We start from the raw sequence: 53,910 nt of genomic DNA on the forward strand, positions 1-53,910 counted from the left end.
CCTCTGGTAGTGGATCGGCGGTGTTCACCGTCAGGCTAGCCCGCCTGCGCGGCACCCCAGGCCCCGATACGGGCCAGCAGGTCCTCGGTGGCCGCGTGTTCCGCATGCCCCATGCCGGGCTCCAGCCAGAGTTCGCCCCGGTCACCGGCGGCATCGGCCAGCATGCGCGGGTGGTCGACCGGGAAGTAGCCGTCCCGGTCGCCGTGCACGATCAGCAACGGCGTCGGCGCGATCCGCGGTACGGCCTCCACGGGGGACAGCGGCACCGGGTCCCACTGCCGGTGGTGGATCCGGGTACGGAATCCGTAGCGGCCCACCAGCCGCCCCTCGGGCCGCGTCACCAGCCAGTGGAGCTTCCGCATAGGGGCGGTGCCCCGGTAGTACCAGCGGGCGGGGGCACTCACCGAAACCACGGCGTCCGTCGCCGCTTCGGTGCGCCCCTCGCGCCCCTGTCCGTACAGCGCCGCGTGCCGCAGCACCACGGAGCCGCCCATCGAGAAGCCGACCGTCACCACGTGGGCGTGCCCGAAGCCCCGCGCCCACTCCACCGCGGCCGCCAGGTCGAGGACCTCCCGGTCGCCGACCGTGGAGCGGCCTCCGGAGGCGCCGTGGCCGCGGAAGGAGAACGTGACCACGGCCCCGTACTGCGCGAACGCCTCCGCCACCCGTCGAACATGCGGCCGATCCACATCGCCCGTGAACCCGTGGGCGACGACGAACACCGGCGCAACGGAAGGTGGCGTGGAGGTGTCGTATACGACCGCGCCCGGGTCGTATACGGAATCGATCGCAATCCCGTCGTCGGTGCGCAGAAACGTACGGAAAGGCCCCCGTCTGCCCGTCTCAGGATTCGGACGAACGGTGGATCGCGCCACATGACCTGCCGGAGTGATGCTCATGTGGGCTATTCTGCTGGGCAGAGGACTCGGGCAGCGTAGCCCCCGGGTCCTTTTGTGCTTTCGGAAGCGTTGTATACGAAGCGGGAAACTCAAGGTGACCGCAGGTGTACGGGGCTTTTCGGGATCGCAGAGCAGGTGATGCACCACACACGTCCTCGCAGGGACCGAGGAGGAACCAGACGTATGAGTTCTCTGCTGCTCCTGACCAATGCCCTCCAGCCGTCGACGGAGGTGCTTCCCGCCCTCGGCCTGCTCCTGCACAACGTGCGAGTGGCTCCGGCGGAGGGACCCGCCCTCGTCGACACCCCGGGTGCCGACGTCATCCTCGTCGACGGACGCCGTGACCTGCCCCAGGTCCGCAGCCTCTGCCAGTTGCTGCGCTCCACGGGCCCCGGCTGTCCGCTCGTCCTCGTCGTCACCGAGGGCGGCCTCGCGGCCGTCACCGCCGACTGGGGCATCGACGACGTGCTCCTCGACACCGCCGGTCCGGCGGAGGTCGAGGCGCGACTGCGGCTGGCCATGGGCCGGCAGCAGATCGTCAACGACGACTCCCCCATGGAGATCCGCAACGGCGACCTGTCGGTCGACGAGGCGACGTACTCCGCGAAGCTCAAGGGGCGGGTCCTCGACCTCACCTTCAAGGAGTTCGAGCTCCTCAAGTACCTCGCACAGCACCCGGGCCGCGTCTTCACGCGCGCACAGCTGCTGCAGGAGGTCTGGGGCTACGACTACTTCGGCGGCACCCGCACGGTCGACGTCCACGTACGGCGTCTGCGCGCAAAGCTCGGCCCCGAGCACGAGTCGCTGATCGGGACCGTCCGGAACGTCGGTTATCGATTCGTTACTCCCGAGAAGGGTGATCGCGTCCCCGACGAAGCCAAGGCCAAGGCAGAACGGGCAAAGGCGGAGGATCTGGACGAGACCGCCGCTCTGGACACCGCCGAGATGCCGGCCGAGGCATAGCGGACCGCCGGACGGGGCATTGCTTCCGCACAGAAGGCGTGGAGGCAAGCTCCTTATCGCCCTGCCCAGGGCCGGTATATCCGCGTAGACTCCGCGCGTGGCCAAGGTGACTCGGGATGATGTGGCGCGGCTGGCGGGAACTTCGACCGCCGTCGTCAGTTACGTCATCAACAACGGACCCCGGCCGGTCGCCCCGGCCACGCGCGAGCGTGTCCTCGCCGCCATCAAGGAGCTGGGGTACCGGCCGGACCGGGTCGCCCAGGCGATGGCGTCGCGGCGCACCGACCTCATAGGTCTGATCATCCCGGACGCGCGCCAGCCCTTCTTCGGCGAGATGGCGCACGCGGTCGAACAGGCCGCCTCCGAGCGCGGGAAGATGGTGCTCGTCGGCAACACCGACTACGTCAGCGAGCGCGAGGTCCACTACCTGCGCGCCTTCCTGGGCATGCGGGTCTCGGGACTCATCCTCGTCTCGCACGCCCTCAACGACCAGGCCGCCGCGGAGATCGAGGCCTGGGACGCCCGGGTGGTCCTGCTGCACGAGCGGCCCGAGGCCATCGACGACGTCGCCGTCGTCACCGACGACCTGGGCGGCGCCGAGCTCGCCGTACGCCACCTCATCGAGCACGGCTACGACTACGTCGCCTGTATGGGCGGCACCGCCGAGACCCCGGCGGTCGGCGACCCGGTCTCCGACCACGTCGAGGGCTGGCGGCGCGCGATGGACGAGGCCGGGATCTCCACCGAGGGACGGCTCTTCGAGGCGCCGTACAACCGCTACGACGCGTACCGCGTGGCTCTGGAGATCCTCTCCGGGCCGCAGCGGCCGCCCGCGATCTTCTGCTCCACCGACGACCAGGCGATCGGCGTGCTGCGGGCCGCCCGCGAGCTGCGGATCGACGTGCCGGGTCAGCTGGCGGTGGCCGGCTTCGACGACATCAAGGAGGCGGCGCTGACCGACCCGCCCCTGACCACAATCGCCTCGGACCGCTCCGCGATGGCCCGGGCGGCCGTGGACCTCGTACTCGACGACGGCCTCAGGGTTGCGGGGGCGCGGCGGGAACGGCTCAAGCAGTTCCCGTCACGACTGGTCGTGCGGACCTCCTGCGGCTGCACATGAAGGCCGTGCACCGGCACATGAAGGTTTTCTGAAAGCCTCCGCCGGGCCACGAGAAGCGTCTTTATATCGGGCAAACAAGGTTCTGCCGGGCTTCTCAGCGGACACTCAGGAAGCTCTCATGGTCACGGTTCAAGCTCGTTGTCATGACCGAGAGCTTCCGCCGCAGCGGCGAGTACGAGAGCTATGACGGCTACGGGAACCCGCAGCAGGGCGCCCCGCAGCACGCCTCCTCCCCTGTGAACCCCGAGTGGCCGCCCCCGCCGGCGCAGCCGCCGGTGCAGCAGGTCATGGCCGAGCCCCCCGCCCCGGCGCCGAAGAAGCGGGCCCGGGGCCCCCTGGCCCTGCTGGCCGCCGTGGCGATCGTCGCCGCGGCGATCGGCGGCGGCACCGCGTACGCCTTCCAGGAGCTGACCGGCAACGACACCGTCGCCACCAGCAGCACCAGCACCAATGTGGTGCCGGCCGCCAAGAAGGGCGACGTCGCCACCATCGCCGCGGCCGTCAGCCCGAGCGTGGTCGAGATCAGCGCCACTATGAGCAACGGCTCGTCGACCGGCTCCGGTGTGATCATCACCAGCGGCGGCGAGATAGTCACCAACAACCACGTCATCTCCGGCGCCTCGTCGATCAAGGTGACGACCAGCAGCGGGAAGTCGTACACCGCGAAGGTGGTGGGCACCGACAGCAAGAAGGACCTGGCCCTGATCAAGCTGGAGGGCGCGTCCGGCCTCAAGCCGGCCACCCTCGGCAACTCCTCCGGCGTCCAGGTCGGCGACACGGTCGTGGCGATCGGCTCCCCCGAGGGCCTGAGCGGCACGGTCACCAGCGGCATCGTCTCGGCCCTGAACCGCGACGTCACCGTCTCGACCGACGAGAGCCAGGGGCAGGGCCAGGGCGGCGGTGACGGCCGGTGGCCGTTCTCCTTCGGCGGCCAGCAGTTCAACGGCGACACGGGGTCCTCGACGACCACCTACAAGGCGATCCAGACCGACGCGTCCCTCAACCCGGGCAACTCCGGCGGCGCGCTGATCGACGCCGCGGGCAACATCATCGGTATCAACTCCGCTATGTACTCGGCCAGTTCGCAGTCGTCCTCGGGGTCCTCGGACGCCGGCAGCGTCGGCCTCGGCTTCGCCATCCCGATCAACACCGTCAAGTCCGACCTGGCCACGCTCAGGTCCGGCTCCACCAACTGACCGCGGTCTCATCAACCCCGCAGGGAGTACGTCATGATCAAGCAGGTTTCCCATACGGTCACCGGCACCGATCCGGCCGGCCTCGCCCAGGCCCTCGCGGTGGCGTACGAACTCCACGCACCGGAGACGCGGGCGCCCGAGGTGGCCCCGCAGCTGATGGGCCTGCACACCTCGGCCGCCCGCCCGCACCGCCGCAAGGTGCCGCTGAACAGGCTCGCGGCGATGCGCGGCTGATATGCGAGGCTGAAGGCGTTCAGCATCTTTCGCTGGTTCAGCCCCGTGTCGTCCCACCGCACCCGAGGAATCCGAAGACCATGAGCCCCGCCGAAGGCGACCGTGACCCGCAGCGCATCCTGATCGTCGACGACGAGCCGGCCGTACGCGAAGCACTCCAGCGCAGCCTCGCCTTCGAGGGCTACGAGACGGAGGTCGCGGTGGACGGCGCCGACGCCCTGGAGAAGACGACGGCGTACCGGCCCGACCTGGTCGTCCTCGACATCCAGATGCCGCGCATGGACGGCCTGACGGCGGCCCGCCGTATGCGGGGTGCGGGCACCACGACGCCGATCCTGATGCTGACGGCGCGTGACACGGTCGGCGACCGGGTGACGGGCCTCGACGCCGGCGCCGACGACTACCTGGTCAAGCCCTTCGAGCTGGACGAACTGTTCGCACGCGTCCGCGCCCTGCTGCGGCGCAGCTCGTACGCGGCCGCGGCGGCCGCCGGGGCCCTCCAGGAGGACGAGGCGCTGAGCTTCGCGGACCTGCGGATGGATCTGGCGACGCGGGAGGTGACGCGGGGCGGGCGCCCGGTGGAGCTGACCCGCACGGAGTTCACCCTCCTGGAGATGTTCATGGCGCACCCGCGTCAGGTGCTGACCAGGGAGCAGATCCTGAAGGCGGTCTGGGGCTTCGACTTCGAGCCGTCGTCGAATTCGCTTGATGTGTACGTGATGTACCTGCGCCGGAAGACGGAGGCGGGCGGCGAGCCGCGCCTCGTGCACACCGTGCGGGGCGTGGGGTATGTGCTGCGGCAGGGCGGCGCGGAGTGAGGAAGGTGCTGCGCCGCTTCCAGACCCTGCCGATCCGCTCACGGCTGGCGATGCTGGTCGCTGCGGCGGTGGCTTTCGGGGTGGCGGCGGTTTCGGTCACCTGTTGGTTCATCGTGCAGGGAAAACTGTATGAGCAGGTGGACAACGATCTGCAGAGGGGCATGAGGGGGCCCGATCAGCTCCAGGCCCAGGCCGTCCTCAACGAGTGCTCCAAGACCCCGCAGGGCAACGGCTTCTACCGGGGCAACTACACCCAGCTGGTCACGGAGACCGGAAAGGTCTGCGTCTTCGGCGAATCCAGGGGCACGATCAGGGTCACGCAGGCCGACAAGAACGAGATCAAGGCAGGGGACCTCAGCCGGGTCTACTTCCGTGACGGCACTGACGGGAACGGCAACCCGGTACGCGTGATGACACGGTTCCTGGGCCCCACCGCCACTCCCACCGGGGAGGCCGGGCCCAACGTCGGAATCGCGGTCGCCGTACCTCTGAAGAGCACCCAGAACACCCTCAACGACCTCGCCCTGATCCTCCTCCTCGTCTCCGGCGTCGGAGTCCTCGGCGCCGGCGCCGCGGGCCTCGCGGTCGCCCGCGCAGGCCTGCGCCCCGTGGACAAGCTCACCGAGGCCGTCGAACACGTGGCCCGCACCGAGGACTTGAGCATCCGCATCCCCGTGGAGGACGACGCCGAGGACGAGGTGGCCCGGCTGTCCCGTTCCTTCAACTCGATGACCGCGTCCCTGGCCAGCTCCCGCGACCTGCAGCAACAGCTCATCGCCGACGCCGGTCACGAACTGCGCACCCCCCTCACATCCCTCCGCACCAACATCGAACTCCTCAGCCGCAGCGAGGAGACCGGCCGCCCCCTCCCCCCGGCCGACCGCAAGGCCCTCCTCGCCTCCGTGAAGGCGCAGATGACCGAACTGGCCGCGCTGATCGGCGACTTGCAGGAGCTGTCGCGGTCGGAGGGGCAGCGGGGCGAGCGCGTGCAGGTGGTCTCGTTCGAGGACACGGTGGAAGCGGCGCTGCGCCGGGCGCGGCTGCGCGGACCGGAGCTGACGATCACGGCGGACCTGCAGCCCTGGTACGTACGGGCCGAGCCCTCAGCCCTGGAGCGGGCGATCGTCAACATCCTCGACAACGCGGTGAAGTTCAGCCCCGAGGGCGGCACCATCGAGGTGGAGCTCGGCAGCGGCATCCTGACGGTCCGCGACCACGGCCCCGGCATCCCCGCCGAGGAACTCCCTTACGTGTTCGACCGCTTCTGGCGCTCACCGAGCGCACGGGCACTGCCGGGCTCAGGCCTGGGTCTGTCGATAGTCGCGCGGACGGTGGAGCAGGCGGGCGGCGAGGTCACCCTGGCCCGCGCGGACGGCGGCGGCACGGTGGCGACGGTACGGCTGCCGGGGGCGCCGATGCCGCCGCCGGAGGGGCCGTAGCCCTACCGACCACTTCGATGGCGGCGTCGCCCGCCATCATCTCCGCGAACTGCTCGGCCAGTTTCTTGATCCCTCGTCCATCAGCTTCCCGATCTCGCTGAGCGCCTCCCAGACGAGTCCGACGACGATGTGGTAGCCGTCCTTGAACGCCTTCGCCGCGAGCTTGGCCGCGTCACCGACGCCGCCGATGCCCATCGTCCAGCGGAACAGGTAGGAGTCGAAGTTGGTCGCGGCCTCGCAGGACCATTCACCGCCGAGCTTCCAGGACCCCTTGCGGCTGCTGCCGTGGACCACCCCCGAAGGCAAGCCCTGCTACCTCAGCGCCGGCGGGGGCGACAGCAGACTCTCCCTGGTCGCCGACGACGTGGAAGCAGCTCAACTGGACTCCGGGGAACAGGTACTCGCGGGAGCCAGGGCCGTGCTTGCCGACTCGAAGGCGGGTGAGCGGGCCGTGCGCTTCGCGCTCACCAGGGCGGCCGAGTCGCTGGAGGACGTGATCCGGGTCGCGGTCAGCCGAGGCGGGCGGGTGACGTCGGACTGATCACCCGCTGCGCTCTGCGATCTGCTCCGCCGTCGGCTGTTCGAACGCAAGAGGTGATCACTGCGGCAGACCTGCGGAGCGCGTCTCCGCACGTGGGGCACGGTATCGGCGCACGTTCGGCGAGGACGATCAGCGTATGGTGCGCTTCCGCTTGCCAGTCGTGGCGTCGTGGTCCGAGCTCATGGTCGATCCTCTTCACATGGCTTCCCGTGCAGCCGCCGATGGCTGCCGAGAGACCGAACAACCGCACCCGGCAGCCTCTCCACCCGGGGTGACGACCCGGCACCGGTCCTGTCCGTCCCCCGCACGGAACGGAGTCCCCCATGGCGGGTCTTCGACGTTGAGAGGTGTATCGACCCCGATGACGCCTGCCGGGAGGGGGTGCCACCTGCCCAGGAGCGTGACACCTCGCGGTAATCTGTCACACTTTCGCGACCCGTCGACCGGTCCCGCCGCAGCGATGCACCACTCAACCTCGAAGACCCCCCATGGCTCGCCCATCGCCGGAGCGAAACCGCCCTCGTCATCGCCGTCCCTCTCATCCTCGCGGCCACCGGAGCCGTCGGCCACACCCTGCTCCCCGGCACCCAGTCCAAAGCCTCCGCCACGGCCCCCGTCTGCGCGACCGCCACCGCCGACGGCTTCGCCTCCGCCCACACCTTGGGCAGAACGGGACTTACCCCTCCCTCGTCCTGACGGCTTCCTGACGCCGCCCCCGTCCCGACGCCCGCAGCCCCCGCCCTACGATCACCTCGGACACGGAGGCCGGGGAGGGCGCATGGGCGGGGACGGGGACACGGGCGGGATCGAGCGGGTGTACCGACGACGGCGCAGGCCGCAGCTGCGGCACCTCGGCCTGATGGGGCTGCTCGCCGTGAACGCCTTCTTCCAGTCCAGCCGCTTGTTCGGCGATCCGTACGGCCACCGCGACGGACCGTCCGGCTGGCCGCCGTTGGTGTTCGGGCTGCTCGTGGTGACGGCCTTCGCCCGGGTCGCCCTGGAACAGCTGCGGGCGCACACCCGCGTCACGGCTGCGGGCATCACCGTCCAGGGTCGGCTGCGCTCGCGCTCCTGGGCCTGGCAGAACGTGTACGACATCCGGGTCGAGCGGGCCCCGCGCGGTACGAACGGGATGGGTCCCCAGTGGCTCACCTACCTCTACGACGTCGAGGGCCGCCGGCGCCTGCTGTGGCATCTCGACGACTGGCAGCTGGCCGACCCGTACGCCGAGGTCTCGGACCTGTGTCTGTCGGCCGCGCCGTACCGCAGTCTGGCCTGGGAGCCGCGTTCTCAGGTCGAGGCGCTGATCCTGCGCGGGGCGGCTCGGCGCAAGGCGTGGACGTGGGCCCTCTACGGTGCGCTCGGGGTGCTGGCCGCCATGTTCGTGGTCGACTTCTTGGAGATCATCGACGGACGGCCGGATCACCCGTTCCTGCTGCTCGCCTGTGTGCCACTGGCCTCCTTCGCCGTGCTGGGCGCCGTACTCGACCGGTACTGGACCAGCCGTCCGCCGGGCTCCCTGGCACAGCAGCCGTAGCTCACGCTCATCCGGCTGCCGGCTCCGGTCCGGACGTTCGCCTTCCGATCGCCCGATCGAGTGATCCCACGACAACGCCCCAGGTCAGCCCCATCGCCCTGGTTACGGTGATCGCGTTGCTTGTGCCGCAGGCACACCCGGCCCAGACTTGAGGAGGAGGTGCCACCTTGACCGCTCTCGCACACGAGAGGCCCGAGACCATGTCCCACGCTCCCGCTGAATCCCTGAACGGACCCGACCTGGACGAGGTTCTATGGCAGGCCTGGAAGGCCATGGAACTCCCCGAGGGCTACCGCGCCGAGATCATCGAGGGAGCCATCGAGGTGTCGCCCACCGGACGTCTGACCCACGCCCAGATCACGAACCGCCTGCGGCGGGCACTGGATAAATTCCTGGACAGCGGCGAGCACGCGTGCCACCAGGACACCAATGTCATCCACAAGCGCAAGGGGTGGATCCCAGACGCACTGGTCGCTCCAGAAGACCTGGAGCCGCACGCCGACGAAGAAGGGCTGGGGGTGAAAGCCTCCGCTGTCCACCTCATCGTCGAAGTCGTCTCCCCGGGCAGGCGCAACCAGGACCGCGATCGCATCCGCAAGCGCCGCGAGTACGCCCGCGCCGGGATCCCCGTCTACGTCATCATCGACGACTACGACAGCCACGGCACCGTCACCGTTCTCACCGAGCCTGAGTCCGACAAGGCCGACTGGGTGGGAGTGCACCGCGTCCCCTACGGCACCGAGGTCACCATCCCCGAAGGCCCCGCCAAGGGCTTCGTGATCGGCGAGGCGATCACCGGCCCCAAGCGGGGGTGAACCGGGCGGCGGCCAGGCCTGCCACCTGAGGATCATCGTTTTAACGACCGACGGCGAGGCCCGAGCCCTCGATCCGCACCCTGATCCCGTCCTTCTCCACCCGCACATCCCGCAGCCGCAGCTCACCGCGGTGCGGTGTCGGCAGCCGGAAGCCCAGGGACAGGCGGTCGGCCAGGACGGGGCGGGTGAGCCGGGGCAGGGCGTCCAGGAGGGACGGGTCGAAGCCGAGGCGCCTGAGCAGGGCCGGGTGTTCCAGGGCCAGGTCGATCAGGTTGAGCCGCATGGCCCGGTGGATGAAGCGCGGGGAGCCGGTCACGCGCGCCAGTTCGGCGTCGGAGCGCAGGGCCGCGCGTACAGCGGAGTCGGGTACGCCGAGCCGCCTTACCACCGCCTCCACCGCGAACAGCGCCTTCGCCTTCTTCGTCTCGTGCGCGAGGCGTGCGGCGGAGGCGCGGGTCAGATGCAGGCCCTCGGAGGCGCGGGTGCCGGGCCGGTAGGTGGCCAGGTCCCCGATGTCCAGGCGCATTCCGCCGATCTGCGTCGCGATGCCGTGCTCGCCGTCCCGGCCGATCCGGGCGTCGGCCCGCAGCCTCAGGTCGTGTCCGGCCACCGGGAGCGTGCCGCGCGCCAGCACCCGGTCGTGGCCGTGTCCGGTGAACGTCACCTGGGACGCGCCGAGTTCGCGGTTGAGGTCGTCGAAGGAGAGCAGTACGTCGCCGTCGAGCCGGGGAATTGCCGCGCCCCGTACGGAGGTTGGTCCGTCGGGCGCGTTCAGCCGTACGTCGTGCGCGGTCGCCGTCACCCTGGCCAGCGTGACCCGGTCGGCGGCGACGTCCGGCACGGTGATCTTCACCGACTGCAGCCGGTCGTCGGCGAGTTGGGTGAGGAAGGGGAAGCCGTCGATGTCCACTTCGGGCGCCGCGTTCAGGTGCATCCGGTCCTTGAGCTCGTCCGCCGCCCGGCGCTCGGCGTACAACAGCGCCCAGCGGTCGGCGAGGGTGAGGAAGGCGGCGAGGACGAGGACGCCCACCACCGCCTTCAACGCTAGCGGGAGGCCCGCGAACCGCCTGCGCCTGCGGCGGCCGCCGCGGCGGTGGTTGGGCGGAACCCAGGGCTCGTCCTCCTCGTCCTGGACCCCGCCTGCTACAGCGGCGCCCTCGAGAAAGTCGTTGATGTTTTTACTAGGATGCGTCGTTATGTGGTGGGGGGCACGCATCGATCCATCCGACCATGCGAACGCCCCCCGCCCGCAAGCGGTACCTCAGGTATGCGATCCAGCTCACGATCGTCCCGACCAGGTCGCCCGTGCCCGGCCGCCCCGCCGTGAGACTCACTCACCCACGTACGCGACCCCCTCACCCCCTCACTTTGCGCCTCCCTCCGCTTACCCTCGTACGCATGACCAGCGACGACACCGCCCGGCCCGGCCGGACCCGCTCCATCGAGACCTACTCCGCGCTCTCCCCGGAGCAGACCGAGGCCGTGTTCTCCCTGCTCGCGGCGGCCGCCGAGGACGACGGCCAGCAGGCGGTGTCCGAACAGGGACGGCTGCAACTGCGCGGCGGCGAACGCGAGGGCGTGTCCCATCTGCTGCTCAGCGTCGGCGACGAACTCGTGGGTTACGCGCAGCTGGAGGACACCGACCCGGTGGAGGCACCGGCCGCCGAGCTGGTCGTGCACCCCGCGCACCGCGGGCACGGGCACGGGCGGGCGCTCGGCTCGGCGCTGCTCGCGGCCTCCGGCAAGCGGCTGCGGGTGTGGGCGCACGGCGGGCACTCCGCGGCCCGGCATCTCGCGCAGGTCCTGGGACTCACCCTCTTCCGCGAACTGCGGCAGATGCGGCGGCCGTTGAGGGACCTGAACCTGTCCGAGCCGGTGCTGCCGTCGGCCGTGACCGTTCGTGCCTTCGTCCCGGGCGAGGACGACGCCGCCTGGCTCGCGGTGAACGCCGCCGCGTTCGCCCACCACCCCGAGCAGGGCTCCCTCACCCAGCGCGACCTCGACGACCGCAAGGCCGAGCCGTGGTTCGACCCCGCGGGCTTCTTCCTCGCCTTCCGCGACGGCGAACTCATCGGCTTCCACTGGACGAAGGTGCATGCCGCCGACCGGCTGGGTGAGGTGTACGTCCTCGGGGTGCGGCCGGGAGCGCAGGGCGGGGGGCTGGGCAAGGCCCTCACGACGATCGGGCTGCGGCATCTGGAGGCGCAGGGGCTGCCGACCGCGATGCTGTACGTCGACGGGGACAACAAGGCGGCGGTGTCGGTGTACGAGCGGCTCGGTTTCACCACGTACGAGACGGACCTGATGTACCGCACGGAAACGTGAGCCCCTGGGGGCTGCGCCCCCAGACCCCCCTTCGGCCTGAACGGCCTCGTCCTCAAACGCCGGACGGGCTGGGAGTGCCCGACCGGCGGCTGAAGCGCAGCGCCCGCCTCGGCTCCGGCTGGCAGATCCCCCAAGCCACCAACCCGACCCCCAGCAGCACCCCCCACCGCTCATGCGCAGCCGCCCAGCGGGGATCGCCGGTCGCGGCGAGCAGGGTCCAGCGGGCCGGGATCAGCAGAGCCCCCAGGGTCGCCGTGGTCAGGACGGCGGCCGCCACCGAAGGGCCCGGCTGCGGCTCGTCCGTGAGGCGCACCGCGGTGGCCGCCGCGGCCAGGGCGAGTGCGGCGGTCGCGGCGGCCTCCAGGGTGACGGCGCCGACCGGGGGACGTGCGGCGTGCGGTACGAGGGCCAGGACGGCGGTCCACCACAGGACCGCCACCGGCGCGACCAGCGCCACCCGCAGGCCCGTGCGCACCCAACGCGGGGTGGTGACGGGCGTGGTGAGGTGCCGGGCCGGGTCGTCCAGCAGGAACGTCAGGCCCAGCGCGAAGGCGAGGGCGGCGGCCCGCAGCAGGGTGAGCGCGAGCCAGGCTTCGGGCGGGCCGTCGGACAGCCGCGGCAGAGCGACGAGCAGCAGCCCCAAGACCGCGCCCGCCCCGAGCGCCCGCCACGGCACCGTACGCGCCACGGCCGCCACCAGCGCCCCGCTCACCGGCACGGTCCTGTGCCTACTTTCCACACTCGTCCACCCCCTTCGGCACCTTGGTCCCCAGCACCCGGGCCACCTCGGCCGTTTTCACCCCAGGGGCCGTCAGCTGCGCCCAGTGGGCCTTGACCGCGGACGTCACCTCGGCACGCGGACGGGAGAGCAACTCCCGTACGACATCGGTCTGTCCGGCCGACATCGACAACGGGTTGGTCGGCGTCAGCGCGATCGCCGGGCCGCTCAGGCTGTCGTCGAGTCGGACGTTCTTCAGGTCGGCGACCGGGTCCGCGTCGCGGCCCAGTGCCAACCACATCGCCGTGACCACGCGGCCGTCGCAGAGCTCGCTGCCCTTCTTCTCGTCGCCCCCGACCAGCACGGAGGCCACGGCGACCGCGAACTCAGGGACCCGGTTGCCGCCCCAGCGCGTGCCGACCGTCACCTGGCCGGGTGTGGTGGACGGGGCGATCGCCGCGTCGCCGTCGAGGCCGTAGCGGGCGTCGATCCGCTGCCGTACGAGCAGGGGCCGGCTCGCGGCCGTACCACCGGCGAGAGCCTGAACCCGGTCGACGACCCCGGCCCAGGTGCCCGTCCGGCCACTCCACTCGCCGAAGAAGCAGTACTGCGAGGAGCCGTGCCGTACGCACGACTGCTCCTTCTCGGGGGAGACCGAGGCCCGCTCCCGGGCCTTCGACAACTCCGGCGGGACCCCACCGGACTGTCCCACCGCACCAACCACCGTGATGGCAAGAGCCCCCGCAAGCCCAAGCGCCCCATAGGGGCGCGGGGCCGCATTCATTTGCGGCTCCGTCGCGATGGGGGTCCCCCCGCTCGAGCGAAGCCGAGAGTGGGGGAGCGACCAGCCACGGCTGACCCGCAGACGATCAACGGCATCCCGCGAAGCGCAAAGCACAGCGGCCGTGGCCGCCAGCAGGGTCAGCCCCACGAGGTACAGCGCATGCCACCCCGCAGGCCGACCGACCAGGTCGGACGGCAGCGTCGAACTGCTGTTCTCGCTCACCACCGGCAACAGCCAGCGGCTCCACTGCGCATCCGACGTCCCGGTCGAGACGAAGAGCAGGAACGTGAAGAGACCGAGCACCGTGAGCGGCGCGGCGAGCACCGACGGGATCAGCCGGGCGACCAGCAGACCGACGGCTCCGCACAGCAGCACGTACAGGGGAGCGACGGCCAGTTCGGCCACCGACCCGTGCCCCACCGCACCGGGCCGCAGCGCCTGCCAGGTGAACTGAACCAGCGCGACCAGCGCGGTGACGACGCCGAACGGCACCAGGGACAGGGCGTGCCCTGCCGTGCGCCGCCACGGCTCCATGACCAGCACGTCGAAGTGGCGGTCGGTCCCGCGTCGACGGGAGCGCAGCGCGGCCCGGTTGACGGCGATGAACAGGACGATACCGAGCAGCGTGGGCGTGGTCTGGGTCGCGCGGTCGACGTCCTGGAGCGCCGGGTAGGCGTCCATGCCGTCCGGCGGGAAGAGCAGCTTCCAGCCGGTGTAGCCGACGTAGACGAGGAGGGTCACCGCCACCGGGAGCTGCAGGACCAGCTCGCGTGCCTCGAAGCGGGCGAGGGCGAACACGGCCGCCCGGCTGCGGCGCTGTTCGCCGTGGACGACGGGCGGGGCCGTCGCCTCCATGACCGTGGTCATGCCGCCACCTCCGCGCCCGCGCCGTCCAGGGTGAGCAAGTAGCCGTCCTCCAGGGTGGGTTCGAGCAGATCGGCGCCGGCGGGCGGGCGGCCGATGTTGCGGAAGGAGCCGGTGCCGGTGCGCCAGCCCGCCTTCGCGCCGGGGTCGCGTTCCGTGCTGCTCCACACCCGTCCGTCCGCCCGTGCGGTCAGCTCGGCGGGCGTGCCGTCGAAGCGGATGCTGCCGCCCGCCATCACCAGCACCCGGTGGCAGAGCATCGCCACGTCCTCGGTCTGGTGGGTGGACAGGAGGACGGTGCGACCCTCTCCTGCCTGTGCGATCAACTCCCGGAAGCGCATGCGCTGTTCGGGGTCGAGCCCGACGGTCGGCTCGTCGAGGACGAGGAACCCCGGGTCGCCGACCAGCGCGGCGGCCAGCGCGACCCGCTGGCGCATTCCGCCGGACAGCTTCTTGATGCGCTTGGCGCGCACGTCGGCGAGGTCGACCTCGTCCAGCACGCGCCGCACCTCCCGGTGCCGGGCGCCCCGGTCCGTCAGCTCCTTGAGGATCGCCACGTAGTCGACGAACTCGAAGGCCGTGAAGTCCGGGTGGAAGCCGGGCGTCTGGGGCAGATAGCCGAGCCTGCGCCGCACCTCCTGCCGGCCGGCCGCCGTCGCCGGGTCGTGGCCGAGGACGGTGAAGGCGCCCCGGTCCGGGGGCACGGCGGTGGCCAGCACCCTGAGCAGGGTGGTCTTTCCGGCGCCGTTGGGGCCGAGCAGCCCGGTGACGCCCGAGGTCAGCCGCATCGACACCTCGTCGAGGGCCTGGGTCCCGCCGAAGCGGAGGCTGAGCCCTGCAGCGGAAACGGTCGGTGTCATACGGCATCCCCCTGGAAGCGGTCGAAACGGTCACGTACGAGGAAGAGCAGCCAGCCGGTGAGTGCGGCGACCGCCGCCGCCACCCCCTGGCCGGCCGCGGTGAACGGCACGGGCGTGGCGCCGGCGTCACAGGCGTGGGCCGCCAGCAGCAGCGCCACCCAGACCCCGCCGACCAGCGACGGCGCCAGCACCGGGCCGAGCCGGGCGGTGAGGACCAGGCCGGTCGACGTCAAAGCCAGCGCGGGCAGCAGCCAGGCCAGGGCACCCAGCCCGTATCCGGGCAGCGCGAGGGTGGCGAGGCCGCTGAGGCCGAGCACGGCGGTGAGCACGGCGACCGTCCGCACCATCAGCAGCCTGAACCCGTGCATCGGCGCGACCACCGCCATCTCGTACGTCGGGTCCAGCGCGGGCCCGTACGACAGCGCGACCCCGCCGAGGGGCAGCAGCGGCGCGAGGGCGAGGAAGAGCGTGGGCGAAGCGGCCGCCGTGCCGGTGTGGGCCGCCACGACGCTCATCACCAGCACGGCGACGACCGCACCGAGCCAGGAACGGCGCAGCACGGGCGTGGCCGCGAGCAGCCGCGCGGTGTGGTCGGCGACCCCCAGCCGCATCAGCAGCCCCTCGAACACCCCCGGCCGGGGCGCGTCGAGCTCGGCGTCCAGCCGCTCCCAGCCGGCATCGACCCGCTCCGGGTCACCGACCTCGGCGAGCACGCCCCGGCACTGCGCGCACGCGACCAGGTGGGTGTCGGCGGACCACAGCGCGGGCGGCGCCAACTCGCCCTGGGCGTAGGCCCGTAGGTCTTCAGCATCCACATGCCAGGTCATGCCGCCCCACCTTCTTGAGTGCGTCCCGCCAGAGCCCGGTCACGCACCTGCCCGACCGTTCCGCCGCCCCCATGCCGGTGCGGCCGCCCCGCGCCCCCGCAGGCCCGATCACACAGCAGCCCGCCGATGTCGCCGCTCCCGCGCCCGGACGCGACCCGGAAGACCCGATCGCACACCCGCCCGCTCATGTCAGCGCCTCCCGCAGTTGCTTACGGGCCCGCATCGCCCGTGTCTTGACCGTGCCCGGCGGTATCCCGAGCAGGACGGCCGCCTCCCGGGTGGTCAGGCCGTCGATGACCGTGGCCTGGAGCACCGCGCGCAGCTCCGGTGAGAGCCTGACCAGGGCGCCCGCGAGGTCCCCGTGCTCCACCCCCGCGAGCACGCGTTCCTCCGCGGACGCCTCGTCCCGGTGCCGCAGCCTGGCCAGCGCCTGCCTGAGCCGCCCCCGTGCCCCGTCGCCCCGCAGCGCGTCGATCAGCCGCCGCGAGCCGATCCGCCACAGCCAGCCGGCGACGTCGCCGTCCTCCCGGTAGCGGGCCTTGCCCCGCCAGATCGCGAGGAACGTCTCCTGTACGACGTCGTCGACCACGCCCGCGTCGGCGCACCGGCCACGCAGCCGGGCGGTCAGCCACGGCGCGTACCGCCGGTACAGCTCCTCGAAGGCGCGCCGGTCGCCGTCCGCGGCGGCCCGCAGCAGCTCACCGTCGCTTCTCGTTTCGCTCACGTCCCCTCATCGGACCGGCCCCCCGGATCGGTTCACATGGTGACCCGCAGCTGCCGCGCCGCCGCACCGTGTGAGGCAACCGATGCGCGGACGGCCTTCCGCAGGGAGATGGACGTACGTATCCTCGGGGCGGCTCCCAGCAGGCTCTTACGTCGGTCCCGCCGACGTGGACGCCCGGGAGCCGCCCCCAGATATCCCGCACGCCATGTCGCCGTAACCAACGGTTCAGACAGGCTTGCGACGCTCGGCCAATGACGCCCTCCGTGCCACAGCCTTCGCCGTCCCCCGAGGGGCCCGCGGGGAACGGGGACGCCCTCAGCGCAGGCCCTGGCTCCGCAAGCGCTGTCCCGAACGCACTCCCGCCCGCGCTTTCCGACGCGCCCGTATCGCTGGGAACGCGGAAGAATGGGTTTATGAGTCAGCCAGACACCGCCCAGGCACAGGTCCAGCACGCGCAGCCCTCCGTGGGCTCCATCGCCGCGCACCGCCCGCACACCGTGTCGGCCGCGGTCTCCGACCTGGAACCCGACATCGATGCCGACCTCGACGCATACGAGGAGGCACCGTACGACGGCCCTCAGTTGCCGACGGGTCGTTTCCTCGACCGGGAGCGCAGCTGGCTGGCGTTCAACGAGCGGGTCCTCGAACTCGCCGAGGACCCGAACACCCCGCTGCTGGAGCGCGCCAACTTCCTCGCGATCTTCGCCAGCAACCTGGACGAGTTCTTCATGGTCCGGGTGGCCGGTCTGAAGCGCCGTATCGCGACGGGTGTCGCCACCCGCTCCGCCTCCGGCCTCCAGCCCCGCGAAGTCCTGGAGATGATCTGGGCCCGCTCCCGCGAGCTAATGGCCCGGCACGCCGCCTGCTACCACGAGGACGTCGCCCCCGCGCTCGCGGAGGAGGGCATCCACCTGGTCCGCTGGAGTGAGCTGACGGAGAAGGAGCAGGCCCGCCTGTTCACCCTCTTCCGCCACCAGATCTTCCCGGTGCTCACCCCCCTGGCGGTCGACCCCGCGCACCCCTTCCCGTACATCTCGGGCCTCTCCCTGAACCTGGCCGTGGTCGTACGCAACCCGGTCACCAGCCACAGGCACTTCGCCCGCGTCAAGGTCCCGCCGCTGCTGTCCCGCTTCCTGGAGAGCTCCCCCGGCCGCTACGTCCCCATAGAGGACGTCATAGCGGCCCACCTGGAGGAGCTGTTCCCGGGCATGGAGGTCCTGGAGCACCACGCTTTCCGGCTCACCCGCAACGAGGACCTGGAGGTCGAGGAGGACGACGCCGAGAACCTCCTCCAGGCCCTGGAGAAGGAGCTCATGCGGCGCCGCTTCGGGCCGCCGGTGCGCCTGGAGGTCGAGGAGTCCATCGACCGCGAGGTCCTGGACCTGCTGGTGCGCGAGCTCAAGATCTCCGAGGCCGAGGTGTACCCCCTCCCCGGCCCCCTGGACCTCACGGGCCTCTTCCGCATCGCCGGCCTCGACCGTCCCGAGCTGAAGTACCGCAAGTTCGTCGCCGGCGTCCACCGCGACCTCGCAGAGGTCGAGTCGGCGTCCGCGCCCGACATATTCGCCGCCCTGCGCAGCCGGGACGTGCTGCTGCACCACCCGTACGACTCCTTCTCGACGTCGGTGCAGGCGTTCCTGGAGCAGGCGGCCGAGGACGACGACGTCCTCGCGATCAAGCAGACCCTGTACCGCACCTCCGGCGACTCCCCCATAGTCAACGCGCTCATCGACGCCGCCGAGGCCGGCAAGCAGGTCCTCGTCCTGGTCGAGATCAAGGCCCGCTTCGACGAGCACGCCAACATCAAGTGGGCGCGCAAGCTGGAGGAGGCGGGCTGCCACGTCGTCTACGGCCTGGTCGGCCTGAAGACCCACTGCAAGCTGTCCCTGGTGGTCCGCCAGGAGGGCGACACGCTACGGCGTTACAGCCATGTCGGCACCGGCAACTACCACCCGAAGACCGCGCGGCTGTACGAGGACCTCGGCCTGCTGACGGCCGACCCGCAGGTCGGCGCCGACCTCTCCGACCTCTTCAACCGCCTGTCCGGCTACTCGCGCCGCGAGACGTACCGCCGTCTGCTCGTCGCCCCCAAGTCCCTGCGCGACGGACTGATCGCGCGGATCAGCAAGGAGGCCCAGCACCACCGTGCGGGCCGTCCGGCCTTCATCCGCATCAAGGTCAACTCGATGGTCGACGAGGCCCTGATCGACGCGCTCTACCGAGCGTCCCAGGCCGGTGTGCCGGTCGACGTCTGGGTCCGCGGCATCTGCGCGATCCGCCCCGGCGTCACGGGCCTGTCGGAGAACATCCGGGTCCGCTCCATCCTCGGCCGCTTCCTCGAACACTCCCGGGTCTTCGCCTTCGGCAACGGCGGCGAGCCCGAGGTGTGGATCGGCAGCGCCGACATGATGCACCGCAACCTCGACCGCCGTATCGAGGCCCTGGTCAGGGTTACCGACCCGGCCCACCGCGCCGCCCTGAACCGGCTGTTGGAGACCGGCATGTCCGACACCACCGCCTCCTGGCACCTCGGCCCGGACGGCGAGTGGACGCGGCATGCCACCGACGCGGACGGCGGGCCCCTGCGAAACATCCAGGAGATGCTCATAGACGCCCGGAGGCGCCGGCGTGGCACAGCAACACCTTGACCCGACGGACCCCACAGGCGAGGCCCTCGCCGGCTACCTGAGGGCCCAGGCCACGGAGTTCCTCCGCGCCCTGCGACTGCACCGGGAAACCGGCGGTGCGACCGCCAACGGCACGGAGGGCCCCGCCGACGCCGCCCTCGCCCTGCGCCGCTCGGTCCGCCGCATCAGCGCCAGCCTGCACACGTTCCGTCCCCTCCTGGAGCCGGAATGGTCGGAGTCCCTCCAGCCCGAACTGGCCTGGCTCTCCGGCACCTTGACGATGGAACACGCCTACGCGGCAAGGCAGGAGCGGCTACTGCTGGCGCTGCACAGGTTGTCGGGGGCGACGGTTTTCCCGGCACAGTCTGCAGCGGCGGCCACGTCTTCGGCCATCGGCGCCGTCGTGGGCAGTCGTTCCGCCGGGGCGGAGCCCGTCCCACTGAAGACGGCGCAGGCCACCGCCGGTCCCCCCACGCCGACGCCCACAACAGACCGCGGCAACCTGACAGTTGGCGCAGCAAAAGCCGGCGCCCTGCTGGAGCGCCAGCTCACACTGGCCCGCACCCGAGCCCACAGCACCGCCCTCCAGGCACTGGGTTCCTCCCGCTTCCACGCCGTCGCCGACAAAATCGCCGTACTGGCCAGCGAAGTCCCCCTGACCCCCACCGCCCCCACCACAACCCTCCACCCCCTGGCCGCCGCAGCCGAGGACCGCCTGACCGACGCCGTCACCGCCCTCCCCCTGGTCACCGCAGGCAACCCCTACAACGCCGAGGCCCTCATCCACGGCCTCTCCCCGGACCCGTCCCCGCACCCCCAGGACGCCCCCTGGCACCAGGTCCGCCTGCTGCTGCGCCTGCACCGCTACGCCCGCGAGGCCCTCCACGGCACCGACGGCCCGACCGACCTGCGCCTGCTGACCGCGGGCCAGGCCCTGGACCGGCATCGCGACGCCTCGGAGGCGGCGGCGGCCGCGGCCTCGGCGGCCCGCACCCCCCGGATCGCCCCGGCGACGGCGTACGCACTCGGGGTGCTCCACGCGGACCAGCGGCATGAAGTGGAAGCGGCCCGCTTCGCCTTCCAGCAGTCCTGGCAGAAGCAGGCGCTGCGCACGCCCTGAGCCGGACACCCCGGCGCCCCGATCCCTGTCGAAGGAGGCGGTGACCCACCCGTGACCCACACCAACGACACCCTCATCCAGGCATCCGGCTGCGTCCTGTGGCGACGCTCCCGGGTCGACGGCGAGCTGGAGATCTGTCTCGTCCGCCGGCCGAAGTACGACGACTGGTATGAACGTCAACCACGGTGAACATCTTCGCAGGTCAGAGGGCAACTGGGAGCAACACGGCAACGTAGGGGAAGCCATGGGACGTGCTTCTGTGGTCCATGCGGCGGGCTGCGTGCTTTGGCGTCGCTCGCCCATGCATCGGCTGGAACTGGCGCTGGTGTACAGGCCTAAGTGGGCTGACTGGTCCTGGCCCAAAGGCAAGCTCAAGAAGGGCGAGACTCACGAAGAGGCGGCTCATCGTGAGGTGCTGGAAGAAACCGGCCAGACCTGCCGTCTGGGGGCGGCGCTTCCGTCGGCTCTGTACGTCGATCATCAGGGCCGACTCAAGGAAGTCCGCTACTGGGCGGCTGAGGCAACCGGAGGAGCCTTCACGCCCAACGACGAAATCAGCGACCTCGTCTGGCTCACGCCGGACGAGGCCCGTGAACGAGTCACACACCCGAGGGACCGAGACATGATCTCCGTGGCCCTGCTCGCGATCGCCACGAACGAGGACGCGAGGGGGCTGTGATGACACCGTGCGACAGCGGTATGACGCAGGTCAGAGACGGTGGTTGCCTGAACGCCACGCCATACGCGCTCCCCACGATGTGAGGCCCCGCCACTCTGCAAGGAGGGGCGGGGCTTCTCGTAGTTGATCAGACTCACGCGGGGAACTCGGCGATCATGCGGGACTTGGGTGAGGGCGCCTGCGGTACACGCACATGATCTACGGTCATCCGAACGACTCGCGGACGCTGCGGCGGGCCGATGGGTAAGCCAACCTTGTCCGAACTCACGGTGGGCATGATCGTCTATTGCCGCCGGTACGAGATGCCCGCGCGCGTGGTGGGGACTGAGGATCTTGAGGTTCACCTCGTGCGTCCGTCCGGGATGACGTGGAAGTCGTACCGGATGTACGTCCGGCCAGCGTCGGCCTGGGAGCGGCGGCAGTACACGGCGCCCGCCGAGCTCCAGGTCCAGGTCCAGCGGGAACGCGGACGCAGCGCTCCTGCCTGGCAGGTGGCGGGATCACCGGCAGGTGCACCGGGTACCGACCGGCGTTCAATGGCGCGACCTGCGCGAACCATTGATCGGCCAGACAAGTTCTAGTAGTCAGACTGCGCTGCGGACCACCGGATGAAGCACCCGATCCACAGGCGACCGCCGGAGTCGTGTGCACCTGAAGACGCGCGCCATCAGTCCCCGGCTTTGGGCGAGCCGGTCGCAGTCAGGATCATCCCCCTTGGGAAGGCGCTCGGAATCGGTGAGCACGACGGTGACACCGACATCGTCCGTATCCAGGATCAGCCAATGCCGCGACTGCTCGCCGTGACCAGCCAGGTAGTGGCCGGCCACCCGGACGGCATCGGCCACGCGCGACGCACTCACTCCCGGCACACCGAAACCGACCAGCATGCCCCGCACGGCGTCGGAGACGCCGATGTGGCTGCCGATCTCCTGTCGAAGTTCCATCGCCGAGGACAGGCGCATGAACTGCACTGTTTCTTCTCCGCCGCCGATGCGGGGGAGGCTGAAGAGTTGGACATTGCGCCCCATTGGAACCCTCTCCTCATCGTCGAGAGACAGGAGAAACGCAGGTCAGGGGCACTGCCAATAACTGCCACTGTGTCCTGCCAGTCCTTCTCTGTGACTGGGGGCGCCGGGGTCCGGGGCAGCAAGAAATACGTTAGACCGGATCGATGGCCCAGGCCAGAGTGAGAGCTTCTAGGGCAAGCGGTGGAGAAAGTGTGTACGTCACGGGGCTCCCCTATGCCCCGGGTGAGCCCAGAGGCTATTTCCGAATTCAGGCGCCCATCACCGTCCCCCCTGGGGGCGGCCAGCTTCTTGCGTGCCCAACGGGCGGGGAAAGTTCCGTCAACCCATCCGGTTAAGTGGTTGGCTGCATGTCGCCCGGTAGTTGATGCCGGCCACTCATCCGGATGAGTGGTGTGCCCTGGTTGCTGGTGTCGGCCGTGTCGGCGATGGCGCCGGACCCCGGTTATTCGGCGTCGAGTTGGCGCGGTCGGACGGGCATCAGCAGTGAGGACCAGTCGGTTTTCAAGTCGGTGACGGTCGACGGTCTGAGGGTGCGCACGGGTCCGGGGACGGGTCACGCGATCCTGGGTCTGGTGTACGAGGGTGAGCCGGTGCAGGTCATAGCCACCCGGTACGGCTACCAGCGCTGGGACGAGGTGATGTTGCAGACGCATTCGGCGGGCGGCCTGCCTGCCGGTTACGTCGACTGGGTCACGGAGGAATACCTCTACTGATCACCCTCGGTGGAGTGATGAATGGGCGGCCCTCTCTCGGCTTCGGCGGAGCGGGGGGCCGCTTGCTGTTCGGAGCCGTTGGCGCGTGCGCGCGGCGGCCGGTCCGTGATGACCGTTGCCCGTGCCGGCGATCAGGAGGGGGCTGGTAGGGGCCGCGCAAGACCGGTTTCCGGTGGCCGTGCTGGACGAGGAAACGCATCTCGGCTTCCATCTCCTTGCGGGCCTGCTCGGTGATGTTGCCCCTGAGGATGCGCCAGACGGCGGACCGGGGTGTGATTGCCATGTGCTTTTCGAGGCGGTCGACCCATTTGCGCCCGATCAGTCCGCCCTCGCCCGTGACGGGGTCGAAAAAGACGTCACAAGACCGCTTGCCCTGTTCTGGATGTGTGCAGGTGTTCGGTTTGGGTGTGCTGGCCGGTCGTAGGTGACCAACACCGCTGGGGCTGGGGGAGTTGCGCGATGGTGGAGAGCACGTCGGCGGGCGAGGGGGGATACGGCGGTCTGGATGACGTTGTTCGTGCCGGGGTTTGACTACGTGTCGCCCTGGCGGGAAGCGAACGAGGTTGCCCGGGAGCTGATCGCGGCGGCTGAGGAGCTGGGCCTTGATGTGCGGGTGGTGCGTGCGGTGGCGCACACGGGGCCGCGCGGTGAGCCGGTGGTGTGGCTCTATCTGGACGGTTCGCGGCTGCTCGCGCTGAAGCTGCGTGAGGCGGCGCGAGAGCGGCGGGGCGAGAGGCATCCGCGAGCGTCCTGAGGGCGCACGGCAGACGAGACGGAGAAGGGGTTACGGGATGGCTCGGGATGACTGGAGGACGGCGGCGGGATCGCGGGTGTGGATCGAGACGGACCGGTACGGAGAGTTCATCCGGTGCGAGGGATGCCGACGACCGATCCTGATCACGGGTGCGGGGCCTGCGCGGTTCGCCGCCCAGCAGCAGGCGCGGACGTGTCGGAGGTAGCGGAAACGGCGGCTCGGCGGGCGTTCGCCGGCTGACGGGGGCAAGTCGGTTCGGTACCCCGTGACGGGGGAACGGGGCTGGGCAACGTGCGTGGTGACCTCACGCGCGCACGGATCTTGGCCACGACGAAACTCGCATTCGCGCGTGAGGTTGCCACAGTGGGTTGCGTCGGCCTCTGCGAGGTACCGGCGTGAGAGATCACGCACTCGGAACCGTCGGACGGGCTCTAGCCGTTCAATCCCCCTTCCCGAGGAGGCCCGCGACTGAGTCGGAGACGTACCCGACGGGGCTCGTGAGCCCTCCAAGTGGGTCGGGGCCGGCCTGAGCGGGGGTGGCTAGCGTGATACTGCCGAGTGCGAGAAGGACGGTTGCTGCTCCCGCAGTGACGAACCGGCGTACAGGGCTCATGTGGCAGGCCTCCTGACTATGTGCGCTCGTTGGCACAGGTGTGAGTGGGCTGGGAGCATTCCCGGTCGCGGTCCTGCTGTACCGGCATTCCCATGCGTTCCCTGGGTGCTGGTGAGGTAGTCGACCTTGCGATTTGCCATACCAGAATTAGAGTGTGTGTTCGAATTTGGAGCCAAGTTGAGGTGCGGGGCAGCGCTCCCGGGGTACCGCTCGGCCTAGTGGTTCCTGGTCTCGTCAGCTCGCCATGCCGCCACTGCGGCGGCCAACTGTTCCTGCCACTCCGCGGGCATCGGGCGTTGCCGGGTCGTGGCGACCACGGCGTCGGCCACGTCGTGCAGCTTGGTGTTGGTGTGCTGCGACACCCTGAGCAGGATCTGCCACGCATCTTCCTGGCTGCACGACCAACTCGCCATCAGCACGCCGCGGGCCACATCGATGACCGGCCGACGCTCCAGCGCCTCCTTGAGCTGTTCGGTCTCCTCGCGCAGCGCTTCGGCCTGCTCAATGAGCGGACGTCTGTCGACCTCGAAGGGGTGGGAAAGGGCGAGGGCTCTCGTGCTGGAAATCGCCCGAGGTCGCTGTGCTATCGCGGCCGCGTCGAAGTCCAGGACGCTGATGTGGTCGCATACTGGTCGGATGCCCCGCCGACGGCTGCCTACACACCCCGCAGCTTCGTCGGCGGGCTGGTCCAGGACAGGCAAGACCGGGTGATCACAGGGCCCGATCTCGATCAGCGTTGACGATGCCTGAAACGGCTCGGCTGTTCTGTAGGCCGGCTAGGACAGTCGCGATCATTTGTTCGTTTTCGCTGCTCATCCGGCGTGCGGTCTGGCGGGACTCTGCCGCAGCCTCACACATGATCATGGCCCGGACGGAGGCTGCTCGGGCCGCCTCGCACATTTGCTCGGCCCTCTGCTGCATGGCGGCCCGGTTGGCCCGGTCTGCGTTCATGCTCGTCCGCCTCTGATCGCACCCAAGTGAACCGGGATCCCGGCGTCACGGAGGGTCGCCGTAACGTCCGCAAGTCCACTGTGCGCCTCGGGGGCCGGCAGGAGATCGGGCCGATCGGCACTCCCCGGATGCTGATCGGCCCCTATGAGCGGTACCGGCTATTCCGAGGCGGGACGGCGCCGGGTGGCGTGCTTGGCTGCTGCCTTCGTTGGCGTCACGGGGAAGGTGAGCTGGCATGTGGCGGCGGGCGCCTTCAGCTCCTCACACAACAGAGGGCGGTCCTGGTCGGCGTCGGCGGTGATGCGGTAGGTGATCAGGAGCGGGCTGGCGTCCCTGAGCCCGAGTGCGGCGCGCTCGTCCGGGTACGGGGTGGGGGCGGTGACGTGCTCGGTGAACGAGAGGCTGAGTCCGGCCTCGGCGAGCTGGCGGTACAGGTCACTGACTTCGGCGTCGGGCTGCTCGGCGATGGTGGGCACGTCGGTGGCGGTGGCCATGGGGATGAGGACACGGTGGGCGATGCGGGCGCCGGTTGCCGGGTCGTAGAGCATGCGGTCGACGCTGATGGCGTCCTGGTCCTGCCGGCCCAACAGGAGTGCGGGGCGTCCGTCGAGGGCGGTGCGGCTGACGGCGGGAGCTTCGGCCTCGGTCGTCTCCGGGAGGCTCCAACTCCCCTTCGCCGTACGGTGGATGGAGCGGTCCATGCGGGTGGCGGGCATGCCTTGGCTGGAGGCGAGCACGACCGTGCCCCTGCCTTGCCGGGACCCGGCCAGTCCCATGTTGCGCAGCTCGGCGACGGCGGCGCGCGCGGTGGCCTTGCCGACGCCGTACATCTCCACCGTCCGAGCCTCGGACGGCAGCAGCTCGCCGGGCTTGTAGCGGCCAAGAGTGATGTCGCCGGCCATGCGTTCAGCGACCTGCATGTACATGGCTGGACGGCGCTCGATGTGCTCTCGGGCTGCCACGGCGTGCCCCTCTCGGGTCGGCGGTAAGTCCTTCAACGGCGCTCCTCGTGGGGTGGAGCAGGGTTGGTGAGCCGCGTTCCGCGCGTTGTTCTTGTGCCGGCGGCCGACCCCGATGGCGTCGCCCTTCAGCCGGTCGGCAGAGATGCGTGTCATGGAGGCGATCGGCGTCCTCCCGCCAAGCCACTCCTCAACCGTGCCGCCTTGGTCCAAGTGGGCTCGCTCTGCGCGAAGTCACCGAGGAGTCCGGCTACACGGCCGCACCGGGCGCCGAGCTGTCCACCCTGCGCTACTTTGCGGGCGGCCGTCCCGAACAGGTCCGTTACTGGGCGGCCGAAGCGGTCTCCGGAAGCTTCACCCCCACCACGGAGGTGGACCGCATCCTGTGGCTCTCCCCTGCCGCGGCCCGCAGCCGGCTGACCCAGTACCGCGACCGCACCCTGGTCGACGAACTACTGACGACACTCCGTCACGCCTGAAGGCTCACATGTCCTTCGGCATCCGCCCGGGCCTGGCTGCGCGCTCTGCGGGCAGGCCCACTCCAGCCGCAACTGCACCGGGCCACACAGAACCTGCCCTTTTCGACCGTCGTCGTGCGATGTTCCTGCTGCGCCACGCTGACAACGTTACCCACCCCCAGCGCCGCATTCGTCAGCCGTCTCCGGCAGCGGAGCCGGTATGCGCGTGACGGCCCCCACCCAGCCGTCGTTATCCGGAACGACAGGGGGCCCGTGACGGACGTACCGGCTTGGGGGTAGACAGGCGATGGCGGAGCGGCAGTACAGGGGGACGGTCGTCACGGCAGGGCTCGTGGTCTGCGTCTGCATGGGGGCCGGCGGCTGCTCCGGAACCGGGTCCGCCGCAGAGGACCCCCGCGCCTCCGACCCCGTCGAGATCCTGCACCGCGCCGCCGAAACCCTGGTGGATGCGGGCAGTTCAAGGGCGACCACCTCGATGGAGATGGCCATCGGCGGCACCCGCGTCACCATCCGGGGCACGGGCGACTACAACTACCGTCGGCAGATCGGCCGGCTGAAGGTGCAGCTCCCGCAGAGCCCGGCCGGCACCGACGACCACCGCCCGATCACCGAACTCCTCGCGCCCGGCGCTCTGTTCATGAAGAACCGGGGCGCGGGAGTGCCCGCCGACAAGTGGGTACGGGTCGACACGGCCACCCTCTCCGACGGCAACCTGGTGACCGGCGGCGCCACCGACCCGTATGCCGCGGCCGAGTTGCTGCGCGGGACGCGCACGGCGACGTATCTCGGCCGGACCGAGTTCGCCGGCGTCGAGGTGCGGCACTACCGCGGCACCGCCGACCTCACCCTGGCCGCGCGACACACCTCGAAGGGCGTCCGGGAGGCCCTCGCCGCGGCGGCGAAAGGGTTCGCCACGGCCGAGGTCCCGTTCGACGTCTACCTCGACGACCAGGGCCGCATCCGCAAGATCCGGCACCGGTTCAGCTTCGTCAACGGCCTCCAGAAGGGCACCGTGGCGGTCGCCTCGACGACGCTGCTGTACGACTTCGGGGCCCCCGTCGACGTACGCCTCCCGGCCTCGAAGGACATCTACGCAGGGAAGATCGCCGAGTAGCGGGCCCTGCTCGAGGAGGATCGCCGGGCGTCAAGAACTAGCCCGTCCGTGCCATGCGCGGTGTGTAGGCCGCTCCCTACCCTAGGAAGTCGGTAACGGCAGAGATGAGGTGATGCACGTGGCTCCGGTCGGCGGTACGGCAGTTCAGGACCACGTGGCCCTCGCCGAGATCGAGCTGTGCGGAGAGCTGATCATCGCGGCCTCGGCCGCGGAGGACCGGCTCAGCCTGGAGAGCATCGACGAGGTGCTGAAAGTGGCCGAAGAGCGCGACGCCTCCGGCGACTAGCCGGAGGCGGGGGCACGCCCGGCAGGTTCAGGTGCGCAGCAGCCGGGCGATCGCCTTCGTCGCCTCGTCCACCTTGGCGTCGATCTCGTCACCGCCCCGGACGGCTGCATCGGCGACGCAGTGCCGCAGGTGTTCCTCCAGGAGCTGCAGCGCGAAGGACTGCAGGGCTTTGGTGGAGGCGGACACCTGAGTGAGTATGTCGATGCAGTAGACGTCCTCGTCGACCATCCGCTGCAGGCCACGGATCTGGCCCTCGATCCGGCGCAGGCGCTTGAGGTGCTCGTCCTTCTGCTTGTGGTAGCCGTGCGTCGCATTCTGCGTGCTGTCGCCGGAGGGCGCCGTCGCGCCGGCCTCGGTGGTCGTCATCGCGTCCTCCCGTAAGACATGCGGACATATACCCCTGGTGGGTATATGGTATCGAACTTTGCTGGGTATACGGCCCTTGGTCCCTGCCGGGACCGGTCCTGCGTACCGCCCCCGTGCCGACCACTGTGCCCGATGGGCGACACTGGAGGACGGCCCATTAGCCGTGGCCGGATGATGCGCCTAGCATCACCCTGACCGAAACCGAAGCACCCCGAGGACCCCACGTGCGCTTTCGTCTGACCCCCAGGGAGACGAGCTTCTACGACATGTTCGCCGCATCCGCGGACAACATCGTCACCGGCTCGAAGCTCCTGATGGAACTGCTCGGGGCGGACGCACCTGCCCGGGCCGAGATCGCAGAGCGCATGCGGGCCGCGGAACACGCAGGTGACGACGCCACGCATGCGATCTTCCACCAGCTGAACTCCTCGTTCATCACGCCCTTCGACCGCGAGGACATCTACTCCCTCGCCTCGTCCCTCGACGACATCATGGACTTCATGGAGGAGGCCGTCGACCTGGTCGTCCTCTACAACGTCGAGGAACTGCCCAAGGGCGTCGAGCAGCAGATCGAGGTCCTTGCGCGGGCCGCCGAGCTGACGGCGGAAGCCATGCCGAACCTCCGCACTCTGGACAATCTGACCGAGTACTGGATCGAGGTCAACCGCCTCGAGAACCAGGCCGACCAGATCCACCGCAAGCTGCTCGCGCATCTCTTCAACGGCAAGTACGACGCGATCGAGGTGCTCAAGCTCAAGCAGATCGTGGACGTACTGGAGGAAGCGGCGGACGCGTTCGAGCACGTGGCGAACACGGTGGAGACCATCGCCGTCAAGGAGTCCTGACCCCTTCATGGACACCTTCGCTCTGGTCGTGACCATCGCGGTCGCGCTCTTCTTCACGTACACGAACGGCTTCCACGACTCGGCGAACGCGATCGCCACGTCGGTGTCGACGCGGGCGCTGACGCCGCGGGCGGCGCTGGCGATGGCCGCGGTGATGAACCTCGCAGGTGCGTTCCTGGGCAACGCGGTGGCCAAGACGGTCAGTGAGGGCCTGATCGAGACACCGCAGGGCTCGCAGGGGATGGCCATCCTCTTCTCGGCCCTCGTCGGCGCGATCGTCTGGAACCTGACCACCTGGTACTTCGGCCTGCCCTCCTCGTCGTCGCACGCGCTGTTCGGCGGTCTGGTCGGCGCGGCGCTGGCGGGCGGCAGCGAGGTGCTCTGGAACGGCGTCCTCGACAAGGTCGTCATCCCGATGTTCGTGTCGCCCATCGTCGGCCTGATCGTCGGCTACCTGGTGATGACGGCCATCATGTGGCTCTTCAGGCGGTCGAATCCGCACAAGGCCAAGCGCGGCTTCCGTATCGCGCAGACGGTGTCGGCGGCCGGCATGGCGCTCGGCCACGGTCTCCAGGACGCCCAGAAGACGATGGGCATCGTGGTGATGGCACTGGTGATTTCCGGCCATGAGACATACGGCGACCCGATCCCGGTCTGGGTGAAGATCGTCTGCGCGCTGATGCTGTCCCTCGGGACCTACGCGGGCGGCTGGCGCATCATGCGCACGCTGGGACGGAAGATCATCGAGCTGGATCCGCCGCAGGGGTTCGCCGCCGAGACGACCGGTGCGTCGATCATGTTCACCACCGCGTACCTGTTCAAGGCGCCCATCTCGACGACGCATGTCATCACCTCCGCGATCATGGGCGTCGGCGCGACGAAGCGTGTGAACGCCGTGCGCTGGGGCGTCGCCAAGAACATCGTCATGGGCTGGTTCATCACGATGCCGGCAGCGGGCCTGGTCGCAGCGGGAGCCTTCGGAATCGTGGACCTGGCGTTCCTGTAGAACCCTTCTCGCTCCCGCCCAGGTGCATCCACGCCGCCGGCCCGCGTCTTTCAGCCCGTCCGGCGTTTGAGGACGAGGCCCTCGGGCCGACGTGGGTCCGGGGGCGGAGCCCCCACAGACACGCACTCCAACACACCCGCGCACGACGACGGGCCCGCCCCCGGGAGCCGGGGGCGGGCCCTTCATCGTCCTCGCGGTGGCACCGCCATGCAGCACCGCGAGGGGTCTCGAAGGCTCAGCCGAAGCGGCCGGAGATGTAGTCCTCCGTCGCCTGGACCGACGGGTTGGAGAAGATCCGCTCCGTGTCGTCGATCTCGATCAGCTTGCCGGGCTGCCCGACCGCCGCCAGGTTGAAGAAGGCCGTACGGTCCGAGACACGCGCAGCCTGCTGCATGTTGTGCGTCACGATGACGATCGTGAACCGCTCCTTCAGCTCACCGATCAGGTCCTCGATGGCGAGCGTCGAGATCGGGTCGAGGGCCGAGCAGGGCTCGTCCATGAGCAGCACCTTCGGCTCCACCGCGATCGCCCGCGCGATGCACAGGCGCTGCTGCTGACCACCGGAAAGACCCGAACCGGGCTTGTTCAGCCGGTCCTTGACCTCGTTCCAGAGGTTCGCGCCCTTGAGGGACTTCTCGACGACCTCCGCGAGCTCGGACTTCTTGTACGAGCCGTTCAGCCGCAGCCCCGCCGCCACGTTGTCGAAGATCGACATCGTCGGGAACGGGTTCGGCCGCTGGAACACCATGCCGACCTCGCGGCGCACGGACACCGGGTCTATGCCCTGGCCGTACAGGTCCTCGTCGTCCAGCAGCACCTTGCCCTCGACCCGGCCGCCGGGCGTGACCTCGTGCATACGGTTGAGCGTGCGCAGGAACGTCGACTTGCCGCAGCCGGAGGGGCCGATGAACGCCGTCACCGAACGCGGCTCGACCGTCATCGAGATGTCTTCGATCGCCTTGTGGGCGCCGTAGTAGGCGGTCAGTCCGCTTACGTCGATTCGCTTGGCCATGATTACGTCACTTCCAGATTTCTACGGTCGCATATGGCCGCGTCAGCGACCGGTCTTCGGGGCCTTCCAGCGGGCGATGCCGCGGGCCACCAGGTTCAGGATCATCACGAAGGCGATCAGGGTGAGCGAGGCGGCCCAGGCCCTGTCGTACGCCGGGTCCGCGCCTGCCGCGTACTGCTGATAGATGTACAGCGGCAGCGACTGCTGCGCACCCTCGAAGGGGTTGTTGTTGATGAACCGGTTGCCGAACACCAGCAGCAGCACGGGAGCCGTCTCACCGGTGATACGGGCGATCGACAGCATGATGCCGGTCGTGATGCCGCCGATGGAGGTCGGCAGGACCACCTTCAGGATGGTGCGCCACTTCGGGACACCGAGCGCCAGGGAGGCTTCGCGCAGCTCGTTCGGGACGAGCTTGAGCATCTCCTCCGTGGAGCGCACGACCACCGGCATCATCAGGATGGCCAGGGCCAGCGAACCGGCGAAGCCGAAGGGCTCCAACTTGAAGATCAGCATGAGGCTGAGGATGAACAGACCCGCGACGATCGACGGGACGCCCGTCATGACGTCGACGAAGAAGGTGACGGCCCGGGCGAGCCTGCCCCGGCCGTACTCGACCAGGTAGATCGCGGTGAGGATGCCGATGGGCGCGGCGATCAGCGTGGCGAGGGCGACCTGCTCCAGGCTGCCGATGATGGCGTGGTAGATGCCGCCGCCCGGCTGGGAGTCGGCGACGATGCCCATCGAGTGGGTCAGGAAGTAGACGTTGAGGACCTTCACACCGCGCGAGATGGTCACCCACACCAGGGAGACCAGCGGGACGACTGCGACGAGGAAGGCCACCCAGACCAGGCCGGTCGCGATGCGGTCCTTGGCCTGACGACGTCCCTCGACGCTCGCGGCGATGACGTACGTGGCGACGAGGAAGATCAGCCCGGCGATCAGGCCCCACTGGACCTTGCTGTCGAGGCCGGCGGCGAGGCCGATACCGATGGCCACGGCCACGGAGCCGGCGGCGATCGCCCAGGGCGACCACTTCGGCAGGCTGGCACCGCGCAGCGTGCTGGCGGGCCTTTCGGCGATGGCGGCGTTGGCGCTGTGGCTCATGCGTTGGCCCCCGAGTACTCCTTGCGGCGGGCGATGATCATGCGGGCCGCGCCGTTGACCAGCAGGGTGATGACGAACAGGACCAGACCGGAGGCGATGAGCGCGTCCCGGCCCTGCTCCGTCGCCTCACCGAACTTGGAGGCGATGTTCTGGGCGAAGGTGCCGCCGCCCGGGTTGAGCAGGCTGCCGTGGATGAGGAAGTCCGGGGAGAGCACGGTGGCGACGGCCATCGTCTCGCCGAGCGCACGGCCGAGGCCGAGCATCGAGGCGGAGATCACACCGGAGCGGCCGAAGGGCAGCACCGACATGCGGATGACCTCCCAGCGCGTGGCACCGAGGGCGAGAGCCGCCTCCTCGTGCATCTGCGGGACCTGGCGGAAGACCTCGCGGCTCACGTTGGTGATGATCGGCAGGATCATGATCGCGAGCAGGATGCCGACGGTGAGCATCGAGCGCGGCGCACCGCCGTCCCACGAGAAGATGCCGGTCCAGCCGAAGTAGTCGTTCAGCCAGCCGTAGAGGCCGTTCATGTGCGGTACGAGGATCAGGGCGCCCCAGAGGCCGTACACGATGGACGGCACGGCGGCGAGCAGGTCGATCACATACGAGATGGGACCGCTCAGCCGACGCGGGGCGTAGTGCGTGAGGAACAGCGCGATCGCGACGGCGATCGGAACGGCGAGGACCATGGCGATGATCGAGGAGACGACCGTGCCGAAGGCCAGGACCGCGATGCCGAAGACCGGCGGGATGGACGTGGCGTTCCACTCGAAGGTCGTGAGGAAGTTGCCGTGGTCCTTGCTGATCGCGAGGGAGGCGCGGTAGGTCAGGAAGACCGCGATCGCGGCCATGACCACCAACAGGAAGATGCCCGACCCACGGGAGAGACCGAGGAAGATCCGGTCACCGGGTCGGGTGGCGCCGCGAGCCGCGCGCTTCTGTTCGGCGGTGGGCTGCGGGGCGGGGGGTGGCGTGTCGGTTATCTCTGTAGATGTGTCCATCGGGTTCTCCGGTCTGCGGAGCCTCACGCGGAGTGCGGCTCTGCGAAGCCGTACGGGACGTACGGCTCGTGGCGGCGGTGCACCGGACGATGCGGTCCGGTCCCGGGTTCTCAGGCCCGGGACCGGACCGCACTCGGATCAGCTGAGGCCCTCGATGGTGGTGCGGACCTTGGCGATGATGTCGGCGGGGACGGGCGCGTACTTCAGGCCCGGCAGCAGGGCCTGGCCGTCCTCGGAGGCGATGTAGCGCAGGAACGCCTTGGTGGCGGGCAGGGTGTCCGCCTTGTTGCCCTTGTCGCACACGATCTCGTACGTGACCAGGGTGATCGGGTAGGCGCCGTCGGCCTTGGTGTTGTAGTTCAGCTTGAGCGACAGGTCCTTGCCCGTGCCCACGACCTTGGCGTCGGCGATGGCCTTGGTGGCGCTGTCGCTGCTGGGCGCGACCGGGGCGCTGGCGCCGGTGTTGATGCTGGCGGCCTTGACGCCCTCACCGACGTACGACAGCTCGAAGTAGCCGATGGCACCGTTGGTCTGCTTGACCTGGGCGGCCACACCGGAGGACTGCGCGGCGGACTGGCCGCCCTTGGCCTGCCAGGCCTTGCCGCCGGAGTACTTCCAGTTGTCGGGCGTCGCGGCGATGAGGTACTTGGTGAAGTTGTCCGTGGTGCCGGACTCGTCCGAGCGGTGGAACGCCTGGATCTTGAGGTCGGGCAGCTTCACGCCCTTGTTCAGCGCGGCGATCGCCGGGTCGTTCCACTTGGTGATCTTGCTGTCGAAGATCTTCGCGAGAGTCGGGGCGTCCAGGACCAGGTTGTCCACGCCGGACAGGTTGTAGCCGACCGCGATCGGGCCGCCGACCATCGGCAGGTCGATGCCCTGGCCGCCGGAGCAGACCTTCTTCGAGGCGGCGACGGCGTCGGGCTTCAGCGCCGAGTCGGAACCCGCGAAGGCGAGCTGGCCCTGGGTGAAGGAGGTGACACCCGCACCGGAACCGCCGGCCTTGTAGTTGATCTGCACGCCACAGGCCTGGGAGAACTGCGCCACCCACGCGTCGATCGCGTTCTTCTGCGCGGACGAGCCGTCGGAGAGCAGCTGGCCCTTGGCACCGTCACACTTGATCTTGCTGGCACCGGTGGTGGAGGAGGCGCTGCTGCCACCACTGCTGCCGCTGCCGGTGTTGTCCGAGCCGCACGCCGTGAGGACCAGGGCGCTCGACGCGGCGAGAGCACCGAGGGCGATGGCCCGCCGATTCATGCGCTGAAGCTTCACTTGAAAGAGTTCCTTCCAGGAGCCGCCGTCCTGAATTCGGCGGCGTGCGAGGTTTAAGTCCCGGCGACGACAGGACGCACCTTCCCCGAGGCACGACCCACATCGCGTAAGGCCGAAATTAGGCAGACCAGGTGAAGGCGCCTACGGCCGGAAATGAACGACAGGTGAACCCCTGCCGACGGTGTGGTTAGGTCACGGAACGCTTACGGGGAGGGCACATGAAGGTTCCGGCCCTCTTCGTGTCTCCCTCCACGGTGACACAGGAGTGACATTCCTGCGGGAACCCGTGTGATCCGCGGGCCGTCTCGTTCCCCGAGAGCAATCCGGGAGGGGCGCAACATGGAACGTCGTACGTTCATAGGGGGCGGCGCCGCCGCGCTGGCCGCGGTCGCCACGGCCGCGTGCAGGGGCGGTTCCGCCGACGCGGACACCAGCACCTCCACGTCGTCCGCTTCCTCCGGTACGGCGATCAGGTCGACGTCCGCCCAGGCGGCCCCGGCGAACTGGACCGCGCTCTCCCGCGACCTCGACGGCGCCCTGATACGCCCGGGCGAGGCCACCTGGACCACGGCCCACCAGCTGTACAACACCCGCTTCGACGGCCTGAAGCCGGCGGCCGTGGCCTATGTCGCCCACGCCGACGACATACGGACGACCCTCTCCTACGCCCGCGCCCACGACATCCGGGTCGCGATCCGCAACGGCGGCCACTCCTACGCGGGTTGGTCCTCCGGCAACGGCAAGCTGATCGTCGACGTGTCGAAGCTGAAGCAGATCCGGGTGGGCGGCGGCCAGGCCGTCGTCGGCGCCGGCGCCAAACTGATCGACGTCTACCGGGCGCTGACCGCGAAGGGCGTGACGATACCCGCGGGCTCCTGCCCCTCGGTCGGCGTCTCGGGCCTGGTCCTGGGCGGCGGCCACGGCGTGGTCTCCCGGGCGTACGGCCTGACCTGCGACAGCCTCACGCAGGCCACCCTGATCACGGCGGACGGCAAGCAGCTGACCGCCGACGCGACCGAGAACAAGGACCTGTTCTGGGCGCTGCGCGGCGCGGGCAACGGCAACTTCGGTGTCGTGACCGAACTGCACTTCAGGACCCACCCGGCCCCGCAGGCCGTCTCCGCCTATCTGACCTGGCCCTGGTCGAAGGCCGCCGCCGTGGTGAAGGCCTGGCAGGAGTGGGGCCCCGACCAGCCCGACGAGATCTGGTCCTCCTGCCACCTGGAGAACGGCGGCACGCCCACCGTGTCGGTCGCGGCGTTCTCGATCGGCACCTACGGCGAACTGCAGAACGCCCTCGACCGCCTGGTCTCGGCGGTCGGCTCACCGGCCCGCAGCGAGACGCTCAAGCGGCACACCTACGAGGGGGCGATGGAGGCGTACGCGGGCTGCTCGTCGTTCCGCACCGAGGCCCAGTGCCACCTCCCCGGCTCCACCCCGAACCGCAACCCTGAGGGCGCCCTGGGCCGGGAGACCTACGCGGCCCGCTCGGACTTCTTCGACCGTTCGATCTCCTCGGCGGGCATCCAGACCCTGCTGAGGAACGTCGGCTCGGTCCCGGGCGGCGCGGGCAGCATCGCGCTGACGGCCCTGGGCGGCGCGGTCAACCGCGTCTCCCCCACGGCAACGGCCTTCGTCCACCGCCGCTCCCGGATGCTGGCCCAGTACCTGGCGTCATGGCGCGCCGGCACCACAGGCGGGGCGGCCCAGACCTGGCTGACCAACACCCACAACGCCATGCGCCCGTACGCCTCGGGCGCGGCGTACCAGAACTACACGGACCCGACCCTGACGGACTGGCGCCAGGCGTACTACGGAGATGCGGCAACCCGTCTGACGGCAGTGAAGAAGCAGTACGACCCGAACCGCTTCTTCACATATCCCCAGGCCCTGTAGCCGCCCCCTGGCCTGCGGGCAGTCGTGCCGCTAAGGGCGGCTCCCGACCCAAAGAGAGCGGCACCCCGCGAGCGCGGGCAAGCGAACCCCCCGTACGTCAGCCAACCCCACGGGGCACCTATGCCGCCAGGTCCCGCTCCTCCGCCGCTTCCTGCCGGGCCCCCGGGATCAGCGCATCCTGCCCTACCGCAACCCGCCCGCGGCTCCGCACCAGCCACCCACCCCAAGCCGACCCCTCAACAGCCTTCACCACAGGCGTCAGCAGCAGCATGGCGACCGGCGAAAGCAGCAACGCCACAGCCGTCCCCAGCGCGAACCCCCCGACCACATCAGTCGGGTAGTGCACACCCATGTAAACGCGGCAGAACCCTTCAAGCAGCGCCAACCCGATCCCCACAGCCCCGAACTTCCGGCTGGCGACGAACACCCCCACCGCCATGGCCATGGTGATCGTCGCGTGATCGCTCACAAACGAGAAGTCGGTCTTCCCGGACACCAGCACATCGAGCCCGTCGTGCGTCCGAAACGGCCGGGGCCGCTCGACGAACCCCCGTATCGGCACATTCACCAACACCGCCAACGCCGCAGCAACGGGCGCCCACACCAACGCGGCGACAGACGACGCAGCGTCCTCGTCCGCCCGCCGCCGCACGGACCACCAGCAGCACACCACGAGCAGCACCATGGCCAGCAGCAGCCCGTACTCGCCCACGAAGGAGACGGCCCGGTCGAACCAGTGCGGCGCGTCCTTGGCCAGGCCATTGATGTCGTAGAGCAGGTCGACGTCGGGGTTCGACCCGGATTCGGCGAGTCCAGCCATGGTGCTGCGGCCCCTTCGTCGTCTGCTGCCGGACGTACTCGCGCACGCCCGCTTACCCACCCCCGTGGTTGTAGGTCACGTCGCGGACAGCCACCGGGATGACTGTCGGATGACTACGAGAACAGGAACGCACGGTCCCAGTTACTACGTTCCACACTCCACCGAATGATCACGCAGACGTTATCGAAGAGAGACTCATCTCTGCAGCTCAGGGGGTGGGTTCACGCTCGGTTCACACCGTGGTGGGCAGTGCTTTCGCGCCATCTTCGGTGACTCGCGTGGCTCCGAAGTACTCGGAGGTGTCGATGGGGTCGAACCGGATCACCGCACCCGTCCTCGGCGCGTCGATCATGTACCCGCCGCCCACATAGATCCCCACATGGTGGATGGCCCGGGAGTCGGTGGGGTCCGTGGAGAAGAACACGAGATCTCCGGGCAGCAGCTCGTCACGCTTGGGGTGCGGCCCGGCGTTGTACTGGTCGTTGGCGACCCGCGGCAGCGTGATCCCGACACTCTCGTACGCGGCCTTGGTCAGCCCCGAGCAGTCAAAACGCCCGTTGTCCACAGCGGTACCGTCGCCGCCCCACAGATAGGGCGTCCCGAGCTTCTTCTGCGCGTAGTAGATGGCCGCCGCGGCCTGCTTGCTGGGATCCACCCGGCTGACGGGCGCGGCGAAGCTCTCCTCGAGCGTCGTGATCGTCTTGACGTAGTTCTGGGTCTCCTTGTACGGCGGCACGCCCCCGTACTTGATCACCGCGTAGGCCCCCGCGTTGTACGACGCGAGCATGTTTTCGGTCAGATTCCCGGGTACGTCCTTGACGTACGAGGCGAGCTGGCAGTCGTACGAGGCGGCGGACGGAATGGCATCCGCCGGATCCCAGACGTTCTTGACGCCGTCTCCGTTGCCGTCGACGCCCTGGGTGGCCCAGGTGCCCGGAATGAACTGCGCTATCCCCTCCGCGGCCGCGGCACTCCTGGCGTTCGGATTGAACCCGCTCTCCTGGTAGAGCTGGGCGGCGAGCAGTGCGGGGTTGAGGGCGGGGCAGAGGTTGCCCCACTTCTGCACGATGGCCGAGTACGCGGCGGGAACGGCCCCCTTGGCCAGGGCCTTGGTACCGCCGCCCACCCCGTTGATGAGGTTCCCGGCGACGACGTACACCCCGACGACGAGCAGCATGACGAAGGACAGAGCAGAGCCGACGGCAACGCCGGCAACGATCCACGCCTTACGCACCGTCAACCGCCCCTCACCGCCCGGGAGTCCGAAGCACACGTCAGTCTAGGGCCGCGCCCATTGTTCCGGGAGATCAAGGCGCCCCGATAGGGGCGCGAGGAACTGCGCGACCAGCCACGGCGGCGCTGCAGACGATCGACGGCACATCCCAACCCCGCGACGGAGCCGCAAATCGGCGCACCCAGCGGTGCGCTGACACATCAGTTGGTCGCATCCCGATACAACTCGGCCGCCTCCGCTCCGAACACCACGCTGTACGAGATGTCGTCCGTGCTCCCGCCCTTCTCGTGCCCGCCCAGGATCCCGACGACCGCCTTGTCCCCGTTGACCCAGGGACTGCCGCTCGTCCCTCCTGACAGTCCGGGGCAGTCGATCCGCTGCTGGGTACGGCTGTGCGAGGTCGGTCTGTTGGTGCAGCTGACGGGCACTTCACGGGCGCTGGGATACCCGGTGACGGTGACGGCGGTGGCCCCGGTCGTCGTGCCGGCCACAAAGGGGTTGCCGCCGACGGCGTCCTCGACGCTCTTCCCGCTCTTGTTCTCGACGACGGCGAAGGCGACGTCACTGTCCTCGTGCTGCCCCTTGGCCCACCCGTCGGGCAGGAACGCCTTCCGCACCGTCCACGTCCCGTACGGCGCCTGCCCGCCCCGGTACCCCGGCACGAAGATGAGGTCCCCGTCCTTGCTCCCGTTGAGGCAGTGGGCCGCCGTGACGATGAGGTTGCGATGCGGGCTGTACACGACGGAGGCGGTGCAGAAGTGCCCGCCGGCGAGCGAGGATCGCCGGTCGGCGTCGAAGAGGGCTCCGACCTTCCTGGACTGCGCGTTGTCCGCCGCCACAACGGTCACCCCGAGGGGCCCCGGCCCGTCGTCCGCATTGGCGAGGGAAGCGGAGGTGAGCGCCGGCACGAGGAGCACGACAGCAGCGCACAGGGGACTGGTCATACGCCTGCTGATGCGTGGGATGCGCTTCATCGGCGTCCACTGTGGCCCACGAAGGTGAGAAAGAGGTCTGGCGTTCACTTGGATCGCTCCGTGAACGGTCCTCCCTGCGGCTGCGGATCGCGCGCAGAAGCGCCGTACGCGACACCCGGGTGCCGGGGTCGCGTACGGGGCAGGGCGCCCGGCGACACGGACATGGCTCGTTGCCTCCGTCTCTCCACCGCTTCGGCGTCCCCACCACCGTACGGTGCGGCCGCCGACTCCGCCTCCGCGTCACGCCCCAGCCACGCCGGTGCAATCTCCCTGTACCGCGGCTCCGCTTTCGCCACAACACCCTCCCTTCACTCTCCGAACCCACACCATCACGTTAGGCCACCGGACTGACATTCGGCCCGCAACACAGTCCTGGCCGTGTCCTACCCGGCGTCGTCGGCGGTCCCGCTGCCGGGCGGCTCGATGCGCTCGATCAGCTGCCCGCTCCAGGCCCGCAAGGCCTCGGCGTGCTGAGGCGTGAGCGTGTCGAGGAAGTAGCGGCGGATGTTTCCCGCGTGCACGAGGACGGCGCTCTGCACGGCGCCGCGCCCCTTGTCGGTCAGCCCGATCCCGGTACGGCGGCCACCGGCGCCGTGCTCGGTCCGCTCCACGAAGCCGCGGTTCTCCATGCGCGTCAGCTGGTGCGAGACGCGGCTCTTCTCCCAGTCGAGCGACTCGGAGAGCTCGCCGACGCGCATCTCGCGGCCGGGGGCCTGCCAGAGCGTCACCAGCACGCTGAACTCGGCCTTCGAGATGCCGCAGTCACGCTGGAGACCGCGTTCGAGCTCCCGGGTGAGCAGGCGTTGCGCGCGCATCCAGGTGTCCCAGAACTCCCACTCCTCGGGTTCCAGCGTGCGCATCTGAGCCATGACGGGCAGCATACCGAGCCAGGGGTGTTGACGTGTCAACTCACCCCCTTCTAGAGTTGACACGTCAACTCCTTTGGAAGGAACTCCATGGCACTCCGCATCGGCATCATCCTCGGCACCACCCGCCCCGGACGCCGGGGCGAGCCGATCGCCTCCTGGGTGCTCGACACGGCGCGCGCCCACGGCGGCGCCGACTACGAGCTCATCGACCTCGCCCACCACCGCCTCGGCAACCTCGACGAGGGCGGAAATCCGATCCACCAGCGGTACGAGCACCCGCACACCCGCGCCTGGTCCGCACTGATCGACGACTTCGACGGCTTCGTGTTCCTCGTCCCGGAGTACAACCACTCCTTCCCCGGCGCACTCAAGAACGCGCTGGACTACGTCTACCGGGAGTGGAACGACAAGGCCGCCGGCATCATCAGCTACGGCGGCTGGGCCGCGGGCGTTCGAGCCGCCGAGGCGCTGCGGCTCGTGCTCGCCGAGCTCCAGACGGCCACGGTCCGCACTCAACCCGCCATCGCCCTGATACCCGCGTTCGCGACCGGCTCCTTCGTCCCGGCGGAGGGCCTCACCGCCGCGGTCTGCGGCATGCTCGACCAGGTCATCGCCTGGTCCGGTGCGTTGCGCGGCGTACGCGAGGCCAAGGCGGAGGCACACGCAGGCGCCCTGCCTGCCGCAACGACATGACGCTCAGCCGGTCACATCGGCCTTGCCCCCGGCCGGAGTGACCGCATACCACTGCCCGCCCCTCCCCTGACCGTTCAGCTGCCCGGCCCCCGTATCACCCACATACCGGTACAACGGCCATCCGCCCAGGGTGAGTTGCTTCCTGCCGTGGCGATGGACCGTACCGAGCAGGCTCTTGTCGACGCCCACCGTCTGCACGGAGTCCGACACGATGACCGGAATCCACGTCTTCACGCAGGCACCGGCGCACGTCCACCGCGACGGATTCGGCCGGTCCTTGTCGTAGCGGTAGAGGGTCGCCCCCTTCCCGTCGGTGACGACGCTGCCCCCGCCCTTCACGGCCTCGACCCTCAACGTGGTGGTCGAGGCCACCTGTCCGCTCCCGGACGCCTCACCGCCGACCGGTGCCGAGGTCGCCGGTGCCGAGGTCGCCGGAGCCGACGTGACCGGCGCGACGCCGGCAGCGCTCGCACCGGAGGCGCCGCCGCTCATGGAGTCGCACGCCGCCAGCAGGAAAGCGCAGACGAGGCCCGCGGCCGAAGCGAGGACGATGCGGTGCTGGATCACAGGGTTGCCCCTCTTCGGGGTCGTCATCCACATGCCCACTACATACGTCGGGCAACTCCCGCCCTCTCAGCCGCCGATGCCACATGACGCAGACTTGACCACCGCCCCGCCCGGCCGGCGGCGGCAGCACCCGGGAAGTGACGCGCGTAAACCTGTCTCCCACCTGTCCGAATACTGTGCGCGAAGTCAAGCCACCCCCAACCCCCCTCCATCGCACCGCCATTGAGCAGCAATCCGCCAACCCCCTTCAGTAATACGGAAGTCAGAATTCCGAAACTGCCTTGTTTGTCGCGTACTCAACAAGCGATGGTCTACGCGGGTCGCCGCCCCTGCCGAGAACACCCGGCAGTCCCCCCACCGCAGGCCTCTGCCCACCACTTCCAGGAGGCTGTACGTTGCGTACGACCACCCCCGACTCCCCCCACATATCCGGCAGATGGCGCCGGATCGGCTCGGCCGCCGCGGCCGCCGCAGCGCTGGTCCTCGCCGGATTCGGCACCGCCGTCCAGGCGAGCGCCGCCACCACGACCACGACGACCGCCCACAAGGTGAGCACCAAGGCGATCGCCGCGCAGGTCGCCAAGGCGCACGTGCAGTACACGAAGGCCTGTGGCGCGGCCCCGAAGAAGGGCTACGCCGCGTGCAACGCCCTGCGCGTCACCGGCGGCACCACCGCCTTCATGGAGAAGCAGGCCGCGCTCAAGGACGTCGCCCCCAAGACCATCAAGCCGAACGCCGCCACCGACACCCCGACCGGTTACGGCCCGTCGGACATCCAGTCGGCGTACGGCCTGACCGACGCCGCCTCCTCCAACGGCTCCGGCGAGACCGTCGCCATCGTCGACGCCTACGACGACCCGAACGCCGAGGCGGACCTGGCCACGTACCGCGACTACTACGGCCTGAGCTCCTGCACCACGGACAACGGCTGTTTCTCCAAGGTCAGCCAGACCGGTTCCACGACCTCTCTGCCCACCGCCGACAGCGGCTGGGCCGGTGAGATCTCCCTCGACCTCGACATGGTCAGCGCGACCTGCCCGAACTGCAACATCCTCCTCGTCGAGGCCAAGTCGGCGTCCGACGCCAACCTGGGCACCGCGGTGAACGAGGCCGTCAAGCTCGGCGCCAAGTTCGTCTCCAACAGCTACGGCGGCTCCGAGTCCTCCTCGGACACGACGTACGACTCCTCGTACTACAAGCACCCGGGGGTCGCCATCACCGCGAGCGCCGGCGACAGCGGCTACGGCGCCGAATACCCGGCCGCCTCGAAGTACGTCACGGCAGTCGGCGGCACGAAGCTCTCGACGTCCTCCAACAGCCGCGGCTGGACCGAGAGCGTCTGGAACACCAGCAGCACGGAGGGCACCGGTTCCGGCTGCTCCTCGTACGACGCGAAGCCGTCCTGGCAGACCGACACCGGCTGCAGCAAGCGCATGATCGGTGACGTCTCCGCGGTCGCCGACCCCGCCACCGGTGTCTCCGTCTACGACACCTACGGCTCCGACGGCACCGGCTGGAACACCTACGGCGGCACCAGCGCCTCCTCCCCGCTCATCGCCTCGGTCTACGCCCTCGCCGGCACCCCGGGCGCCGGCGACTACCCGGCGCAGTACCCCTACAACGCAGCCGGCACCTCAGCGCTGAACGACGTCACCAGCGGCAGCAACGGCTCCTGCTCCACCAGCTACTTCTGCACCGCGAAGTCGGGCTACGACGGCCCGACCGGCTGGGGCACCCCCGAGGGCCTGGGCGCCTTCACCGCAAGCTGACAGCAGTACGCGGCAGGACCACCCCGTCGGGTCACGGGGAGCCGCCGGCTGAGGGAGTACGTGGGGCCTCCTCGGCGGCACGGAAAGGGAAACGGGTCACGGCAGCCGGCCGCGGCCCGTTTTCCCGTACGCCCCGGCCTTCGGACGTGACAGCCCGTCGGGCACCATCTTCCGAGAACGTCGACGTCCGCTCCACGACGCCCCGGGGGAAAACCGCATGAGGCGCACGCTCTCAGTCCTGCTCGCCGTCGCCGCACTCACCGCGCCACTGGCCGGTTGCAGCAGCTCGTCGAAGAACGTCACCGGCACCGTCGTCGGCAAGGACACGGACCACGAGTGCAAGACGAAGAAGAAGGGCACGAAGAGGACCCGCAGCTGCCATACCGAGTACGAGCTGAAGGTCCGCACGAAGAGCGGCGACGAGGAAGAGGTCGACGTCAGCTACAGCGCCTACGACAACTGCGTCGAGGGTTCGCGCTACCCCAGGTGCGCCACGCACTAGCGGACCAGGCACAACCCCGATCCCATGCAACTCCCTTGAACCGCCTGTGAGTTGAGTAAAGCCTCAGACCGGTTTCGGTAAGCCGGAAGTCAGTATTCCGGCCCTCTCTTGTTGTTGCGTACTCAACAAGAGAGGGTCGGCAACGCACCCGCACCGCCCCTGTTCCACCCCCATCAGGACCACCGGAACATCAGGAGGCTGCACGATGCGTTCCACTCCCCCCGACAGACCGGCCGGCCGCCGCGGCCTGCGTCGTATCACCACCGCAGCGGTCGCCACGGCCGCCCTGCTCCTGGCCGGCTTCGGCACCGCCGTCCAGGCGGAGGCGGCGCAGCCCGCCGCTTCCGCCAAGGTCACCTGGACCGCAACCCCCTGCGCCACCCCCGCCCACAAGGGCGAACTGGCCTGCAACTCCTACCGCGTCACCGGCGGACTCACCGCCTTCCAGAAGCAGCAGGCGGCAAGGACGGGCGTCACCCCCAAGGCAGCCGACGCCGCCACCCCCTCCGGCTACGGCCCCACCGACCTCCGGTCCGCCTACGGCCTCACCTCCGCCGCCGCCTCGGGCGGCTCCGGCAAGACCATCGCCATCGTCGACGCCTACGACGACCCGAACGCCGAGGCGGACCTCGCCACCTACCGCTCGTACTACGGCCTCTCCGCCTGCACAACCGCCAACGGCTGCTTCAAGAAGGTCAGCCAGACCGGCTCGACGACCTCCCTGCCCTCCGCCGACAGCGGCTGGGCCGAGGAGATCTCCCTCGACCTCGACATGGCCTCCGCCATCTGCCCGAACTGCAACATCCTGCTCGTCGAGGCGACCTCCGCGACGATGGCGAACCTGGGCACCGCGGTCAACCGCGCGGTCAGCCTCGGCGCGAAGTACGTCTCCAACAGCTACGGCGGCTCGGAGTCCTCCTCCGACACGAGCTACGACTCCTCGTACTTCAACCACGCGGGCGTCGCCATCACCGTCAGCGCGGGCGACAGCGGCTACGGCGCCGAATACCCGGCGGCCTCCCGGTACGTGACCTCCGTCGGCGGCACGGCCCTGACCAAGGCCGCCTCCACCACCCGCGGCTGGACGGAAACCGTCTGGAAGACGTCGAGCACCGAGGCCACCGGCTCCGGCTGCTCCTCCTACGACGCCAAGCCCACCTGGCAGACCGACACCGGCTGCACCAAGCGCACGATCTCCGACGTCTCGGCCGTCGCCGACCCCGCCACCGGCGTCTCCGTCTACGACTCCTACGGCATCACCGCCGGCTGGTACACCTTCGGCGGCACCAGCGCCTCCTCACCGATCATCGCGGGTGTCTACGCCCTCGCCGGCACCCCCTCGTCCTCCTCCTACCCGGCCTCCTTCCCCTACGCGGCGGCCGGCACCTCCGCCCTCAACGACGTCACCAGCGGCAACAACGGCAGCTGCACCACGAGCTACCTGTGCACCGCCCGGTCGGGGTACGACGGCCCGACCGGCTGGGGCACCCCGGAGGGGGTCTCCGCCTTCACCGGCTGACGACTGACCCTCCGTCAACGAGCGGGCCACGGCCACCAGCCGCGGCCCGTTCGCCGTACCGGATACTCTTCATCCGTTCGCCCGTCACCCGGAGAACATCGGCTCGACCCCTCGCCCGACCCACCGTCAGGAACGCTTCAGGTCGTAAGAGGGGTCAACGACGGAACCCCACCACAGGTTCCGCTCAGGCCTCATTGCCCGGCGTGACCTGCCGTGATACACAGAGTGACCTAACAGCTATTCGTACGAAACCCGCCATGCAATGACGCCAAGTCGACATACGAAGGCAGCATTGTCGGCGAGAATGAGCCTGACCTCTGCACACCCGCAGGGGACTGCGGAACTACCCACCAGGGGCGGTGACTTAGATGCTCTTTGCGGCCGACAAGGGAAACATCAACACCATCATCGGCGGGATCGCTCCGGACTGGGGCCCCTTCGGCAGCCTGGGCAACGAGGCGAAGGTCATGATCGAGGTGGTGATGGCCGTCGCCATTCTCCTCTGCCTCGGCATCGCCGTCTGGGGCGCCGCGAAGCAGCGCATCGGCGCGACCGCGCTCCGCGACACCTTCAGCGCGGAACAAGGCAAAGGCCTCATCATCGCCGGTCTCACCGGGGTATTCATCATCGGTTCGCTGGGCACGCTCTTCACCATCGTGTACGGCATGGCCGTCTAGCAGGCCTTTTACGGCACGCGTCCGCCAGTCCCCGCCGGGCACGCCCGGTCCCCTCCACCCCCACCCGCCCGTCGTGCCCACCGGCTGAGGTTGCGTTTCCCTGATGTCGAGTCACCACTCCGCGCCCGCGCGGGAACCAGCACGGCTACCGTCGTATGTCTACGAGCTGGAGAGGGCGTACACGGCATGAGTCTCGGAGACGAGCACGAGGCCTCCGGCGGTTACGGCGGCACGGGCCAGACCCGGACCCGGCTGCCCGACGGGGGCGGCGACGTCTACGGCGGCGCCCGCCGCGGCGGCCGCTCGTCGTCCCGCAGCCTGATCACGGTGGTGGGCGTGGTGGTCCTACTGATCGCCGCCATCGCCTTCGCGAACCGTGGAGGAAGCGATTCCTCTTCGGCCGGCGGGAACGGCAGCAAGCCGGACGCTGCGTCCACGGCTGCGAGCGGGACGAAGCCGGTGCGGACGACGGCGGGCGGGATTCCGGCAGGCTTCGCGCACGACCAGCAGGGGGCGCAGAGCGCTGCCGCGAACTATGCGGTGGCGCTCGGCTCGGCCGACATGTTCAACAAGACCAGGCGTGACGCGATCCTGCAGGCCGTCATCACCCCCTCCCGGATCACGAACTTCGTGTCGACCCTGGACAAGGCATACACCCCGCAGCTCAACAAGACCCTCGGCCTGAACGAGGACGGCTCCACTCCGTCTGGCTTCACCTTCGTGTCGAGAACTACACCGATCGGCACCAAGGTCACCGCGTCCGTTGAGAACGACACGACCGTCGAGGTCTGGTGCAGCGGCCTCCTCGGCCTCGCTGGCGAGAAGTCCACGAACCCGGTGACGAACAGCTGGTTCACCATCACCATGCAACTGGAATGGACCGGCGGTGACTGGAAGATCGTGCAGCACTCCCAGAAAGATGGTCCAGCGCCTGTCCCCGGCGACAACAAGGCCGCCAGCGCCGACGAGATGGCCAACGCAGTCGAGGAGTACGGAGGGTTCACCTATGCCCGGTAAGCACCGCGTACTCAAGATCGCCTCCGTGATCACGGCCGCTCATACAGCGACTGTGCTCCTGGCGACCCGCGCCCTCGCGGCACCGTCGCCCACACCGTCACCGACCACCAGCAGCGACCCCTGCCGCCTCATCCAGGGAGCGGCCCGGTCCCTCTGCGAGAGCGACCACAACAGCAAGTCGAGCGGCGGGGCGATCAATGACGACCCCACCTCCACGCTCGACCCCCTCTCCTCCCTCGCCAAGGGCTGCGCCAAGGCCGCCTCCTGGACCATCGACAAGCTCAGCGAGGCCGTAAAGGAAACCGCGAACGTCGACTTCACCAACCAGAAGTTCCTTCAGCAGTACGCAGTCGTCTTCGCGGCCTCCGCCATCCTCACCCTCGTCCTCTGGCTGCTCGCGGTGGCCAAGCGAGCCGTCCGAGGTGTCCCCCTCACGACGGCCATCTCGGAGGCGGTCGGTTTCCTCTGGCTGACGGTCCTGGCCTCGGCGTTCACGCCCCTGATCCTCTACACCGTCGTATCGGCGACCGACGCCGTCACCGACGTCATCGCGAAAGGCACCGGCGACCAGACGGACACGTTCTTCGGCACGTTCTCCGCAGCCCTCAACAAAGGCAACGACATCGGCGGCGGCCCGATCATGCTGATCATCGTGTCGCTGGTCTCCGTACTCGCCGCGGGCGTCCTCTACCTGGAGCTCTACCTGCGGGCCGTACTGCTGTACGTCGGCGCCCTGCTCGGCGTCGTTGTCTACGCGGGCCTCGTGGACAAGAACCTGTGGGGTCACGTCCGTCGCTGGGCCGGCATCATGATCGCGGTCATCCTGGTCAAACCCGTGATCGTCATCGTCCTCGGCCTCGCCGGCGCCCTCGCCTCGGGGGGAGGCCCCGACTCCCTGGCCGCCGTCGTCTCGGGCCTCGCCATCATCCTGCTCGCGATCTTCGCCTCCGGGATGATCTACCGCTTCGTCCCCGGCTTCGGCGACGAAATCGCGAACGGCCGCAACAACCGCATCATGGCCGGCGCCGAAGGCAAGGCCGCCGCGGTCATCAGCTCCCCGGCGACCATGGTCGCGCAGGGCATCAAGACGCACAGCGCCCGCGCCAACGACAACGGGGGCGGCGGCCAGTCGTCCTCGAACGGAGGCCCCCGCCCGGCCAACCCGGCCACCGGCGGAGTCGCCGCCCACAGCACCCGCCCCTCGAACGGAGGCGGCGGCTCCGTCCCCACCGCCGCCCCCGCACCCCGTTCGTCGAGCCCGGTGAACACCCCGCACGCCAGCAACACCCGCAACAGCAGTACCAACCGCACGGGAGGTGAAGGGCGTTGACGACCGAGTCCCACCTGTCCCATCCGGTCACGCCCCGCCGTACATATCTCATCGGCCGCGCCCGGCCGAACGCGATCGTCGGCCGAAACCGCGAGTCCGGCGAGATCGCGCTGATCATCGTGGGCGCGTTCCTCGGCATGATGTGCGGGCTCCTGGTCCCCGTCCTCTCCCTGCGCATCGTGCTGCTGACGGGCTTCCCGCTGCTGGCGCTGATGGCGGTCTACGTGCCGTACAAGCACCGCACGTTCTACAAGTGGTTCGAGATCAACCGCAGTTACAAGCGCACCCTGAAGAAGGGCACCGTCTACCGCAGCGGTGTCATCGAGGCCGGTACCCGGCTCGACGGACGCGAGGTCGAAATCGGCCCGCCCCCCGGGATCGGCCGTATCAACTGGCTGGCCGCCCCCTTCGGACCGGACGAGATCGCCGTACTGCTCCACGCGGACCGCCGCACGGTGACAGCGGCCATCGAGATCGAGGGCCCCGGCGTCGGTCTGCGCGACTCGGAGGACCAGGAAGCCCTGGTCGACCGCTTCGGCACGCTCCTCAAGCACGTCGCCAACGGGGACGGCTTCGTCACCCGCCTACAGATGCTCGCCCGCACCCTCCCCGCCGACCCCGACGCCCACGCCAAGGACGTCGCCATCCGCGGGGACGAGAAGTCGCCGGGCTGGCTGCAGCAGTCGTACGACCAACTGCAGTCGATGGTGTCGACGAGCAGCGAGCAGCACCGCGCCTACCTCGTCGCCTGCATGCACTTCACCCGCGACCTCGCGGCCGAGGCACAGGCCATGGCACGCGCCGCCCGCCCCCAGAACGGCCGCAAGGTGGACCGGGACGCCGGTCTCGCGGTCGTCATGGCCCGCGAGCTCACCGACATCTGCTCGCGCCTCCAGGAGGCCGACATCCGTGTCCGCCAGCCCCTCGGGCAGGGCCGACTCGCTTCCCTCATCCACTCCATGTACGACCCGGACCACCCGATCGACCACATCCAGGCGATGACCAAGCGCAACGCCTGGCCGGCCGAACTGGACGCCATGGAGCCGACGTACCTCCAGGCCAAGACCCGGGAGTCCTCCACCCGCGCGCCCTGGTGCCACGCCACGGCCTGGGTGAAGGAGTGGCCGATGACACCCGTCGGCGTCAACTTCCTGGCCCCGCTCCTCGTCCACACCCCGGACGTCATCCGAACGGTCGCCGTCACGATGGATCTCGAACCCACCGAGGTGGCCATCGAACGCATGCTCACCGAGAAGACCAACGACGTGGCCGAGGCCTCCCGGGCCGCCAAGATGAACCGCACGGTCGACCCCCGTGACATCGCCGCCCACAACCGCCTGGACCAGCGCGGCGAGGACCTGGCGAGCGGCGCGGCCGGCGTGAACCTGGTCGGCTACATCACCGTCTCCTCCCGCTCCCCCGAGGCCCTCGCCCGCGACAAGCGGACCATCCGCGCCTCGGCCGGAAAGTCGTACCTGAAGCTGGAGTGGTGCGACCGGGAACACCATCGCGCCTTCGTGAACACGCTCCCGTTCGCCACCGGCATCCGAAGGTAGGGGCTGAGTTCTGATGCGGGATCCGCTGTCCGTCCTGACCGACGCCTTCACGTCCTTCCTGTTCGGGAAGGTCGAGACGACCCGCCTGCCCGTACGCACCTCCACGGGCCAGGCCCAGGCGGTCTACCTGCCGACCGCCGCCCCGGGCCTCGGCGACTCAGGCGTGATCATCGGCCGCGAGGTCTACTCCGGCAAGGGCTACATCTACGACCCCTTCCAGCTGTACGGCCAGCAGCTCCCGGCCCCGCACTGGCTGGTCCTCGGCGAGTCCGGCAACGGCAAGTCGGCCCTGGAGAAGACCTACGTCCTACGTCAGCTGCGCTTCCGCGACCGCCAGGTCGTCGTCCTCGACGCCCAGGGCGAGGACGGCGTCGGCGAGTGGAACCTGATCGCGGAAGAGCTGGGGATAACACCCATCCGCCTGGACCCGGCCGCGGCCCTGGACCACGGCATCCGCCTCAACCCCCTCGACCCGTCGATCACGACGACCGGCCAGCTCGCCCTGCTCCGGACGATCATCGAGGTCGCGATGGGCCACGGCCTGGACGAACGCTCCGGCTTCGCCCTCAAGGTCGCGCACGCCTACGTCAACGAGACGATCGTCGAACGCCAGCCGGTCCTCACCGACATCGTCGAGCAGCTACGCCACCCCGAGCCCGAGTCGGCCGAGGCGATGAACGTCGCCATAGAGGACGTACGGGCCTGGGGCCTGGACGTGGCGCTGGTCCTCGACCGTCTGGTCGACGGTGACCTCCGCGGCATGTTCGACGGCCCGACCACCGTCGGCATCGACCTCGACGCACCCCTCATTGTGTTCGATTTGTCCCACATCGACCGCAACTCCATCGCCATGCCGATCCTGATGGCGATCGTCGGCGTATGGCTGGAACACACCTGGATCCGCCCCGACCGGAAGAAGCGCATCTTCCTGGTCGAGGAGGCCTGGCACATCATCAACAGCCCCTTCGTCGCCCAGCTGTTCCAGCGGCTGCTGAAGTTCGGCCGCCGACTCGGTCTGTCCTTCGTGGCGGTGGTGCACCACCTGTCGGACGTCGTCGACGGCGCGGCGGCGAAGGAAGCCGCGGCCATCCTCAAGATGGCGTCCACGAGGACGATCTACGCCCAGAAAGCCGACGAGGCCCGGGCGACGGGCCGCGTCCTGGGCCTCCCCCGCTGGGCGGTGGAGATCATCCCCACCCTCACCCCCGGCATCGCCGTCTGGGACGTCAACGGCAACGTCCAGGTCGTCAAACACCTGATCACCGAGACGGAACGCCCACTGGTCTTCACCGACCGCGCCATGACGGAGTCGTCCGCCGAACGCGACCTGAGAGACGACGCCCTGCGCGCCGCCGAACTGGAGGCGGAGGAACGCGCGGCAGCCTTCGTGGAACAGCACCTGAGCGACTTCGAGGGGCCGTCCGAGTCGACGGTGGCATAGCAGGGGAGGCGGGACGTGGTGAGACCGGACGACCGGCGAAGAGACCCCCGGGACGGGCAGGGCGGCATCCCGGACGGGCTCCTGCTCGGCATACTCGCCTTCCTCCTCGGCATGACCCTGCTGGTGTGGACGGCCACGGGCCTCGCCGGCCTGTTCGCCAAGGGCAGCTGGCCGGCCGGCGTCATCTTCACCCGCACCCCCACGGCCATGCGCCACCTCATCGGCCAACCGCACGACATCCCGGGCGCCTGGCCCGAGACCCCGGCCACCCAGCTCTCCGGCTACGGCCTGTTCTGGGGCCTGTTCATCGGCCAGTTGATGGTGCTGTTCGTACTGACGGTGTTCGCGATGGGCACGTTCGCGCGCTGGCGCGCAGGCCGCCTGAAGCGACGCACGCCACTCCAGGGACCCACGCCCGAGCCGACGCCGACGCACTACGAGGTCCCGACCCCGAGGACGGCACCGCCCGAACCACAGCCGACGGAACTCCTCCAGGAACCGGCACCCACCCCCGAGCCCTCACCCTCCCTGTTCGCCGAGGACCGGACGCCGCTGGGCGGAGCGGCCGGCAGTCGGGAGAATCTCGTCGTAGCCCCCAGAGAAAACCGCCAGGCGACCGCGACCCAGGCCGTACGTGACGCGGAAGGCCCTGCCCTCGTCATCACCTCGAACCCTGCGATCTGGTCGGACACCAAGGACGCCAGGGCAAAACTGGGCCCCGTACTCCTCTACGACCCCGCCCACCTCTGCGACACCCCGGCCCGCCTCCACTGGTCCCCCACCACAGGCTGCGAGGACAAGCAGACAGCCACGGCGAGAGCCGCCGCCCTCCTCGCCCCGATCCGCCCCACGGCCAAACTCGACCAGGCCCTGACGGCGACAGCCGAAACGCTCCTGCGCAGCTATGTGCACGCCGCCGCCGTCGACGGCCGCACCATCCGCCACGTCCACCGCTGGGCCCAGGGCGCCCAGGTCCAGGACGCGGTCCGCATCCTGCGTACGAACCCCAAGGCGGCCCCCGGCTCCGCGGGCGAACTCGAGGCCGCGCTCACCGCACACCCCGAACGTCGGGACATGGCCCAGGAGTTGACCAGCCGAGCGCTCTCCGCCCTGTTCACGGTCAACATCCGCGAGGCCTGCACACCCAACCGAACAGATGCCCTCACCTTGGATTCCTTCGTCCATGAAGGGGGCACGCTTTATGTGGTGGGGGAATCCATCGAGGACCCCAGAAGCAACCCGGGCGCGATGCCCCTTCTGACGGCCCTCGTCTCAAGCGTGGTCGAGCGTGGCCGGCACATGGCCGAACGGTCATCCTCCGGTCGCCTCGACCCACCACTCACCCTCGTCCTCGACGACGTCGCAGCTGTGGCCCCGCTTCCCCAGCTCCCGGAGCTGCTGGCCACAGGAGCGGACCGGGGCCTGCCGACCCTGGCCCTGCTCCGCTCTCGCGAACAGGGCCGAGCCCGCTGGCCGCACGACGAACTGCCGGTGTAGCGGTCAGCCGACCTCGTCCCGCACCAGGGCGAACTCCAACTCGGACTCCCCCGGCCTCTCCTCCAACGGCACGGTCACCCCGGTCGGCGCGAACCCGACCTTCCGATAGAACCGCTGAGCCCGCCCGTTCTCCTCGTGCACGATGAGCCGCACCCGCTCCACGCCCTGCGCCCAGGCCCAGTCCAGCCCGGCATCGAAGAGCACTTCGGTGAGCCCGATCCCCCGACACTCCCGCTGCACGAACACGCCTACGACATGGCCCTGCTTCCGCTCCACTGGAAACCCGGCCCAGTCGGTCGACCCGGCCTCCTCGACCAGCACGACCAACGTCCCGACCCACTCCCCATCGGGCCCCTCGGCAATGATCTGCTGCGCCCCGGACGCGCCCTCGGCGGCGCCGGCCGCACGCTCCTGCCAGAAGGAATCCGGGCGCGCGATCGCTTGCTCGTAGGTTTCCAGAAAGGCGAGATGCGCTACGGGATCTTGCAGCGAGGCAAGTCGCAGCGCCTTCGCCCGGGGCCACTCGTCGGCGCGTATGGAACGGACCTTGTAGTTCATGCAGGCCACGGTAGCCCAAACGCAGAAAACCCCCGTACCGAATAAACGGTACGGGGGTTTCCTCAACAATTGTTCGGCGGCGTCCTACTCTCCCACAGGGTCCCCCCTGCAGTACCATCGGCGCTGTAAGGCTTAGCTTCCGGGTTCGGAATGTAACCGGGCGTTTCCCTCACGCTATAACCACCGAAACACTATGAAGTTACGACCGGAAAAACACAGTCGTTGCCTCAGAACTAACACAGTGGACGCGAGCAACTGAGGACAAGCCCTCGGCCTATTAGTACCGGTCACCTCCACACCTTACGGTGCTTCCAGATCCGGCCTATCAACCCAGTCGTCTACTGGGAGCCTTACCCCATCAAGTGGGTGGGAGTCCTCATCTCGAAGCAGGCTTCCCG

General features: G+C 69.4%; 53 protein-coding genes, 2 rRNA genes and 1 pseudogene. 32 read left to right on the forward strand and 24 right to left on the reverse strand.

Annotated features, from left to right (window positions below):
• Positions 1-35 precede the first annotated feature (35 nt).
• Positions 36-899, reverse strand: coding sequence for an alpha/beta fold hydrolase (locus tag AB0N07_RS08560; protein ID WP_365833465.1), 864 nt, complete (start codon positions 897-899; stop codon positions 36-38).
• Between the two features lie 183 nt (positions 900-1,082).
• On the opposite strand from AB0N07_RS08560, the gene AB0N07_RS08565 reads away from it, so the two are divergent.
• The 6 genes from AB0N07_RS08565 to AB0N07_RS08590 all read left to right on the forward strand — a co-directional run bounded on the left by AB0N07_RS08565 (position 1,083) and on the right by AB0N07_RS08590 (position 6,669).
• Positions 1,083-1,862, forward strand: coding sequence for a response regulator transcription factor (locus AB0N07_RS08565; RefSeq protein ID WP_365833467.1), 780 nt, complete (start codon positions 1,083-1,085; stop codon positions 1,860-1,862).
• A gap of 97 nt (positions 1,863-1,959) precedes the next feature.
• The gene (locus AB0N07_RS08570; protein WP_365833469.1) at positions 1,960-2,982 is read left to right on the forward strand and encodes a LacI family DNA-binding transcriptional regulator; all 1,023 of its coding nucleotides are present in this window, start codon (positions 1,960-1,962) and stop codon (positions 2,980-2,982) included.
• A gap of 143 nt (positions 2,983-3,125) precedes the next feature.
• A complete protein-coding gene (locus tag AB0N07_RS08575; RefSeq protein WP_365833471.1) occupies positions 3,126-4,178 on the forward strand; it encodes a trypsin-like peptidase domain-containing protein in 1,053 nt (350 codons plus the stop codon).
• 33 nt (positions 4,179-4,211) lie between these two features.
• A complete protein-coding gene (locus AB0N07_RS08580; RefSeq protein WP_365833473.1) occupies positions 4,212-4,412 on the forward strand; it encodes a hypothetical protein in 201 nt (66 codons plus the stop codon).
• 80 nt (positions 4,413-4,492) lie between these two features.
• On the forward strand, positions 4,493-5,230 hold the full coding sequence (locus tag AB0N07_RS08585; protein ID WP_365833475.1) for a response regulator transcription factor: 738 nt from the start codon (positions 4,493-4,495) through the stop codon (positions 5,228-5,230).
• Positions 5,227-6,669 carry a HAMP domain-containing sensor histidine kinase gene (locus AB0N07_RS08590; protein WP_365833477.1) on the forward strand — a complete coding sequence of 481 codons (1,443 nt, stop codon included), beginning with the start codon at positions 5,227-5,229 and terminating at the stop codon, positions 6,667-6,669. Before AB0N07_RS08585 ends, AB0N07_RS08590 begins: the two co-directional genes overlap by 4 nt.
• 36 nt (positions 6,670-6,705) lie before the next feature.
• Here AB0N07_RS08590 and AB0N07_RS08595 read toward each other — a convergent pair whose 3' ends face one another.
• The gene (locus AB0N07_RS08595; protein WP_365833479.1) at positions 6,706-6,963 is read right to left on the reverse strand and encodes a hypothetical protein; all 258 of its coding nucleotides are present in this window, start codon (positions 6,961-6,963) and stop codon (positions 6,706-6,708) included.
• Here AB0N07_RS08595 and AB0N07_RS08600 point away from each other — a divergent pair.
• The 3 genes from AB0N07_RS08600 to AB0N07_RS08610 all read left to right on the forward strand — a co-directional run bounded on the left by AB0N07_RS08600 (position 6,941) and on the right by AB0N07_RS08610 (position 9,562).
• Positions 6,941-7,210, forward strand: coding sequence for a hypothetical protein (locus tag AB0N07_RS08600; RefSeq protein ID WP_365833481.1), 270 nt, complete (start codon positions 6,941-6,943; stop codon positions 7,208-7,210). The genes AB0N07_RS08595 and AB0N07_RS08600 overlap by 23 nt on opposite strands.
• A 778-nt stretch (positions 7,211-7,988) precedes the next feature.
• Positions 7,989-8,747, forward strand: a complete 759-nt coding sequence (locus AB0N07_RS08605) for a PH domain-containing protein (protein ID WP_365833483.1) — start codon at positions 7,989-7,991, stop codon at positions 8,745-8,747.
• Between the two features lie 167 nt (positions 8,748-8,914).
• Positions 8,915-9,562: a Uma2 family endonuclease gene (locus AB0N07_RS08610; RefSeq protein WP_365833485.1), complete on the forward strand. Its 648-nt coding sequence runs from the start codon at positions 8,915-8,917 to the stop codon at positions 9,560-9,562.
• 40 nt (positions 9,563-9,602) lie between these two features.
• Here AB0N07_RS08610 and AB0N07_RS08615 read toward each other — a convergent pair whose 3' ends face one another.
• Positions 9,603-10,778: a DUF2993 domain-containing protein gene (locus AB0N07_RS08615; RefSeq protein ID WP_365833486.1), complete on the reverse strand. Its 1,176-nt coding sequence runs from the start codon at positions 10,776-10,778 to the stop codon at positions 9,603-9,605.
• A gap of 182 nt (positions 10,779-10,960) precedes the next feature.
• Between AB0N07_RS08615 and mshD the strand changes: the two genes are divergently transcribed.
• Positions 10,961-11,887 (forward strand): mycothiol synthase, encoded by a 927-nt coding sequence (mshD, locus tag AB0N07_RS08620; protein ID WP_365833487.1) that lies wholly within the window; start codon positions 10,961-10,963, stop codon positions 11,885-11,887.
• Between the two features lie 52 nt (positions 11,888-11,939).
• Here the strand turns inward: mshD and AB0N07_RS08625 are convergent, their stop codons facing one another.
• The 5 genes from AB0N07_RS08625 to AB0N07_RS08645 form a co-directional block, all read right to left on the reverse strand.
• Positions 11,940-12,599, reverse strand: coding sequence for an ABC transporter (locus AB0N07_RS08625; protein WP_365833488.1), 660 nt, complete (start codon positions 12,597-12,599; stop codon positions 11,940-11,942).
• Positions 12,600-12,615: 16 nt separating this feature from the next.
• Positions 12,616-14,256 carry an ABC transporter permease gene (locus AB0N07_RS08630; protein WP_365833489.1) on the reverse strand — a complete coding sequence of 547 codons (1,641 nt, stop codon included), beginning with the start codon at positions 14,254-14,256 and terminating at the stop codon, positions 12,616-12,618.
• Positions 14,253-15,113 (reverse strand): ABC transporter ATP-binding protein, encoded by an 861-nt coding sequence (locus tag AB0N07_RS08635; RefSeq protein WP_365833490.1) that lies wholly within the window; start codon positions 15,111-15,113, stop codon positions 14,253-14,255. Before AB0N07_RS08635 ends, AB0N07_RS08630 begins: the two co-directional genes overlap by 4 nt.
• Entirely contained in the window at positions 15,110-15,940 is an 831-nt protein-coding gene (locus AB0N07_RS08640) for a zf-HC2 domain-containing protein (protein ID WP_365833491.1), read from the reverse strand. The genes AB0N07_RS08635 and AB0N07_RS08640 overlap by 4 nt, the downstream gene beginning before the upstream one ends.
• Positions 15,941-16,124: 184 nt before the next feature.
• Entirely contained in the window at positions 16,125-16,664 is a 540-nt protein-coding gene (locus AB0N07_RS08645; RefSeq protein ID WP_365833492.1) for an RNA polymerase sigma factor, read from the reverse strand.
• Positions 16,665-17,077: 413 nt separating this feature from the next.
• Between AB0N07_RS08645 and AB0N07_RS08650 the strand changes: the two genes are divergently transcribed.
• The 4 genes and pseudogenes from AB0N07_RS08650 to AB0N07_RS08665 all read left to right on the forward strand — a co-directional run bounded on the left by AB0N07_RS08650 (position 17,078) and on the right by AB0N07_RS08665 (position 21,090).
• The gene (locus tag AB0N07_RS08650) at positions 17,078-19,312 is read left to right on the forward strand and encodes an RNA degradosome polyphosphate kinase (RefSeq protein ID WP_365833493.1); all 2,235 of its coding nucleotides are present in this window, start codon (positions 17,078-17,080) and stop codon (positions 19,310-19,312) included.
• Positions 19,293-20,411, forward strand: coding sequence for a CHAD domain-containing protein (locus tag AB0N07_RS08655; RefSeq protein ID WP_365833494.1), 1,119 nt, complete (start codon positions 19,293-19,295; stop codon positions 20,409-20,411). Before AB0N07_RS08650 ends, AB0N07_RS08655 begins: the two co-directional genes overlap by 20 nt.
• Positions 20,412-20,462: 51 nt before the next feature.
• Positions 20,463-20,579 (forward strand): annotated as a pseudogene (locus tag AB0N07_RS08660) (DNA mismatch repair protein MutT); the annotation flags it as partial.
• A 76-nt stretch (positions 20,580-20,655) separates the two neighbouring features.
• Complete coding sequence (locus AB0N07_RS08665; protein WP_365833527.1) at positions 20,656-21,090, forward strand: NUDIX hydrolase; 435 nt, start codon at positions 20,656-20,658, stop codon at positions 21,088-21,090.
• A 584-nt stretch (positions 21,091-21,674) separates the two neighbouring features.
• Here AB0N07_RS08665 and AB0N07_RS08670 read toward each other — a convergent pair.
• On the reverse strand, positions 21,675-22,118 hold the full coding sequence (locus AB0N07_RS08670) for a hypothetical protein (protein ID WP_365833495.1): 444 nt from the start codon (positions 22,116-22,118) through the stop codon (positions 21,675-21,677).
• Positions 22,119-22,501: 383 nt separating this feature from the next.
• Between AB0N07_RS08670 and AB0N07_RS08675 the strand changes: the two genes are divergently transcribed.
• Positions 22,502-22,831 (forward strand): SH3 domain-containing protein, encoded by a 330-nt coding sequence (locus AB0N07_RS08675; RefSeq protein ID WP_365833496.1) that lies wholly within the window; start codon positions 22,502-22,504, stop codon positions 22,829-22,831.
• A gap of 505 nt (positions 22,832-23,336) precedes the next feature.
• The gene (locus AB0N07_RS08680) at positions 23,337-23,585 is read left to right on the forward strand and encodes a hypothetical protein (protein WP_365833497.1); all 249 of its coding nucleotides are present in this window, start codon (positions 23,337-23,339) and stop codon (positions 23,583-23,585) included.
• A gap of 828 nt (positions 23,586-24,413) precedes the next feature.
• Here AB0N07_RS08680 and AB0N07_RS08685 read toward each other — a convergent pair.
• Complete coding sequence (locus AB0N07_RS08685; RefSeq protein ID WP_365833498.1) at positions 24,414-24,899, reverse strand: ANTAR domain-containing protein; 486 nt, start codon at positions 24,897-24,899, stop codon at positions 24,414-24,416.
• Between the two features lie 408 nt (positions 24,900-25,307).
• On the reverse strand, positions 25,308-26,111 hold the full coding sequence (locus AB0N07_RS08690) for a GntR family transcriptional regulator (protein WP_365833499.1): 804 nt from the start codon (positions 26,109-26,111) through the stop codon (positions 25,308-25,310).
• Between the two features lie 146 nt (positions 26,112-26,257).
• On the opposite strand from AB0N07_RS08690, the gene AB0N07_RS08695 reads away from it, so the two are divergent.
• From AB0N07_RS08695 to AB0N07_RS08705, 3 genes are all read left to right on the forward strand, one after another.
• On the forward strand, positions 26,258-26,587 hold the full coding sequence (locus tag AB0N07_RS08695) for an NUDIX domain-containing protein (RefSeq protein WP_365833500.1): 330 nt from the start codon (positions 26,258-26,260) through the stop codon (positions 26,585-26,587).
• A 286-nt stretch (positions 26,588-26,873) separates the two neighbouring features.
• Entirely contained in the window at positions 26,874-27,701 is an 828-nt protein-coding gene (locus AB0N07_RS08700) for a hypothetical protein (RefSeq protein WP_365833501.1), read from the forward strand.
• Positions 27,702-27,819: 118 nt separating this feature from the next.
• Positions 27,820-27,987 carry a hypothetical protein gene (locus tag AB0N07_RS08705; protein ID WP_199931950.1) on the forward strand — a complete coding sequence of 56 codons (168 nt, stop codon included), beginning with the start codon at positions 27,820-27,822 and terminating at the stop codon, positions 27,985-27,987.
• Positions 27,988-28,014: 27 nt separating this feature from the next.
• On the opposite strand, the gene AB0N07_RS08710 is transcribed toward AB0N07_RS08705, so the two are convergent.
• Positions 28,015-28,353: a metal-sensitive transcriptional regulator gene (locus AB0N07_RS08710; protein ID WP_365833502.1), complete on the reverse strand. Its 339-nt coding sequence runs from the start codon at positions 28,351-28,353 to the stop codon at positions 28,015-28,017.
• A gap of 224 nt (positions 28,354-28,577) precedes the next feature.
• On the opposite strand from AB0N07_RS08710, the gene AB0N07_RS08715 reads away from it, so the two are divergent.
• On the forward strand, positions 28,578-29,198 hold the full coding sequence (locus AB0N07_RS08715) for a DUF47 family protein (protein ID WP_030941586.1): 621 nt from the start codon (positions 28,578-28,580) through the stop codon (positions 29,196-29,198).
• A gap of 7 nt (positions 29,199-29,205) precedes the next feature.
• Positions 29,206-30,204, forward strand: coding sequence for an inorganic phosphate transporter (locus AB0N07_RS08720; protein WP_365833503.1), 999 nt, complete (start codon positions 29,206-29,208; stop codon positions 30,202-30,204).
• A gap of 235 nt (positions 30,205-30,439) precedes the next feature.
• On the opposite strand, the gene pstB is transcribed toward AB0N07_RS08720, so the two are convergent.
• The 4 genes from pstB to pstS form a co-directional block, all read right to left on the reverse strand.
• Positions 30,440-31,216: a phosphate ABC transporter ATP-binding protein PstB gene (gene pstB / locus AB0N07_RS08725; RefSeq protein WP_365833504.1), complete on the reverse strand. Its 777-nt coding sequence runs from the start codon at positions 31,214-31,216 to the stop codon at positions 30,440-30,442.
• A 42-nt stretch (positions 31,217-31,258) separates the two neighbouring features.
• On the reverse strand, positions 31,259-32,323 hold the full coding sequence (gene pstA, locus AB0N07_RS08730) for a phosphate ABC transporter permease PstA (RefSeq protein WP_365833505.1): 1,065 nt from the start codon (positions 32,321-32,323) through the stop codon (positions 31,259-31,261).
• Positions 32,320-33,324 carry a phosphate ABC transporter permease subunit PstC gene (gene pstC / locus AB0N07_RS08735; protein WP_365833506.1) on the reverse strand — a complete coding sequence of 335 codons (1,005 nt, stop codon included), beginning with the start codon at positions 33,322-33,324 and terminating at the stop codon, positions 32,320-32,322. The genes pstA and pstC overlap by 4 nt, the downstream gene beginning before the upstream one ends.
• A 138-nt stretch (positions 33,325-33,462) precedes the next feature.
• Positions 33,463-34,593 carry a phosphate ABC transporter substrate-binding protein PstS gene (gene pstS / locus AB0N07_RS08740; RefSeq protein ID WP_365833507.1) on the reverse strand — a complete coding sequence of 377 codons (1,131 nt, stop codon included), beginning with the start codon at positions 34,591-34,593 and terminating at the stop codon, positions 33,463-33,465.
• A gap of 339 nt (positions 34,594-34,932) precedes the next feature.
• On the opposite strand from pstS, the gene AB0N07_RS08745 reads away from it, so the two are divergent.
• Positions 34,933-36,489, forward strand: coding sequence for an FAD-binding oxidoreductase (locus AB0N07_RS08745; RefSeq protein ID WP_365833508.1), 1,557 nt, complete (start codon positions 34,933-34,935; stop codon positions 36,487-36,489).
• A 118-nt stretch (positions 36,490-36,607) separates the two neighbouring features.
• Here the strand turns inward: AB0N07_RS08745 and AB0N07_RS08750 are convergent, their stop codons facing one another.
• From AB0N07_RS08750 to AB0N07_RS08765, 4 genes are all read right to left on the reverse strand, one after another.
• A complete protein-coding gene (locus AB0N07_RS08750) occupies positions 36,608-37,309 on the reverse strand; it encodes a phosphatase PAP2 family protein (RefSeq protein ID WP_365833509.1) in 702 nt (233 codons plus the stop codon).
• 232 nt (positions 37,310-37,541) lie between these two features.
• A complete protein-coding gene (locus tag AB0N07_RS08755) occupies positions 37,542-38,549 on the reverse strand; it encodes a bifunctional lytic transglycosylase/C40 family peptidase (protein ID WP_365833510.1) in 1,008 nt (335 codons plus the stop codon).
• A 194-nt stretch (positions 38,550-38,743) separates the two neighbouring features.
• Positions 38,744-39,517, reverse strand: coding sequence for a trypsin-like peptidase domain-containing protein (locus tag AB0N07_RS08760; protein ID WP_365833511.1), 774 nt, complete (start codon positions 39,515-39,517; stop codon positions 38,744-38,746).
• A gap of 383 nt (positions 39,518-39,900) precedes the next feature.
• A complete protein-coding gene (locus tag AB0N07_RS08765; protein WP_365833512.1) occupies positions 39,901-40,386 on the reverse strand; it encodes a MarR family winged helix-turn-helix transcriptional regulator in 486 nt (161 codons plus the stop codon).
• A gap of 87 nt (positions 40,387-40,473) precedes the next feature.
• On the opposite strand from AB0N07_RS08765, the gene AB0N07_RS08770 reads away from it, so the two are divergent.
• Positions 40,474-41,079: an NAD(P)H-dependent oxidoreductase gene (locus tag AB0N07_RS08770; RefSeq protein ID WP_365833513.1), complete on the forward strand. Its 606-nt coding sequence runs from the start codon at positions 40,474-40,476 to the stop codon at positions 41,077-41,079.
• 3 nt (positions 41,080-41,082) lie between these two features.
• Here the strand turns inward: AB0N07_RS08770 and AB0N07_RS08775 are convergent, their stop codons facing one another.
• Positions 41,083-41,673, reverse strand: coding sequence for a hypothetical protein (locus AB0N07_RS08775; protein ID WP_365833514.1), 591 nt, complete (start codon positions 41,671-41,673; stop codon positions 41,083-41,085).
• Between the two features lie 368 nt (positions 41,674-42,041).
• On the opposite strand from AB0N07_RS08775, the gene AB0N07_RS08780 reads away from it, so the two are divergent.
• From AB0N07_RS08780 to AB0N07_RS08820, 9 genes are all read left to right on the forward strand, one after another.
• Positions 42,042-43,415 (forward strand): S53 family peptidase, encoded by a 1,374-nt coding sequence (locus AB0N07_RS08780; RefSeq protein WP_365833515.1) that lies wholly within the window; start codon positions 42,042-42,044, stop codon positions 43,413-43,415.
• Between the two features lie 217 nt (positions 43,416-43,632).
• Positions 43,633-43,917: a hypothetical protein gene (locus tag AB0N07_RS08785; protein WP_365833516.1), complete on the forward strand. Its 285-nt coding sequence runs from the start codon at positions 43,633-43,635 to the stop codon at positions 43,915-43,917.
• Positions 43,918-44,122: 205 nt separating this feature from the next.
• On the forward strand, positions 44,123-45,436 hold the full coding sequence (locus AB0N07_RS08790; RefSeq protein WP_365833517.1) for a S53 family peptidase: 1,314 nt from the start codon (positions 44,123-44,125) through the stop codon (positions 45,434-45,436).
• 368 nt (positions 45,437-45,804) lie between these two features.
• Entirely contained in the window at positions 45,805-46,113 is a 309-nt protein-coding gene (locus AB0N07_RS08795) for a hypothetical protein (RefSeq protein ID WP_351213614.1), read from the forward strand.
• Positions 46,114-46,299: 186 nt separating this feature from the next.
• Positions 46,300-47,130, forward strand: a complete 831-nt coding sequence (locus AB0N07_RS08800; RefSeq protein ID WP_365833518.1) for a hypothetical protein — start codon at positions 46,300-46,302, stop codon at positions 47,128-47,130.
• On the forward strand, positions 47,120-48,460 hold the full coding sequence (locus tag AB0N07_RS08805) for a hypothetical protein (protein WP_365833519.1): 1,341 nt from the start codon (positions 47,120-47,122) through the stop codon (positions 48,458-48,460). The genes AB0N07_RS08800 and AB0N07_RS08805 overlap by 11 nt, the downstream gene beginning before the upstream one ends.
• On the forward strand, positions 48,457-50,016 hold the full coding sequence (locus AB0N07_RS08810) for an SCO6880 family protein (RefSeq protein WP_365833520.1): 1,560 nt from the start codon (positions 48,457-48,459) through the stop codon (positions 50,014-50,016). Before AB0N07_RS08805 ends, AB0N07_RS08810 begins: the two co-directional genes overlap by 4 nt.
• Before the next feature lie 13 nt (positions 50,017-50,029).
• Positions 50,030-51,457, forward strand: coding sequence for an ATP-binding protein (locus tag AB0N07_RS08815; RefSeq protein ID WP_365833521.1), 1,428 nt, complete (start codon positions 50,030-50,032; stop codon positions 51,455-51,457).
• An 18-nt stretch (positions 51,458-51,475) separates the two neighbouring features.
• Complete coding sequence (locus AB0N07_RS08820) at positions 51,476-52,954, forward strand: TraM recognition domain-containing protein (RefSeq protein ID WP_365833528.1); 1,479 nt, start codon at positions 51,476-51,478, stop codon at positions 52,952-52,954.
• A 3-nt stretch (positions 52,955-52,957) separates the two neighbouring features.
• Here the strand turns inward: AB0N07_RS08820 and AB0N07_RS08825 are convergent, their stop codons facing one another.
• The 3 genes from AB0N07_RS08825 to AB0N07_RS08835 form a co-directional block, all read right to left on the reverse strand.
• On the reverse strand, positions 52,958-53,512 hold the full coding sequence (locus AB0N07_RS08825) for a GNAT family N-acetyltransferase (protein WP_365833522.1): 555 nt from the start codon (positions 53,510-53,512) through the stop codon (positions 52,958-52,960).
• Between the two features lie 71 nt (positions 53,513-53,583).
• Positions 53,584-53,700, reverse strand: a 5S ribosomal RNA gene (gene rrf / locus AB0N07_RS08830).
• 69 nt (positions 53,701-53,769) lie between these two features.
• Positions 53,770-53,910: ribosomal RNA gene (locus tag AB0N07_RS08835) — 23S ribosomal RNA — on the reverse strand; the annotation flags it as partial.

The organism is Streptomyces sp. NPDC051172 (assembly GCF_040682555.1).
Classification (GTDB): Bacteria; Actinomycetota; Actinomycetes; order Streptomycetales; family Streptomycetaceae; genus Streptomyces.

Coding starts and splice junctions, on each gene's coding strand:
- AB0N07_RS08750 (WP_365833509.1), bottom strand. CDS start 37,309: ATGGCTGGACTCGCCGAATCCGGGTCGAACCCCGACGTCGACCTGCTC.
- AB0N07_RS08580 (WP_365833473.1), top strand. CDS start 4,212: ATGATCAAGCAGGTTTCCCATACGGTCACCGGCACCGATCCGGCCGGC.
- AB0N07_RS08675 (WP_365833496.1), top strand. CDS start 22,502: ATGAGTGGTGTGCCCTGGTTGCTGGTGTCGGCCGTGTCGGCGATGGCG.
- AB0N07_RS08635 (WP_365833490.1), bottom strand. CDS start 15,113: ATGACACCGACCGTTTCCGCTGCAGGGCTCAGCCTCCGCTTCGGCGGG.
- AB0N07_RS08585 (WP_365833475.1), top strand. CDS start 4,493: ATGAGCCCCGCCGAAGGCGACCGTGACCCGCAGCGCATCCTGATCGTC.
- AB0N07_RS08800 (WP_365833518.1), top strand. CDS start 46,300: ATGAGTCTCGGAGACGAGCACGAGGCCTCCGGCGGTTACGGCGGCACG.
- AB0N07_RS08790 (WP_365833517.1), top strand. CDS start 44,123: ATGCGTTCCACTCCCCCCGACAGACCGGCCGGCCGCCGCGGCCTGCGT.
- AB0N07_RS08670 (WP_365833495.1), bottom strand. CDS start 22,118: ATGGGGCGCAATGTCCAACTCTTCAGCCTCCCCCGCATCGGCGGCGGA.
- AB0N07_RS08650 (WP_365833493.1), top strand. CDS start 17,078: ATGAGTCAGCCAGACACCGCCCAGGCACAGGTCCAGCACGCGCAGCCC.
- AB0N07_RS08680 (WP_365833497.1), top strand. CDS start 23,337: ATGACGTTGTTCGTGCCGGGGTTTGACTACGTGTCGCCCTGGCGGGAA.
- pstA (WP_365833505.1), bottom strand. CDS start 32,323: ATGAGCCACAGCGCCAACGCCGCCATCGCCGAAAGGCCCGCCAGCACG.
- AB0N07_RS08710 (WP_365833502.1), bottom strand. CDS start 28,353: ATGACGACCACCGAGGCCGGCGCGACGGCGCCCTCCGGCGACAGCACG.
- mshD (WP_365833487.1), top strand. CDS start 10,961: ATGACCAGCGACGACACCGCCCGGCCCGGCCGGACCCGCTCCATCGAG.
- AB0N07_RS08805 (WP_365833519.1), top strand. CDS start 47,120: ATGCCCGGTAAGCACCGCGTACTCAAGATCGCCTCCGTGATCACGGCC.
- AB0N07_RS08765 (WP_365833512.1), bottom strand. CDS start 40,386: ATGGCTCAGATGCGCACGCTGGAACCCGAGGAGTGGGAGTTCTGGGAC.
- AB0N07_RS08795 (WP_351213614.1), top strand. CDS start 45,805: ATGCTCTTTGCGGCCGACAAGGGAAACATCAACACCATCATCGGCGGG.
- AB0N07_RS08760 (WP_365833511.1), bottom strand. CDS start 39,517: ATGAAGCGCATCCCACGCATCAGCAGGCGTATGACCAGTCCCCTGTGC.
- AB0N07_RS08700 (WP_365833501.1), top strand. CDS start 26,874: ATGGCGGAGCGGCAGTACAGGGGGACGGTCGTCACGGCAGGGCTCGTG.
- AB0N07_RS08630 (WP_365833489.1), bottom strand. CDS start 14,256: ATGACCACGGTCATGGAGGCGACGGCCCCGCCCGTCGTCCACGGCGAA.
- AB0N07_RS08785 (WP_365833516.1), top strand. CDS start 43,633: ATGAGGCGCACGCTCTCAGTCCTGCTCGCCGTCGCCGCACTCACCGCG.
- AB0N07_RS08560 (WP_365833465.1), bottom strand. CDS start 899: ATGAGCATCACTCCGGCAGGTCATGTGGCGCGATCCACCGTTCGTCCG.
- AB0N07_RS08665 (WP_365833527.1), top strand. CDS start 20,656: ATGGGACGTGCTTCTGTGGTCCATGCGGCGGGCTGCGTGCTTTGGCGT.
- AB0N07_RS08720 (WP_365833503.1), top strand. CDS start 29,206: ATGGACACCTTCGCTCTGGTCGTGACCATCGCGGTCGCGCTCTTCTTC.
- AB0N07_RS08575 (WP_365833471.1), top strand. CDS start 3,126: ATGACCGAGAGCTTCCGCCGCAGCGGCGAGTACGAGAGCTATGACGGC.
- pstB (WP_365833504.1), bottom strand. CDS start 31,216: ATGGCCAAGCGAATCGACGTAAGCGGACTGACCGCCTACTACGGCGCC.
- pstC (WP_365833506.1), bottom strand. CDS start 33,324: ATGGACACATCTACAGAGATAACCGACACGCCACCCCCCGCCCCGCAG.
- AB0N07_RS08565 (WP_365833467.1), top strand. CDS start 1,083: ATGAGTTCTCTGCTGCTCCTGACCAATGCCCTCCAGCCGTCGACGGAG.
- AB0N07_RS08745 (WP_365833508.1), top strand. CDS start 34,933: ATGGAACGTCGTACGTTCATAGGGGGCGGCGCCGCCGCGCTGGCCGCG.
- AB0N07_RS08775 (WP_365833514.1), bottom strand. CDS start 41,673: ATGACGACCCCGAAGAGGGGCAACCCTGTGATCCAGCACCGCATCGTC.
- AB0N07_RS08815 (WP_365833521.1), top strand. CDS start 50,030: ATGCGGGATCCGCTGTCCGTCCTGACCGACGCCTTCACGTCCTTCCTG.
- AB0N07_RS08605 (WP_365833483.1), top strand. CDS start 7,989: ATGGGCGGGGACGGGGACACGGGCGGGATCGAGCGGGTGTACCGACGA.
- AB0N07_RS08770 (WP_365833513.1), top strand. CDS start 40,474: ATGGCACTCCGCATCGGCATCATCCTCGGCACCACCCGCCCCGGACGC.
- AB0N07_RS08825 (WP_365833522.1), bottom strand. CDS start 53,512: ATGAACTACAAGGTCCGTTCCATACGCGCCGACGAGTGGCCCCGGGCG.
- AB0N07_RS08640 (WP_365833491.1), bottom strand. CDS start 15,940: ATGACCTGGCATGTGGATGCTGAAGACCTACGGGCCTACGCCCAGGGC.
- AB0N07_RS08615 (WP_365833486.1), bottom strand. CDS start 10,778: ATGCGTGCCCCCCACCACATAACGACGCATCCTAGTAAAAACATCAAC.